Below are 56,257 nucleotides of genomic sequence, written 5' to 3'. Positions count from 1 at the left end.
GCCCGCCAGCGCGGCGACCCGGCGCTGCTCGTCGTAGTACGTGTCGACCTCGGCGTCCGTCAGCGGCACCCCGGCCTGGCGGGCGGTCGTGATGAACGACTCGACCTCGGCGACGTGCACCCAGCGCAGCAGCTCCGGCTCGTCGATCCGGAACACCTCGCCGGTGAACGGGTCCCGCGCGGTCATCCGGGCGTGCAGCGCGCGCAGCCGGCGGCCGGCCTCCTGCGCCTCGGCGGTGGTTCCGTACACGGCGGTCGCGACGTAGATCGAGGTGCGCACCAGCCGGCCCCACGGGTCGGCCTTGTAGTGCGAGTTCTGCGCCACCCCGGCCATCGCCCGGGGATGCAGTGCCTGCAGGTAGAGCGACCGCAGTCCGCCGACGAACAGGATGGGCTCGGCGTGCACCCGCCAGGTCACCGTGCCAGGCCCGAACAACCCCAGATCCGCCATGTGGCCAAGCCTGCCACGGGAGCTTTCAGTCGTCGGCCTTGCGGGCGAGGCATGCCGGGCAAAGGCCCCAGAACGTCACTTCGGCCTCGTCGACCACGAAGCCGTGTGTGCCGGTCGGGTCGAGGCAGGGTGCCGAACCGTGCACGCAGTCGACGTCGTCGATCGCGCCGCAGGCCCGGCAGACCACGTGGTGGTGGTTGTCGCCGGTGCGCGCCTCGAACCGCGCCGGGCTGCCGGCCGGCTCGATCCGCCGGGCCAGGCCGGCCCGGGAGAGCGCGCCGAGGACGTCGTACACCGCCTGCGTGGACACCGAGTCGAGCCGCGCGCGCACCGCCGTGGCGATCTCGTCGACCTCGAGGTGACCGCCGCCGGCCAACACGTCGAGCACGGCGAGCCGCGGCCGCGTCACCCGCATGCCACGGGATCGCAGCAGGCCCGCGCCACGCTCCTCCGCCGACTCCGACATGCCGCAATGGAAGCACGCAACCTGGAAACGTTCAAGATACGACGAGTTCAGCCGCATTTCGATCAAGCGATGAACCGAAGCGCGTCCGCCTCACGTGTCCCGTTCGTAAGGACTGTTCAGCGCCGTACGCTGACATCGCAATCCTCAGGAGGCCGCATGCTGAACAACATTCTGGGCATACCGGCCCATCCCCTGATCATCCACGCGGCCGTGGTGTTCATCCCCCTGCTGTGCCTCGGCGCGGTCGTGTACGCGGTGGTCCCGCGCTTCCGCGGCAAGATCGGGTGGGCGGTCCTGGCCCTCGCGGTGATCTCCCCCATCGCCGCCTGGTTCGCCAAGGCGTCCGGCGAGAACCTGCGCGACCGCCTGGTCGCCGCCGGCTTCTCCCAGGAGATCCTCGACAAGGTCAACCAGCACCAGAGCTACGGCGACAAGACCTGGTGGTTCACGCTCGCCCTGGGCGTCGTGACGTTGCTCATGCTGTTCATCACGAGCGGCAGCCGGCGGGCGCCGCACTTCCCGATCGGGGTCACCCTGGCGCTCAGCGTCGTGGTCATCGCGCTGGCCGTCGTGACCGCGATCTACGTCTTCCTCACCGGCGACAGCGGCGCACACGCCGTCTGGGAAGGCGCCGTCCCCTAGCTGGAACTAGAAGAGCACCCGCGAGCAGAGCAGGCAGGACAGCACGACCATCACGGCGGCGGCGACCAGGCCGACGCCGTAGGTGAGCGTCCGGGCGTCCTTCTCCTGCGCCTCGATCTTGTCGATGTCCTGCGGCGCGAGCTGGCGGGGTGGTGGCGGCTGCAGATAGGTGGGCGGCCGCCACCCTGCCGGCGGCTGCTGCGTGGGCGGCGGACCCGCGTAGCCCGTCGGGGGCACGGCCTCCCCGGTGCGCTCCGGTGCGGGCGGTTCGCTGCCCGGTCCGGGACGCTGCCAGGAGGCGTCGTCGTACGTCACGCCGAACGACGCTACCGAACGCGCGGGTACGCTGCGTGCGTGAACCGCGTGGAACCGCCCGTCGCAGCAGATGACGACCGTCCCGTCGACCTCAGCGGCGACGAGTCCGTCCTCCCCGAGCAGACGTCGGACGACACCGACCGGGGCTGGGGTGAGCGATCCGACACCAACGACGATCGCCTCTGGGAAGACCGGCCCCCGCACTGGGGTTGATGTTGTCGCTGGACGAAGCCGCGTCCGATGCCGCACTATTAGCACTCGGATAGGCTGAGTGCCAAGACTCGCAAGATCCGGAGGAAGCCGTGCCGACCTACCAGTACGCCTGCACCGAGTGCGGACACAACCTCGAGGCGGTCCAGTCGTTCGCCGACGAGCCGCTGACCGTGTGCCCGGAGTGCGAGGGTCGCCTGCGTAAGGTCTTCAACTCCGTCGGCGTCGTCTTCAAGGGCTCCGGCTTCTACCGCACCGACTCGCGCAACGGCGCCACGGGCGGCGACACCAAGGTCAAGTCCGAGGCGAAGACCGAGACCAAGACCGAGTCGAAGACCGAGTCCAAGCCGAAGGCCGAGCCGGCCAAGGCCGCGAGCACGACGCCTTCCGCTTCCTCCTAGAGCCTCGTCAGACCGGTCGCCGGGGTGATCACCCCGGTCACGCGCTGGTCGTGTGCCGCCTCCGGCACCCGGTCGACCAGCTCCCCGTCGTGCAGCAGCGCGACCACCGGCACACCGGCGGGCACCCGGGCCAGCGCCCGGTCGTACGAGCCGCCGCCCCGCCCGAGCCGCATCCCCCTCCGGTCGACGGCCAGCGCCGGCGCCACGATCAGCTCGGCGCCGGCCACGGCGCCGACTCCCAGCCGCTCGCCGGGCGGCTCCCGCAGCCCACGCCCCGCCGGCACCAGCGTGCCCGCGTAGCGGGCCCAGTCCAGGTCGTTGTCGGGCCGGAGCACGGGCAACAGCAGCTCGGCCGGCCCCGGCAGCGCCTCCCACAGCGCCGCCGCCAGCTCGGCACCGCCCGGCTCGCTGCCGACCGGCACGTATGCGCAGACCACCCGCGGCGTCCCCGCCCGAACCAGCTCGGTGAGCACCGCGGTCAATGCCGCGGCGTTCGCCGCCAACGTCTGCGGGGTCAGCGACCGGCGTTCCGCGAGCACCGCTGCCCGCATGTCAGCCTTCGTCGACCCACTATGCGATAAATCCGGCACGCAACACTCCCGACCCTCAGCCGGTTAGACCCTCGACGGACACACCGCTGCCGAGCATTGCAGGCTGAAGGGGGAGTTGTGACGCTGCGCGGGCGGCTGACCGCCGCGTTCCTCGCCGTCGTGTTGGGACCGGTGCTGCTCGGCGCCATGTTCGTCGGTGGGACGGTCGCCGCGGTCGGCCGGGACCGGGCCGCCGACCGGCTGGGCGTCGCGGCCACCGCGGTGCGCAGCTCGGTCAGCTCCCTCTGCCAGCAGCTCCAGGCCGCGGCCGACGCGGTCGCCGTCACCACGGACCCGGTCCGGCAGACCGACGTGGCCAGCCAGGTGGTGGCCCGCGGGCTCGCCTCCGGCGTCGTGGTCGAGCGCGCGGACGGCGTACCCACCCTGCGCACTCCCGGGTCCCCGGAACGCCCGTGGGCGGACTGCGCGCAACCCACCGCGGAGCCGGGCCCGTTCGTCGGCCTGGCCGTCCGGATCGAGGCCCGCGACGCGGCCGGCGCGCCGCTCGGCTCGGTCTGGGCCACCCACGACCTCGACGCCACCACCGTCGGCCGGCTCGCCGGCGCGACCGGCACCGCGGTCACCCTGCTCGGCGGCTCCCCGCCGGTCGCCGTGCACAGCACCGAGTCGCCGGGCACACTGCCGGCGGTGCTCGCGGCCGCCGCCGGGATGAGCGGTGACGCGCTCGGCGAGACGACCGACGGCCGGGTGGTCCGACGGGTCGCACCGGCGCCGGGCCAGCCGCTCCCCCTCGTGCTGTCGGTGCCGACCGGCCAGCTCCAGGGCCTCTACGCGCTGCTCGTCTGCGCCGTCGTGCTCGCCGCCCTGTTCGCGGTCTGTGCCGCCTGGTGGCTGGCCCGGTCGACCACCCGGCCGCTGGCCGAACTCGCGGGCGCGGCCGACCGGGCCGCCGGTGGAGACCTGGCGGCCCGGGTGCCGGTGCGCGGGCAGGACGAGGTCGGGCGGCTGTCGGTCGCGTTCAACCGGATGACCCGGGAGACACAGGCGTACGTGCGGGCGCTGACCACCAGCCGGGACCAGCTCCGCGGGCACCTGGCCGTGCTGGGCGACACCCTGTCCAGCACCCACGACCTGCCGCGGATCCTCGAGGTGATCCTGGAGACGGCCCGGGCGGCGACCGGCGCCAGCGGCGGGGTGGTGCTGCTGCTCGACGCGGCCACCGGCACGCTGGTCGGCCAGTGCGGGCTCGGCGTCGAGGCGGCCGGCCGGGTGCCGCTCGGCGCCGGGCTCCTCGGCGGGGTCGCCGCGACCGGGGTGCCGCGCCGCGGCCGGGTGGAGCGCGACGGGCCGCCGCTGTCGCCGTTCGAGCCGGCCTGCCGGACGTACGTCGCCGTGCCGTTCAACGTCGCCGGGCCGCCGACCGAGCCGGTGCCGGGTGTGCAGCCGCTCGAGCCGCCGACGGCGTCGGGCGTGCTCGCGCTCTACGACCGGCTGGGCAACGACGAGTTCGACGACGCCGACGTCATCACCTTGCGGACCTTCGCCGGCCAGGCCGCGGTCGCCGTCGACAACGTACGCGTGCACCAGGAGGCACAGCGGCTCTCCCTGACGGACCCGCTCACCGGGCTGTGGAACTACCGATACCTGCGGGAGTCGATCCGGCGTGAGGTCGAGCGGGCCAGCCGGTTCGGCCGCATGCTCGCGGTGCTCGCCCTCGACCTCGACCGGTTCAAGGAGGTCAACGACACGCACGGGCACGCCGCCGGCGACGCGGTGCTGGTCGAGTTCGCCCGCCGGATCCGCGGCGTGGTGCGCGAGGTCGACCTGGCGTTCCGGCAGGGCGGCGAGGAGTTCGTCGTGCTGCTGCCGGAGACCGACGCCGAAGGCGCCGCCATCGTCGCGCGCCGGCTGGGCTCCGCGGTCCGCGACGAGACGTTCGACCTCGACGACGCGGACGGCATCGCGGTGACGGTCTCCATTGGAATCGCGGTGTTCCCGAGCCACGCGGCCACGGCGCAAGCCGTGCTCGACGCGGCCGACGACGCGCTCTACGCCGCGAAGGCGGCCGGCCGCGACGGCTTCCGGGTGGCGCCCGGCGGTGAGCCGGTGATGGCCGAGATCCCGGTCGCCGCGGCCGCCGTGACACCGGCCGACAACCAGCCTCGGGCGGGGGGTTCAGGTCTTGATCTGCGCCGTCCGGCGGAACAGTCGCAGGCCGGCGGTTCGAAGCCGATCCGACCTGCTGGCGGCGCGTCAAGCGGGACGCAGCCACCGCGACAGACGAGGGGCGGATAGTCTCGCGGAATGTCGGACGAGCCAGCGACCTCACGACCGCCATCCCCTTCGACCGCTCCGCGCCGGCGCGCGGTCAAGGCGGTCATTCCCGCCGCCGGTCTCGCCACCCGGTTCCTGCCCGCGACGAAGGCCGTACCCAAAGAGCTGTTGCCCGTCGTGGACCGGCCGGTCCTGCAGTACATCGTCGAGGAGGCGGCCGCCGCGGGCATCACCGACATCCTGTTGGTGACCGGCCGCGGCAAGACCTCCATGGTCGACCACTTCGACCGCCAGCCCTATCTGGAGAGCCGGCTCGAGGAGAAGGGCGACGCGGAGCGGCTCGCGGCCGTGCGCCGGCCCGCCGAGCTGGCCGAGATCTACACCTGCCGGCAGGGCGAGCCGCTCGGCCTCGGGCACGCGGTCGGCATGGGTGACTCACACGTCGGCGCAGAGCCGTTCGCGGTGCTGCTCGGTGACGAGTTCGTCGACGAGTCCGAGCCGCTGCTGCCGGCGATGCTCGACCTGCAGGCCCAGACCGGCGGCATCGTGCTGGCGTTCCTGGAGGTGCCGCGCGAGGAGGTCAAGCGCTACGGCATCGCGTCGGTCGCACCGGCCGAGGAGGGTCTGGTGCCCGGCGCCGAGGTGGTGCGGGTGACGGGCCTCGTCGAGAAGCCGACGCCGGAGGAGGCGCCGAGCAACCTCGCCGTGCTCGGCCGCTACGTGCTGCCCGGCAAGATCTTCGAGACGCTCCGGCACACCAAGCCCGGCAGCGGCGGCGAGATCCAGCTCACCGACGCGATGCAGACGTTGCTCGACGAGGGCACCCCGGTCCACGGCATCGTCTACCGCGGCACCCGCTACGACACGGGCATGCCGCTGGGCTATTTGCAGGCCGTCGTGCAGATCGCATGCCAGCGTGAGGACCTGGGCCCGGCATTCCGGTCCTGGCTCGAAGAGTTCGTACAAGCGGGAGGAGTCGGCTCATGACACAAACAGCCGACGCGGAGGTGGCCGCCAGAGAGCTGACCTCGCTGGCCGACTATCTCGGCAGCGCGCTGCGACGGCTGCGGGCGCTGCCGCCGCTCGACCTCGAGCTCACCCAGGCGTACGGCAACACGCTGGCGCAGGACGTCCTCGCGCCCCACCCGTTCCCGGCGTTCGACCTGGCCTCGATCGACGGCTACGCGGCTCGCTGGGAGGACGTGTGCACCGCGGGCCGTGGCGCCCCGGTGCGGCTCAACGTGATCGGCGACCTGTCGGCGTCGAGCTGGCGGCCGGTCCGCCTGACCCCGTCGACCTGCTTCTCGGTCGCGGCGGGCGCCCCGCTGCCCGGCGGCGCCGACGTCGTCGTCCCGATCAGCTGGACCGACCAGGGCATGGCGGCGGTCGAGATCTTCCAGCCGCCGAAGCGCGGCTCCGGCCTGCGCCGCGCCGGCGACGAGCTCGCCGCGGGCTCGGTGCTGGCCCGCGCGGGCTCCACGATCACGCCCGCGCTCGTCGCGGCGTTCGCGGCCACCGGCATCGGGCACGTGGTCGTCCGGTCCAGCCCGCGCGTGGTCATCATCGCCACCGGCGACGAGCTGGTCGAGGTCGGCCGGGGCAGCCAGCCGGGCCAGGTGGTCGACGCCAACTCGCACGCGCTGGCGGCCGCGGCGGCGGAGGTCGGCGCCCTGGCGTACCGCGTCGGCATCTGCGACGACGACCCCGAGGGGCTGCGCGCGCTGCTGGAGGACCAGACGCTGCGGGCCGACCTGATCCTGACCACCGGCGGCACGGGCACCGGCCCGGGCGACATGGTGCGGCGCATCCTGTCCCGCCGCGACGGTGGCCGCGCCGGACCCGTGGCATTCACGGAGGTCGCCCTCTACCCTGGCACCACGCTCGGATTCGGCACGGTCGGTGCGGAGGAGGTGCCCGTGGTCTGCCTGCCCGGTGACCCCGGCGCCGCATTGATCGGCTTCGAGGTCCTGGCGCGCCCGGCGATCCAGTTGCTGTCCGGTGCCGAGCCGGTGTTCCGGCCCAGCGTGCGGGCGCATCTGCTCGACACCGTGACCTCGCCGGCCGGCCTGCGCGAGTTCCGCCCGGCCCACGTCGCCGAACGCCGCGGCGGTGGCTACACGGTGCAGCCGCTGCACGGTGGCCCGTACACCCTGTCAGGTCTGATGGAGGCCAACGGCCTGGTCGTGCTCGGCGAGCGGGTGACGGCCGCGGCAGCGGGCTCCACAGTGGATGTGCTGTTGCTGGACAGACGCAAGTGACGCCGTTCGGCGCCGCTCCGGGCTGGCCCGCCGTCCTGCGCGACGGGCCGGTCGTGCTGCGCCCCTACCGCCGCTCGGACGCGGCGGCGTGGTCGGAGGTGCGCCGGGCGAACCGGGCGTGGCTGGCGCCGTGGGAGCCGTCGGCGCCGGGTGACTGGAACGAGCTCAACTCGATCGCGGCCTACCGGTTCGTGCACCGCGACCAGCGCAAGTCCGCGCGGCGGGGCGAGAGCATGCCGTTCGCGATCTGCCTCGAGGACCGGTTCGTCGGCCACATCAACCTGGGCAATGTGGTCCGTCGCGCGTTCTGTTCGGCCTATGTGGGCTACTGGGTCGACGGCCGGGTCGCGGGTCGCGGCGTGACCCCGACAGCGCTGGCGCTGGTGGTCGACCACGCGTTCCGGCACGGCGGCCTGCACCGCATCGAGGTCAACATCCGCCCGGAGAACAAGCCCTCCCGGCGCGTCGTGGAGAAACTGGGTTTCCGCGAAGAGGCGTACCACCCGCGCTACATGCACATCGACGGTGCCTGGCGTGACCACATCGGATACGCGATGACCAGCGAGGAGGTCGCGGCCGAAGGCGGGCTGCTCGCCCGCTGGCACCGCGTCCGCGCCGCAGCATCCTGATCTTGAGTAGGTCGGCGCGTTGCGCCACATTGTTCGGTAGCCGCCCGTAACCTCGAATTACGAACGCACGGCAACCTCATCAATCCGCATGATCGGGTTGTCACTCGTAAGACGGGAGGGGTGAGGGTGCCGACATCGGTGCTCCTCGCCGTCCTCGCCGCGGCCGGGCTGCTCGCTCTGGCGCCGGCCCTGGTCCGCCGGTACGACGCCACCGAGCGATTGGTAGCGGAGAGGGCGTCGTCGACGGCGCGCGTGCTCTCACGCCGACGCCGTCGCCGCACCGTGCCCGGCCGCCGCCCGGTCCGCGGCGCCCGCGCGGTGCTCCCTCCACTGCGCCCGGAAGTCCCGGTCTCGGCGCCACCCGTGTCCGCGCCGCCGGTATCGGCGCCGCCGTCGTCCCGTCGCTCCCCACGCCTGCGGTCGGTGCCACCGGGCGTCATGGCCCGCCAGGTCCGCCGCCGCCCGGTCCGCCGCCACCCGACGGCGGTCTACCGGCGACGCCGCGTCCTCGCGGCCCTGGTCCTGCTCAACCTGGTTGAGCTGGTCGGGGTCTTCCTGGTCGGCCCGGGCTTCTGGGTGAGCGTCGCGGTGACGGGCACGCTGCTGCTCGTCTACCTGGGGCACCTGCGCAGCCGGGCGCTGGCGGAGCGAGCCCGGCGCCGGCGGATGGCCCGCCGCGCGGCGTGGCTGGCGGCCCGGCAGGCGGAGGTCCGGGCGGAGCAGGCCCGGCGGGCCGAGGCCCGGCGGGAGCAGCAGCGCCGCCTGGCCGCACAACGCGAGGCGGTCCGGCGGGCGGCGATGGGCCTGGACCGGCCGGCGGACCTGCCGCCGGCGGCTACGGGGTCGGTCTCCTACCGCCGGGCGGGCGGGTTGCGGGGCCGCCCATACGAGACGCGGCGAAGCAACACGGCCTAGCGCGGACGGCGACGGATGTCGCCGGGTGGCGGACGCCGCCGCGCGGCACATGTTCGCGGGACGAGACCCGGCGGAGCAACGCGACCTGGCGCCAGTCGAGACGTCGTCCGGGTGTCGCCCTGTGGTGGACGCCGCCAGGCAGCCTGCCGCGCCCCGAACGAGACAAGCGGAGCAACACGACCAAGCGCGAGCCGAGACGAAGTCCGAGCGTCCCCCCGATGGTGGACGCCGCCAGGCAGCCTGCCGCGCCCCAGACGAGGCCGGCGGAGCAACAACGCGAGCCGAGACGGAGGCCAGTCGTCGTCGGTGGCGGACCCGCCAAGCCACGTGTGGGGTCGCCAGCCGAGACCCGGCCGAAGCAACACCGCCCAGCGCGACGCGAGACGCACGCCACGCCTCGCCCGGCAGCGACAGCGGGCCTAAGGGTTGCTTGGGCGAGATTGCGGGCGCAACACGGCCAAGCGCGACCAGAACGCATGCCACGCCTCTCCCGACGGCGAGGCCGCCAACCGACCGAAGGATTTGCCCGGCCGACACTCGACGAGAGCAGCACGGCCCACGGCGACGCGGAACGCACGCCGCACCCCGGGCGGCGATCCCGCAGCCGACCTACGGATCCGACCGACTGACCCGGCCGAGTCAACACAGCCCAGAGCGAACCAGGACACGCCGCACCTCTCCCGGGCGGCGATCCCGCCGGCCGGCCTACAGAAGCGCCGGCCAAGACCCGGCCGATCCAACAAAGCCGAAGGCGACCCACGACAAAGCCACACATCGCCCGACGGCGACCCCACCAGCCGGCCTACGAAGCCAACGGCCTAGACCCGGCCGAACCAACACGGCCCAGGACGACCACGACACACGCCACATCGCCCGCGGCGACGACGCGGCCAACCGGCCCATGGAGCCGCCCGGACCAGACCCACCGCGCAAACGCGACCTAGTGCGCGCCGCGATGGACCCCAGGCGTCGCTCAATGGCGAACGACGCGAGGCTGCGCGTGGGAACGCCCGGACGAGACCCTGGCGGAGCAACACAGCCGAGTGCGGGCCCGGACGGAAGCCCGGTGATGGACGCCGCCCGGCGGCGAGTGCGACCGTCGCCGGCGGGCTGATCATCGGACCGCGCTCGGGGGTGCCGGTTCGCTGTCCGGTGGTGGTACCTGTTAGCCTTATCGCCGGTTCGCTGGACCTGTTCGGTCCGGCGGCGGGGCTGTGGCGCAGACCGGTAGCGCACCTCGTTCGCATCGAGGGGGTCAGGGGTTCAAATCCCCTCAGCTCCACCATTGAGCAATTTGCGATATGCAATTCGCTAGTTTATTCAGAGCAGCGTCAGTTGTTCTGGCTCGGGCGGTTGCTCGGGCAACTGCCGCGATTCGAAATTGTCCTGGCGGTCAAGGCCGTGGTGCCTCGCTGCTTGGCGGACTCGGGCCGTGATCTCGCGCTGGTATTCCTTCGGTAGGTACGAGCTACCGCGGTACAGCGCCCGATAGCGTGGCACCAGGTTTGGGAACTCGCGGCCCAGCCATTTCGCGTACCACTCCCGGGTGCCGGGGCGTAGGTGCAGGGCGATGCCCGTCACGCCCGCCGCGCCCGCTTCCGCGGCCGCCGCGACGGTCGCCTCGATCGACTCCTCGGTGTCCGTCAGGCCCGGCAGGATCGGGGCCACCAGGACGCCCACCGAGAAGCCCGCGTCCGTCAGCCGGCGCACCGCGTCGAGGCGGCGGCGTGGCGACGGTGTGCCGGGCTCGACCCGACGCCACATCTCCTCGTCGACGAAGCCGACCGAGAACGACAGACCCACCGACGTCACCGACGCGGCCTCCAGGAGCAACGGCAGGTCGCGGAGGATCAGCGTGCCCTTGGTCAGGATCGAGAACGGGTTGGCGAAGTCGCGCAGCGCCGACAGGATCTGCGGCATCAGGCGGTAGCGGCCCTCGGCCCGCTGGTAGACGTCGACGTTGGTGCCCATCGCGATGTGCTCACCGCGCCAGCGGCGGGCCGAGAGCTCCTTGCGGACCAGGTCGCCCGCGTTGACCTTCACGATGATCTTGCTGTCGAAGTCGTGGCCCGGGTCCAGGTCGAGGTACGTGTGCGTGTTGCGGGCGAAGCAGTTGTGGCTCACCACCCCGTTGGCGATGAAGTCGCCCGTGCCCGTGGTGATGTCGTAGAGCGGCAGCTCGACACCCAACGGCTCGACCTTCACGACGTCCAGCGGCACGTTGGACTTGAGCGCCAGGCCCTCGATGGAGCGCTTGGACGTCGCCGCCGGGTCGGTGAGGTGGAGGAAGCGCAGCCGGGCCGCCAGGCCGCCGACGATGCGGACATACCAGCCCCGCGCGCCGCCGCCCGTCCGCCGCACCACGAAGTCGAAGCCCAGCGACCGCAGTGCCGAGGCCGCCTCGTCGATCGTCTCCCGGTCGATGCTGCCGATCCGCAGCGTCGTGCCGTCGTGCGAGCCCGAAGCGTCGAAGACCCCAGCCAGGAAGCCCTTGCGCCAGTCGTCGGAGGCGGAGGCGGACGGCGGGGCCGCGATCCGGCCGGCCGCGGCCAGCCGAGCCACCGACGGCGGCGCCTCGGCGAGGTAGCGCCCGGTGCGGTGCAGCGGCTCCCGGTCGGTGACGCTCACGTCACCCCGGCTCATCCCGCACAGGTAGCCTGCCCGGTAGTCGGCCGTGTCGGCCGGTGCCGGCGCGAACCGGCCCACGCCCATCAGCTTGTTGCCGCTGGTCAGGTGCGGTCGCTGGTCGGCACCGCCCATCGCACCCGTGACGTGCTTCCACCCGCGCTCGGTGAGGAACCGGTGATCGCCGCTGGCCACCAGCTCGGTGCCGTCGGCGAGGGTCACGCGGTATGCCGGCTTCGTCGTCTGCCAGTGCGCCAGCACCTCGGTGACGACGTAGCGCCGATAGGTGCCGGACCGGACAGTCCCGTAGATCCGGTCTCCCACCCGCAGGTCACGCAGCGGACGGGTGCGCCCGTCGGCCAGCAGGATCGGGGTGTCACCGGCCAGGCAGTAGGTGCAGGCATGACTGCAGCCCCGATAGGGGTTGATCGTCCAGTCGAAGCCCATCCGCGAGTTGCCGGGCACCTTGTTGATGATCGACTTTGCGCGTACCTCGTAGAAGGTCATGCCGGCGAAGCCCGGCGTGTCGAAGGTGCGGGCTACTGCGCCGGGCAGCGCCAGCGGCAGGGGTGGTGTCGCCGGCGCCGCCCGGTCAGGGACGACCGAGGCGGGGAGAGCCGACAGGTTGTCCCAACGCATTACCCGATTCGAACACGTGTACGAGCAAGATTGCAAGCTCCCAGCTCACACATGCGAACAGGGCGCCCCGCGCGTAGGCGGGACGCCCTGTTCGAAGGGGTTGAACTCAGTGCTCGTGGGCTGCGTGCTCGGCGAGCTGCTTGCGTACGTCGTCCATGTCCAGCGCACGGACCTGGGAGATCAGCGACTCCACCGCGGACTCGGGCAGCGCGCCCGGCTGCGCGAAGACGATCACGCCGTCGCGGAGCGCCATCAGGGTCGGGATGGAGCGGATGTCGTAGCGGGCGGCCAGCTCGACCTGGTCCTCCGTGTCGACCTTGCCGAACACGATGTCCTCGTGCTTCTCGCTGGCCCGGTCGTACACGGGCGCGAAGCGCAGACACGGACCGCACCAGCTTGCCCAGAAGTCGACGAGAACGATGCCGTCACCGCCGGTGACCTTGTCAAAGTTCTCGGTGGTCAGCTCAACGGTCGCCATGGATCACTCCGTTCGGAACTCGTTCGTGCCTCGCCCGAGGCATCCGTCGGGTTAAACGACCGAGGTACCCCCGCCATTCCCGGACAAGACCACACGAGCACCAAGATCTTGATCGCGTACGGTGACGGGAGCGTTTCCATACCGCGGGGCCCATCATGCCGCCGGTATCCCTGCACGACCCCCAGGTCAAGGGAAAACGGCACGGGTGACGAACGGTTCGAAAGTCGATCACTCTTACGATACGTAATGTTGCAGAACCATAACGGGTGACCCCCGTCACTTCCCGAAGGGTTTTCCGGTACCGGTTGGTCCGGCAAAATCAGAGGGACAAGCGTGGGCGGCGGGTGCCGGGGAGGGCCCCGCCGCTCATTGCGTCCGCACCCGGATGCGCACCCCGCGGCGTTAAGGTGCGGGAATGCGGTTCGGGCGCTACTACGAAGAGTTCGAGGTCGGCGACGTCTACCGGCACTGGCCGGGCAAGACGGTCACCGAGGCCGACGACCACCTCTTCTGCCTGCTGACGATGAACCATCATCCGCTGCACCTCGACGCCCATTACGCGAAGACGGCGACCGAGTTCGGGCGCAACGTGGTGGTCGGCAACTACATCTACTCGCTGCTGCTCGGCATGTCGGTCGCCGACGTGAGCGGCAAGGCGATCGCCAACCTCGAGGTCGAGTCGCTGCGCCACGTCGCGCCCACCTTCCACGGCGACACCGTCTACGGCGAGACGACCGTCCTCGACAAGCGGGAGTCCAGCTCGAAGCCCGACCGTGGCGTGGTCGCGGTGGAGACCCGCGGCTACAACCAGGACGGCACGCTCGTCTGCGTCTTCCGTCGCAAGGTCATGGTGCCGAAACAGGAGTACGCGGCCGGCGCCGACGGCCGGGACCCGGAACGACCCAGCTTCCCGGAGCCGGCAGCGCCGTAACCCCGTAGAACCGGCTGGTCGCAGCGGGCCAAATGCGGCATATGCTGACCTTGGGAGGTCGTTATGCCAAGCCAGCCCGCGCCCGGCGATCCGCTCTCATATCCCGCACACGCTTTCCCCAACGTCGCGATCGACGTCTTCACCGCCCATCAGTGGGAGCTGCTGGTGCGGCTGCCCGGGCGGGTCATCGTGGGAGCCACCCAAGCCGCCACCCGAGCCGCCGCCCGGGCCGGCGGCCCCGGGCGCAACGTCCGGGACGGGTTGGCCGGCCTGGAGGCGATGGCGGCCGGGCGGGCCTTCGACAGCGACCTGGTCCGCGCGGTGGTCGCCGCGGTCTACGCCGAACGGCTGCCGAACGCCTCCACCCGCCCACGCCGCGACCTGCTCGACGAGTGCCGCGACGCGCTGCGCATCCTCGACGACCGCGCCGATCCGGCCGACTCCGCCGCCTACCGGCAATGGCTGCAGTCGATCGCCGCCCGCGTCTGCACCGGCGGCCGCGGCCCGGCGGTGGGCCAGCTCGGCCCCGGCGACCGCCGCTTCCTGGCCGACCTCGGACACGCCCTCGGGATGGTCTGACCCGGCGGGGTGCCGCGCTGGCGCACGAGCCGCACCCTTAGTCTGCCGGCGTGGACGCGCAGGTCGGGGTCGGGCCGTGGGAAGGTCCGTGGCCGACCGATCCGAGATATGACCCGGAGCTGCTCGCGGAAGGCGACCGGCGCAACGTCGTCGACCGCTACCGCTACTGGCGGCACGAGGCGGTCGTGGCCGATCTCGATCGGCGGCGGCACGGCTTCCACGTCGCGATCGAGAACTGGCAGCACGACTTCAACATCGGCACCGTGGTACGCAACGCCAACGCGTTCCTCGCCGCCGAGGTGCACGTCGTCGGCAACCGGCGGTGGAACCGGCGCGGCGCGATGGTGACCGATCGGTATCAGCACGTCCGCCACCACCCGTCGATCGGGGACTTCGTCGCGTGGGCGCACGGCGCGGACCTCCCCGTGATCGGGATCGACAACCTGCCCGGCTCGCGTCCGCTGGAGACGGTGGTTCTGCCGAAGCGGTGCGTGTTGCTCTTCGGCCAGGAGGGCCCCGGCCTCTCCGACACCGCGCGGGACGCCTGTGACCAGCTCTTCTCGATCGCCCAGTACGGCTCGACCCGGTCCATCAACGCGGGCGTGGCCAGCGGCATCGCGATGCACGCCTGGATTCGGACGTACGGCGAACCACCACCGGAAGATGGACGCGACGCTTGACTCGCGGCCCACACCCCGGGGACCGTATCGGGGTGGGCATGTCGGTGAGTTGCCCCCGGTGCGGTGGTCCGGTGCGGCCACCGGACCTGATGCGCGCCGACTGGCGCTGCGACACCTGCGGTGACGTTCCCCCGTTGCACGTCGCCGACCACAACAACGCCGAGATCGCGAAGAGCGTGATCAACACGATCGCCGCCGGCACGCCCACCGGCCGCGGGGCCGTGCCGCTCTGGTGCACCTGGCCGCTGCTGCGCGACTGGATGGTGACCGGGGTCGCCTGGGCGGGTGACGACCATTCGGGTGTACGCGCGACCGCGCTGGCCTGCAGCGGACCCGCCCCGTTGGGCGGCGGCCCGGCCGACCTGGTGATCGTCGCCGAGGAGATCGGGGTCGGCCTCGGCAACCGGTTCGCCGGCCTGCCCGGCACTGATCCGGGCCCTGAGCTGGTCGCCGAGCTGACCCGCGCCGACCCACCCCCCGGCGAGTCGGCGAACCCGCACGCCAAGATCAAAGTGGACGGGCACCCGACTCCACTGTGGTCTCTCCCGGCCGCCGACGACCGCAGCGCGTACGTCGGCGAGGCGCGCGGAATGTGGCTTTATGCCATAGCTTGGCCAGCACACGCCGGTTACGTCCTCGCAGAGGACGTCGTGTTGCGCGACCTATGTGAATGGTTGCCGCCGGAACTCGTGTACGGTGCTCCTTCTCCGTACCTGCATGGGCTGGCCTGAGCGGGCCGTTCCCGCTTGTGCGGATTGTGCGCAGTTGATTCAACCTGAGAGCAACGACTGATACGCTGAGTCCTGCCGCGGCAAGTTGCCGGCGCCGCGCAGAGGGGGATGGGCCGCAATGCTCAAGAAGATCCTCACCTGGGGCGGAATCGCCTTCCTCATTTTCTTCATTGCCTTCCGTCCTAATGAGTCGGCCGATGTCTTCAAGAACATCGGTGGCGGCATCATGGACGTCGCCGAGGGCTTCGGCGACTTCTTCACGAGCCTGGTCGCCTAGGCGCCTCCGTCACCTATGGACCGGCCGTCCCCGCCCCCTCCCGACCCCGACGAGTCCGACCGCGAGCGTTGGGCGCGTGAAGGCGACGCGGGCCTTGGAGGCTCTGCGGCAGCCGCTGGAGTCCGGGCGGGTGCTGCTGAGCCGGACGGGCGGCACGACCGAGTACCCGGCCCGGGTTCAGTTGGTGGTCGCGGCCAACCCTTGTCCATGCGCGAAACCGCAGGGTGATGCCGGCTGCGAGTGCACGCCGCTGGCCCGGCGTCGCTACCTGGGGCGGCTGTCCGGGCCGCTGCTCGACCGGATCGACGTCCAGATCGAGTTGATGCCGGTGACCGCCGCCGACCTGTTCGTCACGACCCGCGGCGGTGAGCCGTCGGGCGCGGTGGCGGAGCGGGTGGCCAAGGCCCGGGCGGCGGCCGCGGCACGGTGGTCCGCGCAGCGGTGGCGGGTCAACGCCGAGGTGCCCGGTCCGCAGCTACGCCAGCCGCCGTGGCGGCTTCCGCTGCGTGACACGGCGCAACTGCGGCGCCGGCTCGACAGCGGGTCGCTCTCGGCGCGCGGCTTCGACCGGGTGTTGCGCCTGTCCTGGTCAGTTGCCGATCTTGACGGCCGCGACCGGCCGGACGGCGATGACGTCGAGGAGGCGCTGGCCCTGCGGACCGGCGGTGGGCGGCGGCTCGATGGCTGACACCGAGATCCAGCTGGCCCGGGTGGCGTTGACGCTGCTCGCGGAGCCTGGCACGCGAGCCGTGCACCGGCTGGTCGCCCGGCATGGGCCACGGGAGGCGCTCGCCATGGCCCTGGCCGGCGAGATTCCGGACGACACGGCGCGCGCGGCGGTCGCGGCGCGGCTGGCGGCGGGCGATCCCCGCCCGGCGGCCGAGGCGGCGCTGGCCACGGGCGTGCGACTGGGCGCGCGGCTCGTGGTGCCGGAGGACTCCGACTGGCCGCCGGGACTGGCCGCGCTCGAGCAGGTCCGGCTGTCGGCGAGCGACCGCCGGGTCGACCGGGAGATGGCGCCGCCGTTGTGCATCTGGGCACGGGGCGAGTGGGCGCTGGCTGACGCGTTCGACCGGTCGGTGGCGATCGTGGGTTCGCGGGCGGCTACGCAGTACGGGGAGCACGTCGCCACCGACCTGGCCTATGGCTTGGCCGAGCGGGAATGGACCGTGGTGTCGGGTGGCGCGTTCGGCATCGACGCCGCGGCCCATCGGGGATCGCTGGCCGCCGGCGGGCTGACCGTCGCGGTGCTGGCGTGCGGGATCGAGCGGGCTTATCCGGTGGCCAATACGGCCCTGTTCGACCGGATCGCCGAGACCGGGCTGCTGATCACCGAATGGCCGCCGGGGGCCGACCCGCTGCGTCCGCGCTTCCTCATCCGCAACCGGGTGATCGCCGCGGCGACCCGCGGCACGATCCTGGTCGAGGCGGCCGCCCGCAGCGGCGCCACGCAGACGATGCGCCGGGCGATCGCCATGCAGCGCCCGGCGATGGTCGTCCCCGGGCCGGTCACGTCGGCGATGTCGGTGGGGTGCCACGAGATTTTGCGCCAGTACGACGCGGCGCGGTTGGTGGCCAACGTCTCCCACGTGCTGGAGGAGGTGGGCCGGATCGGCGCCGACCTGGCGCCGCCGCTGTCGGGCCCGGAACACCCACGAGACCAGCTCGACGACGAGGCGACGTTCGTGCTGGAGTCGCTGCCGCGCCGGGGCGCGATCTCGCCGGATGCGGCGGCGATCCGGGCCGGAGTTGATATCCGGACTGCGCTGCGCAAGCTCACGATGCTGGAGACGCTGGGTTTCGTCACGCGCCGCGACGGCGGCTACGCGCTGACGCCAGCGCCGCGGCGCCGCGCTGGCGAGGACGATCCGCCATGACGGCGGCCGTTACCCCTCGCGGCGGCAACGACGCGCTGACGCGACCGCGGTGGTGCCGCGCTGCCGGGGACGACGTGACGTCGGTCGTTGCCCGTGGTGGCGGCGGCTACGCGGTGGCGCGATCGTCGCGGTGCCGCGCTGCCGAGGACGACGTGACGTCGGTCGTTGCCCGTGGTGGCGGCGGCTACGCGGTTACGCGACCGCCGCGGCGCCGCCGCGCCGAGGACGATCCGCCATGACGTCGGCCGTTTCCCGCCGCCGCCGCGGGGCGGTGGGGGCGGCGGTGCCGGCTGGGCGGCGTCGCGAGGTGTCGCAGGCGATCGTCGCTCGGCTGCTGACCGCGCGGGCGGTGATCGTCGACGTGATCGAGCTGGTGTGCGTGGCCCGGCCGAGCGAAGACACGTATCAGGACGGAGGGAAGGGTCGGGATGACGTACTTGACCGAGGACGAGATGAATGAGCGTCTGCGGCTGGCTCGCGATGCGGCGGCTCGGCGCAGGTCCGAACGGGTCCGGCTCCGCGCGGACTTCGCGGCTTCCCGCAGCGTCGGCCTGCAGCTGAGGCTGGCGACGAAGTTGGCCCGCCTGGATCGGGAGCTCGCGGATCCCCCGGATCCGGTCACACCGCCGTGACCGACGGCCCTGAGGCGTGGGAACCTAGAGTGACCGCTTCGCATATCGGTCGATGGACGACCGCACCCGACATACGCACACATACCGGTCATTACGGCGTGGGTCGCTCTCGCTGAAGCACCCACCGAGGCCGGGAAGGTGCGTGGTGGCAGACGGCGTACACTTGGGTTTTGGCGACCGCCGCAGGGCGGTCGACCTCGCGCGCCCTTCTCGCGTTCGCGTCCTTGTGGCTCGAGGTGAGCGACGGTCCCCTGGTCCCGATCTTGATTGGGCCCACCATGGCCGGCGACTGGGCGCCAGGACGTTCGGCCACCCGGCCGGCGTGACAACCAGGGACAACACGAGGAGCGCCCCACCATGGCCGTTGTGACCATGCGCCAGCTGCTGGAAAGCGGTGTCCACTTCGGGCACCAGACCCGGCGCTGGAACCCGAAGATGAAGCGCTTCATCTTCACCGAGCGTAACGGTATTTACATCATCGACCTGCGCCAGACGCTCGACTACATCGAGAAGGCGTACGACTTCGTTCGCAACACCGTTGCCGAAGGCGGCAGCGTGCTGTTCGTCGGCACGAAGAAGCAGGCGCAGGAAGCGATCGCCGAGCAGGCGTCGCGGGTCGGCATGCCCTACGTCAACCACCGCTGGCTGGGTGGCATGCTCACCAACTTCCAGACGGTCTACAAGCGGCTGCAGCGGATGAAGGAGCTCGAGGCGCTCGGCGACCTCAGCGGCACCGCCGCCGGCTACACCAAGAAGGAGACCCTGCAGCTCTCGCGCGAGAAGATCAAGCTGACCCGCACCCTGGGCGGCCTGCGCGACATGCAGAAGGTCCCGGCCGCGGTCTGGATCGTCGACACCAAGAAGGAGCACATCGCGGTTGACGAGGCCCGCAAGCTGGGCATTCCGGTCATCGCGGTGCTGGACACCAACTGCGACCCCGACGAGGTCGACTTCCCGATCCCGGGCAACGACGACGCGATCCGGTCCGCCGAGCTGCTGACCAAGGTCGTCGCCGCCGCCGTCGCTGATGGGCTGATCGCGCGGTCCGGCCGCGGGCAGCGTGGCACCGACGAGAAGCCGGAGCCGGGTGTGGTCGCCGCTGACGAGCCGCTGGCCGAGTGGGAGCGCGAGCTCCTCGAGGGTGCCGAGAAGAAGGCCGACGAGCCGGCCCCGGCCGCCGCGGAATGAGCTGGTCCCGGGTCCGCCCTACCGGGCGGGCCCGGCCACGACCCCCACTAACCATCAAAAGAGAGAGTCATGGCTGACTTCACCGCCGCGGACGTCAAGAAGCTCCGCGATCTCACCGGCGCCGGCATGATGGACAGCAAGAAGGCGCTCACCGAGGCCGATGGCGACTTTGACAAGGCCGTCGAGGTGCTCCGGATCAAGGGCGCCAAGGACGTCGGCAAGCGCGCCGGGCGTACCGCCGCCAATGGTCTGATCGCCCATTCCGGCCGGGCGTTGCTCGAGCTGAACTGCGAGACCGACTTCGTCGCGAAGAACGCCGACTTCATCGCGCTCGCGCAGCAGCTCGTCGAGCACGCCGAGAAGTCCGGTGTCAGCGACGTCGAGGCGCTGCTGGCCAGCACGCTGGCCGACGGCCGCACCGTCGCCGACACCGTCCAGGAGGCCTCGGCCAAGATCGGCGAGAAGCTCGTGCTCAACCGCTTCGCGGTGCTCGACGACGCCGGCGAGGTCGCGGTCTACCTGCACCGCAAGAGCCAGGACCTGCCGCCGGCGGTGGGCGTGCTGGTGCAGTACGGCGGCAAGGCCGACGAGGCCGCTGACGCCGACGCGCGCGGTGTCGCGATGCAGATCGCCGCGATGCGGCCCAAGTACCTCACCCGCGACGAGGTGCCGGCCGACGTCGTCGAGTCGGAGCGCCGGATCGCCGAGCAGACCGCTCGCGAGGAGGGCAAGCCCGAGGCCGCGCTGTCGAAGATCGTCGACGGGCGCACCAACGCGTTCTTCAAGGACTTCGTGCTGCTGGAGCAGGCTTCGGTCGCCGACAACAAGAAGACCGTCAAGCAGGTCGTCAACGAGGCCGGGATCGACGTCACGCGGTTCGTCCGCTTCGAGGTCGGCCAGGCCTGAGCCGGCTGCGCGCCTCCGTCCGTCCGGGCGGGGGCGCACCACCGGCTGTCGTGCCGGTGGGCCGCGCGGGCAATACGCTCCAGTCGGCACCGGACCGGTGCCGAAGCGACCCGCACCGGAGGCGGTGCGGGCGGCAGCGCACCGGACCGAGCCGGTGCGGCACGCGACGAGAGGCGGTCGGATGACGGACGTGGCAGGCGAGTCGGCGTGGGGAGTCGAAGACCCCACCGCACCGCCTCCCGGCAGGCCTCGCCGGGTCGTACTCAAGCTGTCCGGTGAGGTCTTCGGCGGCGGCATGGTCGGCGTCGACCCCGATGTGGTGCAGGCCGTCGCCCGCCAGATCGCGTCCGTCGTCCGCCGTGGCGTTCAGGTCGCCGTCGTCGTCGGCGGTGGCAACTTCTTCCGCGGCGCCGAGTTGCAGAAGCGCGGCATGGACCGCGCCCGCGCCGACTACATGGGCATGCTCGGCACGGTCATGAACTGCCTGGCCCTCCAGGACTTCCTGGAGAAGGAGGGCATCGAGACCCGGGTGCAGAGCGCGATCACGATGGCCCAGGTCGCCGAGCCCTACATCCCGCTGCGAGCCATCCGCCACCTGGAGAAGGGCCGCGTCGTGATCTTCGGTGCGGGCGCCGGGATGCCTTACTTCTCCACCGACACCGTCGCCGCCCAGCGTGCGCTGGAGATCCGTGCCGACGTGGTGTTGATGAGCAAGAACGGGGTCGACGGCGTCTACACCGCTGACCCGCGAACCGACCCGACGGCCAGCAAGTTCGACTCGGTCACGTTCGCCGAGGTGCTCCGGCGCGGGCTGCGGGTCGCGGACGCGGCCGCGTTCAGCCTCTGCGAGGAGAACGGCTTGCCGATGCTGGTGTTCGGCGCCGAGGGCGACGACACGATCATGAGGGCCGTCGCCGGCGAGCGCATCGGCACCCTGATCACAGCCAACTGAGAGCCACATCCCCAGAAGGAGGCGACGGACCCGGTGATCGACGACACACTCCTCGAAGCCGAGGAGAAGATGGATGGCGCGGTCAGCCACGCCAAGGAAGAGTTCGCCGCGATCCGCACCGGACGGGCCAACGCGGCGATGTTCTCCAAGATCATCATCGACTACTACGGCACCCCGACTCCGCTGACCCAGATGGCGTCGGTCGGCACGCCGGAGCCGCGGATGGCGATCATCAAGCCGTACGACAACTCGCAGCTCGGTGCGATGGAGAAGGCGATCCGCGACTCGGACCTCGGGGTCAACCCCAACAACGAGGGCACCCAGCTGCGCATCGTGCTCCCGCAGATGACCGAGGAGCGGCGCCGCGACATGATCAAGGTCGCGCGGCACAAGGCCGAAGAGGCCAAGGTTGCGGTACGCAACGTCCGGCGCAAGGCGAAGGAAGAGCTGGACCGCCTGGTGAAAGACGGCGAGACCGGGGAAGACGAAGGTCGTCGGGCCGAGAAGGAACTGGACGACCTGACCCACCGGTACGTCACACAGATCGATGAGCTCCTCAAGCACAAGGAGACCGAGCTGCTCGAGGTCTGAGCGGAAGGTTGCCGGAGGTGCAGTAGGCTCGGCACGATTCCTCCTGGTCAGGAGATCGATAGACGAAGGGGGGCTCGGCGACATGCGGCGTTCAACGGCGGGCCCGGTTGTGGGCTGATGTCCTACTCCGACCCTTATTCGAGCGTTGATCCGCATTGGGCGCGGCACTCCGGTGCCGCGCCCGATGACTACGACCGCGGCTTCCAGGCGAACCTCGAGGTCCCGGGCTGGGCGGGGCCGACCCAGCCGGTGCCGGAGACCGAGCCGGGCCGGGACACCAACGGGTTCGCCGCCGATACCGCCCAGCTGCCGCAGGTCACGCCGCGCCCCGACCGCCGCCCCCGTGACAGCGCCGACGCCGCGGACCCCGGCGACGCGGACGCCACACCGCCCCGCCGCCCCGGCCCCGGCAAGCGCCGCGCCGGCCCGGGCCGGCCCCCGACCGTGCAGAAGACCAGCCGCGCCGGCCGCAACCTTCCGGCCGCGATCGGCGTCGGGCTCACCCTCGGCGCGGTCCTGCTCGTCTCGCTGTACGCCTACAAGCCGGCCTTCCTCGGCGTCCTCGCGCTCGCGGTCGCGGTCGGCATCTGGGAGGTCAGTCGCGCCCTGCGCGAGGTCAACTCGCACGCGCCGACGATCCCGCTGATCGCGGGCGGGGTGCTGATGGTCGGCTTGGCCTGGTACGCGGGCGCGGACGCCCTGCTCCTCGGTCTGGTGGCGACCCTGCTGGCCGCGACGGTGTGGCGGCTGGCCGACGGCCCGAAAGGCTTCAGACGCGACCTGACCGCGTCCACCCTGATAGCCGTCTACGTGCCGTTCCTGGCGGGGTTCGCGGCGCTGCTCGCGGTGCCGCCGGACGGCGCCGACCGGGTCCTGGTCGTGCTGATCGGGGTGGTGCTCTCCGACACCGGCGGCTACGCGGCCGGGGTCTTCCTCGGGCGCCATCCGATGGCGCCCACGATCAGCCCGAAGAAGTCCTGGGAGGGCTTCGGCGGCTCGTTGGTCGCGGCGGCGATCGGCTCGGCGATCAGCTGCTACTTCCTGCTCAACGTCGACTTCTGGTGGGGCGCGCTGATCGGCGCGGCCATCAGCGTGGCAGCGGTGCTCGGCGACCTCGGCGAGTCGATGCTCAAGCGCGACCTGGGCGTCAAGGACATGAGCCGCCTGCTCCCGGGCCACGGCGGCCTGATGGACCGCCTCGACTCGATCCTGTTCGCGGTGCCGACGGCTTACCTGTTGCTGTCGATCTTCGCTCCGGTCCGCTGACGGGTCGCACTGCTCGCCGAGCGCTCCGAATGCGGTCCTCTCAGCCCACTGACCGCCGCCCATGGCGGACTGCGCGGGCTCGGATCCGACTGGGGCCGATGACCGTGATCAGCGACCTCTTCGCGGCGGCTGGCCCATTGAGCGAGCGGCGTGGGCGTGAGTTAGGTCATTGCCTATCGCTGGCGACGATGGGTGGGTAAAGCGACGTTTCGGATACGTCGCTGAAGGGTCGTGCCGGGGCTCACATGTCGAATTCGGTGGATGGGCTATTCGCTCTCCGTATATCCGCGCCGTACCCCTCGCGTCACTTCCGACGTCGCATATCCGGACCCTAGGGCGAATTCGCATAAAGAACCGCTTGGTACGCGGACCCGGCAGCGAAGCGGAGCGAGCGGTGCGCGCGGGAGCGAGCGGTCGTGCCCACGACGGACGTGCGTCGATGAATCGGCTTTTGATCTTCTCGTTTTTGTTCTGGCACCCGGGCAGGTGAAGGTGATCGAACAGTCGTGGGAGACTGGAGCCGCCATGACGAGCTTGCCCATTGTTCAGTCGGAGGCCGCTTCCGCCGGGCGGCGGCCGGCCATGCCGCCGCGACACCTTGCCGATCTTGATGTGTCCGCCCGCGAAGAGGCGTTGGTCGCGCTCGGTGAGCCCAAGTTTCGTGCGCGGCAACTGTCGACGCATTACTTCGGGCGGCTGGTGCGTGACCCCGACGCGATGACCGACCTGCCGGCGGCCAGCCGCGCGAAGATCGCGGGCGACCTGTTGCCGCGGTTGTTGACGCCGGTACGCGAGATGGCCTGCGACGACGGCGCCACGCGCAAGGCGTTGTGGCGGCTGCACGACGGTTCGCTGGTCGAGAGCGTGCTGATGGGCTATCCCGACCGGGTCACCGTCTGCATCTCCAGCCAGGCGGGCTGCGGCATGGCGTGTCCGTTCTGCGCGACCGGTCAGGCCGGGCTGACCCGCAACCTGTCCACCGCGGAGATCGTCGACCAGGCGGTCTATCTCGCCGGTGTCGCCGCGTCGGGCGCGGTCGCCGGGTCGCCGCCGCGGCTGTCGCACGTGGTGTTCATGGGCATGGGCGAGCCGCTGGCCAACTACAACCGGGTGCTCGCGGCCGTGCGGCGGTTGACCTCGCCGGCTCCCGAGGGCCTCGGCCTGTCGCAGCGGCACATCACGATCTCCACGGTCGGGCTGGTGCCGGCGATGCGCAAGCTCGCCGACGAAGACCTGCAGGTGACTCTTGCGCTGTCGCTGCACGCGCCCGATGATGATCTGCGCGATGAACTGGTGCCGGTCAACCAACGGTGGAAGGTGGCCGAGGTGCTCGATGCCGCGTGGCACTACGCGGATCGCACGGGGCGCCGTGTTTCCGTCGAATACGCCATGATCAAGGACGTGAACGACCAGCCCTGGCGAGCCGATCTGCTCGGCCGTCTGCTGGCCGGGCGGCTGGCGCACGTCAACCTCATCCCGCTGAACCCGACTCCGGGCAGCCGGTGGGACGCCAGCGCCAAGCCCGTCGAACGCGAGTTCGTCCGGAGGCTGCGCGCGGCGGGCGTGTCGACTACGGTGCGTGACACCAGGGGTCGCGAGATTGACGGCGCGTGCGGGCAGCTCGCGGCGGCCGAGGTGACGACGACATGACCGCGTTCGGGGCCGCGGCCGAGCGAACTAACCAGGAGACATAGTGGCGAGCCAGGGTCAACGATTCCGCCGTCGTGCGCTGCGTCGCGGCTACAAGGTCGACGAGGTCGACGCCTTCCTCGACCGTGTCGAGGCGACCCTCGCCGGTGAGCCCGTCGGCGCGCCGGTCGGTGCGCAGGAGGTCCACGACGTCGTCTTCCGGGTCCGGTTCGGCGGGTACGACGAGTGGCAGGTCGACCTGCACCTCGACCGCGTGGAGCGCCAGGTCGGCGAGCTCGAGGAGCGCAACGGGCGCTTCAGCGGCCCCGACCGGATGGGCCTGCCGGACCGGATGGGTCCGTCCGGACCCCTCGGCCCGCCCGGTGCCCCCGGCATGGGCGGCCCGCCGGACTGGATGGGCCCCCCGGACCGCATGGGTCCGCCGATCGCGGCGCCGCCGCCGGGCGCTTTCGGCCCGCCGGAGCGGCGTCCCGCGGCGATGGGAGGCGGCGGACCGCTGCCGACCCGGCCCGTTCCCAACAACGACCCCTACGCGCGTCCCGGACCGCCGCCGCCGTACGGCGGGTTCGAGGCGCCGCCGCGCGGTTACGACGGTCCGGATGGGCCGCCGCGCGGGTACGACGGTCCGGATGGGCCGCCGCGTGGTTATGACGGTCCGGATGGGCCGCCGCGTGGTTATGACGGTCCCGGTGGCCCGCCGATGGGTGGCGGTGCGCCGGCGATGCGGAGTGGCGGGTTCCCGCCGGACGACGACTACGACGCGCCGGAGCAGCCCGGGCGGCGTGGTCGGATGGACATGACGGCGGAGATCCGGATGCCCGAGCGGGGCGACCTGGGCCGTGGCGGGCCGGGCGGCCCGGGCGGTGGCGGTGGTCCGGCGATGGGGCCCGGCCCCGGCATGGGTGGCGGGCCCGGGCTTGCGATGGGTGGCGCGCCCGGCCCGGGTGGTCCGCCGTTGATGGGCCCGCCCGGCAGCGATCTGGCGCGCGTCGACCAGATGCGGCGGTCGTTCCAGGTGCGGCGGTTCGGCAGCGGGTACGACCCGATGCAGGTGGACCGGTTCTTCGAGGATGTGCTGACCGGGATGACCGGTCGCGGCCCGATCCCGACGACGGACGCCGACTTCGACGCGGCGCAGTTCGGGCTGGTTCCGGGTGGCTACTTCGAGGCCGAGGTGGAGCAGGCGTTGATGGAGGTCCGCGACATCGTTCGGCGGCGTTGAGGTTCTGAGCTTTGTTGACGTCCCGTCCGCCGCGTTCGGCGGGCGGGACGCTTTTCTTTGGGCGCCCGCACCGAGCGGTCTGACCGTCTCGACGGAGTCGTCTCCGATGTGGTGCCAGTTGACCCGATCAAGGGAATGGTTGCGTGACGCGGGCCTGGCAGCGACGCGGAGCGAGCGGTGTCCGGCGGGAGCGACGGTCGCGCCCCCGGCGGACCCGGGAAATCGTGGTTCCTGGTCTGTGACCGCTGCCGAGGCGCGGTCGTGCTCACGCGGAACCGTTCGAACTTTGGCCGCTCGCGGTCAGGACCTTGCCTCGCCGCCTTCGGCGGTGGTGGTCGTGCGGCCGGACCGCCTGTTGGTCAGGAGCGGAGGCCGTTGCGGCGGAGGACCGCGTCGCCGATGACGGCGAGGACGAGGGCGGCGGCGATGCCGTTGAGCCAGATGCGCTCCACGCCGGTGACCTCGTTGTTGCAGAACTGCATCAGCACCAGCGCGATGGCGACGCCGATCGCACCGATCCGGCCGGACCGGCGGTGGCCAGGCTTCCTCTGGTCAGGGGCGATGACCGGCTCGTGCTCTGCCACCTCGTGGCTCCTCCCTCGGGCGTATGCGGAGATCAGTGTGGCAGACCCGTGGCGTCGAGGATCGGGCACCCCGGCTCGTCGGGTAGCGTTTTCGCCGTACCTGACGAGCTTTTGATCTTGGGGGTTTGCTGCCGTGCGAGTGATCGGGACGGGACACGCCAGCATGCGGATCGAGACCCCGGCGGGGAGCATCCTGTGTGACCCCTGGGTCAATCCCGCGTACTTCGCCTCGTGGTTCCCCTTTCCCGACAACTCGCAGCTCGACTGGGAGACGCTCGGGCAGGTCGACTACCTGTACCTGAGCCACCTGCACCGCGACCACTTCGACGCCGCGCACCTGAAGCGCTTCGTCTCGAAGAAGGCGCGGGTGCTGCTGCCGGAGTACCCGACCAGCGAGCTTGAGGACGAGCTGCGCGAGCTGGGCTTCACCGACTTCATCAAGACCGTGTCGGAGGAGGTCGTCGAGCTCGACGGCGGTCTGAAGATCATGATCCAGGCGCTGACGTCGCCGACGGACGGGCCGATCGGTGACTCGTCGCTGTGGGTCGAGTACGACGGCGTCCGGCTGCTCAACCAGAACGACGCGCGGCCGACCGACCTGTCGACGTTCGAGGCGCTCGGCCACGTGCACGCGCACATGCTGCAGTTCTCGGGCGCGATCTGGTACCCGATGGTCTACGAGCTCCCGCAGGCCGCCAAGGCCGCGTTCGGCAAGCAGAAGCGCGACCGGCAGTTCGACCGGACGTGGCGCTACATCGACGACCTGAAGGCGTCGCACGTCTTCCCGATCGCCGGGCCGCCGTGCTTCCTCGACGACGAGCTGTGGAAGTTCAACGACATCTTCGGCGACGAAGGCAACATCTTCCCGGACCAGTCGGTCTTCATGAAGGAGTACGCCAAGGTCGGCGGCACCAACGGCATCGTCCTCCTGCCTGGTTCGGTCGCGGAGATCACCACGTCTTCGATCGAGACGACGCACCCGACCGACGTCGACGAGTTCTTCGCCAACAAGGCCGCCCACCTCGAGGAGATGCGCGAGCGCAAGCGGCCGATCATCGAGGCCGAGAAGGCCTCGTGGCGGCACCCCGAGATCGACGTCCTCAAGGAGATGAAGCGGCGGATCGAGCCGCTCCTCGAGGAGTCGATCTACCTGGCCAAGGGCGTCGGGGGTCCGGTCCGCTTCGACCTGGTCGGCTACGACGGTGACTCGGTCGAGTCGATCGTCGTCGACTTCCCGGGCAAGGAGGTCCGGCGGTACGCGGACGAGAAGGTCCGCTACCGCTTCCGCACCGAGCGTGCGCTGGTCGAACACCTCCTTTTCATCGACGAGGTCGACTGGGTCAACTCGCTGTTCCTCTCCTGCCGCTTCTCGGCGGCCCGGATCGGCCAGTACAACGAGTTCGTCTACGCGTTCTTCAAGTGCCTGTCCGAGGAGCGACTGCAGTACGCGGAGGGCTGGTACGACGAGCACGAGCGCACCACCGACGCCGAGGACATCACGCTCGGCGACTGGGTGGTGCAGCGCCGCTGCCCGCACCTGAAGGCCGACCTGAGCCGCTTCGGCATCGTCGACGGGGACACGCTGCAGTGCCAGCTGCACGGGTGGCGCTTCGACCTGCCGAGCGGGCGCTGCCTGACGGGCGTCGGGCACCAGATCCGCGCGCGCCGGGTCGGCGAGGCCGCACCCGACGCGGAGAGCGACAAGCCGGAAGCCGCCGCGCCCACCGCCTGATCGCTGCTGGGCCCGGCGCCCGCGAACTGCCGGCGCCGTCCAACCACGGCCGTGCCCCGCGGTGCGCGGTACGGCACGAGGGCTGGCAGCGGCGTGCCGGCGTCGTCCCACTGCGGGCCGTGCCCGGGTGCGCGGCACGGCCCGACGCCTACCAGCGGCGCGCTGGCGCCAGCCAAGCGCCGCCCGGGTCAGCGGAGTAGGAAGGCTAGCTCCGTCTCCCACTTGTCGATGGCCACCTCGAGCGGGTTCGAGTGGTAGATCTCCAGCCGGCAGCGCCAGACGTCGCCCGCGGGGGAGTCGTGGCGGTCGAACTCCAGGTCGCGCCCGTGGGCCCAGCTCAGGAAGTTGCCGGTGACCTCGACGAGCTCGTCCGGGTGGCCGACGTGGGTGACCGTGGCGTAGCGGCCCGCGGGTAGGACGTCGGAGAAGATCTCGCCGCTGCCGGCCACCGGCATGCTGACCGGGACGCCGGCCTCGATGACCAGGTCGGCTTCCATGTCGATGACGTCGTATTTGAGGAACGGCGCGCCCGCTGGGGCGATGCCGCGCTCGCGTAGGAAGGCGAACACGTCCGGGATGCGGTCCGCGATGTCGGCGATCGAACTCATCGTCACCGTGCGCTTGATGGCGACGTAGTCCTGCGCCGGACGGTCGGTCACGGTTGGCTCGCTGGTCACGGCCGGTCCCTCCCTCGTGCCTGCATCGACCGGACCATTATGGGCGCGGGCGCCGACAGAAACCGGCCGAGCGACGTACGCGGGACGCCTCAGCTTTTGTCGCCGTGGCCCGTGAACTGATCGACGTAGGCGTGCAGCTCCATCTCGAAGAGCGCGCCCGGGTCGGACACCGCCCAGCGCAGGTGGTGGAAGACCTCCATGGAGACCAGGCCGTAGAGCCGCGACCAGCCACTGAGGAACGCCCAGGCGACCTCGAGCGGCACCTCGTCGCCGTGGCTGGCGCGCAGCGGCTCCAGGTGGGCGGCGAGTTGCTCCTCCATGAGGGACCGCGGCGGCGTCGGATAATGCTCGCGGATCCAGAGCGCGTTGATCGTCTCCATGAACGGGCGGCCGAACTCGACGCCCGGATGGTTCTCCTCGTCGCAGCTCTCCTGGAAGGCGACGATGCCCGGCAGCGGGCTGCCGAGGATGAGCGCGAACTCGGCGGGATGCTCCACCGACCAGTCGCGGAACGCCCTGGCCATGGCCTTGATCTGGACGACCGGGTCGTCGCCGGCGTCGTGCTTGGCGGCGGCTACGACCTCGGACATCTCAAGGTAGAGATCGCCGGCGAGGGCCTCGACCAGCGCGTCGAGGCTGTCGAAATAGCGATAGATGGCGGGCGCGGTCATGCCCATCTCCCGGGCGATCGCGCGCAGGGAGATGGCGTCCGGGCCGCCGGTGACCAGCAGTCGACGGGCCTCGGCCTTGATCTCGTTGAGGGTCGAGGTGCGCAGGCGTTCACGCCGCGTCGGCGCGCTCAATCGCGAACCCCCTTGACTGCTGAGAACGCCGTTGCCATAGTTAACGGCGTTCATCTTCCTAACGCTGTTCGTCAGTTTTGCACAGATCTCTGGGGGGATCCATGTTCGCGTGGTGGGGGCGGGCGGTGGTCCGGTTCCGCTGGCTCGTGCTGGCGGCCGCGGCGGTCCTGGTCGTGCTCGGCGCGGCCTGGGGCAGCGGGGTGTTCGGCGCGCTGACCGGCGGTGGGTTCGACGATCCCGGGTCAGAGTCGACGCAGTTCCGCGAGCGCACGATCGCCGAGCTGGGCAACCAGGACGTCGACGTGCTGGTGCTCTACTCGTCCGGCACGGCGGCCGTCGACGACCCGGCGTTCCGCGACCCGGTGACCGCGACGCTGGCCAAGGTCCGCGCGTTGCCCGAGGTCGCGAGCGTGACCAGCTTCTACGACACCCGGTCGCCGGCGCTGGTCTCGACCGATCGCCACGCCACCTACGCGATGGTCCAGCTCAAGGCCACGGACCCGGATGCCAAGACGACGGCGTACGAGGAGATCGAGCCGTCGTTCGCCGCGCCGGGCCTCACGACCCAGCAGGGCGGGACGGTCCCGTTCCTCCACGACGCCAACAAGCAGACCAGCGCTGACCTGGCGCGGGCCGAGACCTTCTCGCTGCCGGTCCTGCTCGTCCTGCTGATCCTGATCTTCGGCGGCCTGGCCGCGGCCGCCACGCCGTTGATGATCGGCGGCATCGCGATCCTCGGCTCGCTGGTCGTGGTGCGCTTGATCAACGTGGTCACCGACGTGTCCGTCTTCGCGGTCAACATCATCACGTTGATCGGGCTCGGCATGGCGGTCGACTACGCGCTGTTCATCGTCAGCCGGTTCCGCGAGGAGTTGGCCGGTGGACACGAGCCGCCCGCCGCGATCGCCCGCACGATGGCGACCGCGGGTCGCACGGTGCTGGTCTCCGGGTTGACCATCGCGCTGGCCCTGGCCAGCCTGCTGATCTTCCCGCAGGCGTTTCTCCGCTCGATGGGCTTCGGTGGTCTCGCGGCCGTGCTGGTCGCGATGCTGGCCGCGCTCACGGCGCTACCTGCCCTGCTCGCGGTGCTCGGCCTTCGGATCAACGCGCTACGCGTGCCGATGCCCTGGCGGCGGCGCCGGGAGCGCGCCGGCGGCGACGGCGCCTGGGCGCGGATCGCGCGGAGCGTGATGCGCCGACCCATCGTGTACGCCGCCGGCGTCATCGTCATCCTCGCCGTGCTCGCGTCGCCGGTGCTGCGGATCAGCTTCGGCGGGTTCGACGAGCGGGTGCTGCCGCCGGGCGCCGAGCCGCGCGCGGTGTCCGACGCGATCAGCGCCGACTTCGCGGGCGGCACCGTGGGGCCCATCGAGGTGCTGGTCTCGGGCGGCGGTCAGGCCGAGGCGCAGCGGGTGGCGTCCAGCATCACCGCGCTGCCCGACGTGGCCGGGGTCCAGGTGACCGCGTCGGAGGGCGCGTCGTCGCTGCTCAACGTGACCTACGTGGGCGAGTCGACAGGTGACGCGGCGCAGGGTGTCGTCCGCGCGATCCGCGACCTGCCGGCGCCCGCGGGCACCGACGTCCTGGTCGGCGGTCGCACCGCGGCCGACATCGACCTGATCGACAGCCTGATCGCGCACCTGCCGTGGATGGCGCTCATCATGGCCTCCGCGACGTTGATCCTGCTGTTCCTGGCGTTCGGTTCGATCGTGCTGCCGATCAAGGCGGTGCTGATGAACCTCGTGTCGATCGGCGCCTCGTTCGGCGTGGTCGTCTGGGTCTTCCAGGACGGGCACTTGTCCGACTTCCTGGGCTTCACGCCGACCGGGTTCATCGAGCCGAGCAACCCGATCCTGATGTTGGCCGTCCTGTTCGGACTGGCGACGGACTACGAGGTGTTCCTGCTGTCCCGGGTACGCGAGGAATGGGACCGCACCGGCGACAACACCGCGTCGGTGGCCTCGGGCCTCCAACACACCGGCCGGATCATCACGGCGGCCGCGCTTCTGCTGATCGTGGTGGTGGCCGGCTTCGCGAGCGGCGGGATCGCCTTCATCAAGTTGATCGGCGTCGGCATGATCGTGGCCATCATCGTCGACGCGACCCTGGTCCGGCTGCTGCTGGTGCCGGCGACGATGCGACTACTAGGCCGCCTGAACTGGTGGGTGCCGGGTCCGCTCGGCGCGATCTACCGCCGGTTCGGCATCCGCGAGCTGGAGCCCAACCCGGCCACGGCGGCCAAGGAAGAAGCGTTGGCTGGCAGCGGCCGCTGACGGGGTTTCGCGCTCGCGATGGGCCTAGGGAGGCGTCAGCCCGGACCCGTGTGCCAGCCACCTGCCCAGCGGCGGTGGTGAGGTCGCGGCGCGTCGATCCCGCCCGAGGTGCGTTGCCCGCTGTGTTTTGTGGGAGCGGGGGCACGGCCCGGTCAACCCGTCTGTCGGCGACCGTTGCGACGGGCGGCACCCGATCGCGTCGGACCTGCTTCGCCCGCTGGCGTCCGTCAACGCTCCGGTCACTCCGCCCTTGGCGGCGCCGCCGCGGCGCGGCGAGCGGCGAGCGCGTCGCTGAGCGCCAGCGTCGCCGAATACCCAGCCAGGACGATCACGTGGAACAGGTAGAGCCACAGCAGCACCGCGACCACAGCCCCCACAGCGTCGAAGCCGCCGAAGGGGACGCCCAGGTCCAGCGGGAAGGAGGTGAACAGGACGAAGCCGTGCAGGAAGCCGGAGAGGTTCGCTGCCGTGAACGAGGCGACCAGGCAGGTGGGGCGCCAGTCCGGGCGTCCCGGGCCCACGATCCGGTAGACCCAGATCAGTACCGGCGTCAGCACCAGCCAGACGGCCAGGAACGAGAGGATCACGCCCAGCGCCAGCGCCCAGCCGCCACGGCGGACCAGGCCCGTCGTGTAGGGGAGCGACGCCAGCGTGGCCAGGACCAGGGCCGGCGCCGGGGCCAGCAGCGGCAGCAGCAACAGGCGGCCCCGCCAGCCGATCAGGCGCTCGGCGTCGGGCCGCGCCACCGAGACGAACGCCCGGCGGAGGCCTTCGCCGTACAGGGACGCCGGCAGCACGGCCGCCAGCGCCAGCCACGGTGTCAGCGTCACGCCGGCCTCGACCAGCGCCGCGGCCGCCCGGTCGGCGCCGATGGAGGCGGGCAAGGTGTCGGTGGCGTAGCCGGTCAGGCGGCGCACCCGGTCGGCTCCGGCCACCAGGCCGGTCAGCCACAACGCCAGCAGCGACACTGGCACGATCGCGATCGCGCCGTAGAACGTGATCGCTGCCGCGTGCAGCGACAGGTCCCGGCCGCGCAGGGGCGCGAACGCGGCGCGCAGCACCCTTCGCAGCCCCTTGACCATGCCCTCACCTTCCCTGGAAGGGCGCCCGCCATTCCCTAACATCCCTGGACATGACGGTCTTCGAGACGGATCGCCTGGTCGTTCGGCAGTGGACGGAGAGCGACGCCGATGTCGCGCGCGTCTTCGACATGCTCTCCCGCTGGGAGGTCGCCCGCTGGTTGGGCGCCCAACCCCGGGCCATCGAGAGCGCGGACGAGGCGCTCGGCGCGATCCGGCGGTGGCGGAGCCGCGCGTCCGCCGACGGCCTGTACGGCATCTGGGCCGTCGACGTCCGGGGCACGGGCCAGACCGCCGGCTCGGTGCTGGTCGTGCCGTTGCCGGGTGTCGACCAGCAGCCGACCGGCGACATCGAGGTCGGGTGGCACCTGCACCCGGACTCCTGGGGCCACGGCTACGCGACCGAGGCCGCGCGCGCCGCCATCCACCGGGTGTTCGCCGCCGGGCTGCCCGAGGTCTATGCGGTGATCCGGGAGGGCAACACCCCGTCGGTAAAGGTCGCCACCCGCCTCGGCATGGAGCCGATCGGCAAGCGGCGCGACTGGTACGGAGGCGTTGAGCTGGACACCTACCGGCTGACCGCGCCACCCGACTGACCGGGCGACCGGGACACCGGCGAACGGCGTACCCCATCTACCCTGCTTCGGTGCGTATCGTCATCGTCTCCCCGCCGGACCGCCGGCGGCCGATCGCGGCCCTGCGGCACGTCTCGCGGTGGTCGTTCCGCGCCTGCTACGCGGTGGGTGCGGTGGTGCTGACGCTGGGCCTGGTCAGCGTGATCGCACTGCCCGGCGACCCGGTGCTCGACGTGGTGATCATCCTGCTCGGCCTCGCCTGCCTGGCCTATCCCACCTGGGTCGAAGCCTCGGTGCGCCGGCAGCAGCGGGACTACGCCGCGATGGAGATCGAGTACGAGATCGACGAGGACGGCATCACCACGCGGACCGCACACGGGGCGTCGGCCATGCGCTGGTCGGCCATCGAGCGCGCGGCGCTGCTTCCCGACCTCCTGCTGCTCTGGGTGAGCCGGAACCAGTACTTCCCGATCCCGGTCGACGCGCTCGCGCCGGAGGACCGCGCCGACCTGGCCGACCTGCTGGAGCGGCAGGGCCTGCCGCACGGAGATCGGACCCGCCTGTGGACAACTTCGGACCCCGATCCCCGATAGGGGAGAATGGCCCAGTGACCCAACCACACCGGAGACCCGCATGACCGCGCCGCGCGAGATCGTCCTGCTCGGCAGCACCGGGTCGATCGGCACCCAGGCGGTCGACATCGTGCGCCGCAACCCCGACCGGTTCCGGGTCGTCGCGCTCGGCGCCGGCGGCGGCAACGTCGCGCTGCTCGCCGCTCAGGCGCTCGAGCTGGGTGTCGAGGCGGTCGGTGTGGCCAAGGCCTCGGCGGCGCAGGACCTCCAGCTGGCCTTCTACGCGGAGGCGGCCAAGAAGGGCTACGCGACCGGCGACTTTCGCATCCCCAAGATCCTGGCCGGCCCGCACGCCATGGCCGAGCTCGCGGAGTGGCCGGCCGACCTGGTGCTCAACGGCGTGGTGGGCTCGCTCGGGCTCGCGCCCACGCTGGCCGCGCTGCGCGCCGGGCGCACCCTGGCGCTGGCCAACAAGGAGTCCCTGATCGCCGGCGGCAACCTCGTGAAGGCCGCGGTGAGCCGCCCGGGGCAGCTCGTCCCGGTCGACTCCGAGCACTCCGCGCTCGCCCAGTGCCTGCGGGCCGGGGCCGAGCGCGAGGTGCACAAGCTCGTCGTCACCGCCAGCGGCGGGCCGTTCCGCGGCCGCCGGCGCGACGAGCTGACGGAGGTCACGCCCGACGAGGCGCTGGCCCATCCCACCTGGAACATGGGGCCGGTCGTCACGATCAACTCGGCCACCATGGTCAACAAGGCGCTCGAGGTGATCGAGGCGCACGAGCTCTTCGACATCGCGTACGACCGGATCGAAGTCGTCGTGCACCCACAGTCAGTGATCCACTCCATGGTGGAGTTCGTCGACGGGTCGACGATCGCGCAGGCGAGCCCGCCCGACATGCGACTACCGATCTCGCTCGGTCTCGGCTGGCCCGACCGGGTCGCCGACGCGGCCCGTCCGGTCGACTGGAGCACGGCCAACACCTGGACGTTCGAGCCGCTCGACGACGCCGCGTTCCCGGCGGTCGCGCTGGCCAAGGCGGCCGGCGAGGCCGGATGCTGCCGACCGGCGATCTACAACGCCGCCAACGAGGAGTGTGTGGCGGCGTTCACCCAGGGCCGCTTGCCGTTCCTCGGCATAGTGGACACCGTGGAGCAGGTTCTCACCGCGGCGCCCGATTTCGCGGAACCAGGTAACGTCGATGACGTGCTCGCCGCGGAGACCTGGGCCCGAGGTCAGGCGCGGGAACTGATCGGGTCAGCGGTGAGGGGAGCCTGATGCTGTATCTGGCCGGGGTGGTGGCTTTCGCCCTTGCGATCCTGATATCGGTCAGCCTGCACGAAGCCGGGCACATGCTCACGGCCAAGCGCTTCGGCATGAAGGTCACCAAATACTTCGTCGGCTTCGGGCCGACGTTGTGGTCGTTCCGGCGCGGCGAGACCGAATACGGCGTCAAGGGCATCCCGCTCGGCGGCTTCTGCAAGATCGTCGGCATGACGCCGCAGGACGACGACGTCGAGCCCGCCGACCAGCCGCGCGCCATGTGGCGGTTCCCGCTCTGGCAGCGCACCGTCGTGATGAGCGCCGGCTCGATCACCCACTTCCTGCTGGCGATCGTCACGCTCTGGTTCGCGGCCATCTTCATGGGCCTGCCCAACCCGGCGCTCGAGGGCCCGCAGCCCGCCTACGTCAACGTCACCAACTGCGTGATCGTCGGCGCGACGGCCACCAACCGCGACTGCATCCCCGGCGACCCGGCCAGCCCGGCCCAGCAGGCCGGCCTGCAGAACGACGACAAGATCACCGCGGTCAACGGCGTCCCCGTGGCGACCTACACCGACCTGGTCAACGAGATCCGCAAGCTCCCGGCGGGCTCGCGGGTGCCGATCAACTACGAGCGCGACGGCGCCGCGCAACAGGTCAACGTCAACCTCGCCACCGTGCAGCGCCCGCCGGTCAGCGACCCCGACGGCCCGGTGTCCGCCGTGAGCGCCCTCGGCGTGTCCGGCCCCATCCCGCCGCCCGGCGTGCCGGTGATGCTCAAGCACAACCCGATCGAGGCGTTCCCCGCGACGGCCAAGTTCACCGGCGACCTCGCCGTCAACACGGTGCATTCGCTTCAGCGGATCCCGCAGAAGGTGCCGGCCCTCTGGGACGCGATCACCGGCGAGCCGCGCGACGCCGACACCCCGATCAGCGTCGTCGGCGCCAGCCGCCTGGGTGGCGAGGCCGTCGAGCACAGCGCGTGGGAAGTTTTTGTCCTGCTGTTCGTCTCGTTGAACTTCTTTATTGGCGTGTTCAACCTGCTGCCGCTGCTACCCCTTGACGGTGGCCACATCGCGATCGCCTGGTTCGAGCGGCTCCGGTCGTGGTTCGCCGCGCGGCTCGGGCGACCCGATCCAGGGCACGTCGACTACTTCAAACTGATGCCCGTTACGTACGCGGTTATCCTGATCGGTGGGGCTTTTACCCTGCTGACGATCACTGCTGACATCATCAACCCCATCACGCTCTTCTAGCAGCCGCACAACCGTTCCGAGGTGAGTGTTCCCGTGACCGCGATCAGTCTCGGTATGCCGGCCGTTCCGCCCCCGCCGTTGGCCCCGCGGAGGCAGAGCCGCCAGATCCACGTCGGCTCCGTGCCGGTCGGTGGCGGCGCGCCGGTGTCGGTCCAGTCGATGACGACCACCCTGACCGCCGACGTCAACGCGACGCTGCAGCAGATCGCCGAGCTCACGGCGTCGGGTTGCCAGATCGTCCGGGTGGCCGTGCCGTCGCAGGACGACGTCGAGGCCCTCCCCGCGATCGCCAAGAAGTCGCAGATCCCGGTCATCGCCGACATCCACTTCCAGCCGCGGTACGTGTTCGCGGCGATCGACGCCGGGTGCGCAGCCGTCCGGGTGAACCCGGGCAACATCCGGCAGTTCGACGACAAGGTCAAGGAGATCGCGGCCGCGGCGTCAGGCGCCGGTGTGCCGATCCGGATCGGTGTCAACGCCGGTTCGCTCGACAAGCGCCTGCTCGAGAAGCACGGCAAGGCGACGGCGGAGGCGCTGGTCGAGTCGGCGCTGTGGGAGTGCTCGCTGTTCGAGGAGCACGGCTTCCGCGACATCAAGATCTCCGTGAAGCACAACGACCCGGTCGTGATGATTCGCGCCTACCGGCAGCTGGCCGAGCAGTGCGACTACCCGCTGCACCTCGGCGTCACCGAGGCCGGCCCGGCGTTCCAGGGCACGATCAAGTCGGCGGTCGCGTTCGGCGCGCTGCTCGCGGAGGGCATCGGCGACACGATCCGCGTCTCGCTCTCCGCGCCGCCGGTCGAAGAGGTCAAGGTCGGCCAGCAGATCCTCGAGTCGCTCGGCCTGCGCGAGAGGGGCCTGGAGATCGTCTCCTGCCCGTCCTGCGGCCGCGCCCAGGTCGACGTCTACAAGCTGGCCGAGGAGGTCACCGCCGGGCTCGAGGGCCTGCCGGTGCCGCTGCGGGTCGCCGTCATGGGCTGCGTCGTCAACGGCCCCGGCGAGGCGCGCGAGGCGGACCTCGGCGTGGCGTCCGGCAACGGCAAGGGCCAGATCTTCGTCAAGGGCCAGGTCATCAAGACCGTGCCCGAGGCGCAGATCGTCGAGACCCTGATCGGCGAGGCCGTCCGCCTGGCCGAGGAGATGGGCGCCGACCTGCCCGAGGAGCTACGCGAGCTGGCGGTCGGCCCGACGGTCACGGTCCACTAGCCAACGAGATGGGCGCCGACCTGCCCGAGGAGCTACGCGAGCTGGCGGTCGGCCCGACGGTCACGGTTCACTAGCCGAGGCGGACAGCAGAAAGGCTCCACGAACCTGGCGGTTCGTGGAGCCTTCAGCTTCGCGGGTCACCGGGTCCCGGGGTCTTCGGCCAGGATCGCGTAGAGCTTGCGGCGTGCCTCGTCGAGCACCTCGGCCGCGCGCTGGCGCTGGTCGTCCGTGCCGTTGCGGAGCACCTGGCGCAGGGCGTTCATGGTGCCCATCGCCGCCTCGCGGATGTCGTGCCAGCTGTTGACCGTGCCGGCGGCCTCGAAGGCGCTCCACGGCGCCTGCGCCGCGGCCTCGGTCGCCTCGGCCTGGCCGGCCTCGGTCAGGGCGAAGCTCTTCCGCCCGCCCTCACTGGTGCTGACGATCAGACCCTCGTCCTCCAGCAGCTGCAGGGTCGGGTAGACCGAACCCGGGCTCGGGCGCCACATGCCGCCCGTCCGCTGCTCGAGCTCCTGGATCATCTCGTAGCCGTGCATGGGCCGCTCGGTGAGCAGCGCCAGCAGGGCGGCGCGGACGTTCGCCCGGCGTCCACCCCGGCCGCGCCCGCGGCCGCCGGGTCCACCCGGACCGCCTGGGCCGCCGAAGCCCCCGCCGAAGCCGCCGAACCCCCAGCCCCCACCGAAGTCGCCCCCGGGGAAGCCGTGCCCGCGGGCCCGTGCCTCATGGCCATGGTGATGGCCGCTGCGATGAAAGTTCTCTCGCTGGAACCTCATGATCTTCTCCGATCTGTTGTCGATACGTTGACGATATATCGGCAATGCATCGCCGACAACACGTGGTGACCTGGGTCACAGCATCGACGAACCGGGGGAGGCTGTTCCCACGGTGATCTGGCACGCTTGAGAGCGTGTTGATGGTGCCCGTCCGGCAGCTCGGTGAGACCGAGCGTGGTGCGGTCGAGCGCCTCCTCGATATCGACCCCTACGGCGCCGCCCAGGTGGCCGAGCGGGTCGCCGCTCGCGGGCTCGCGTGGTGGCGCGCCGACGGTCGGGTCTTCGGCTACGGGTCGCGCCGGCACGTCGAGGCGCTCTGCTGGCTCGGCGGCCATCTGACACCCGTCCACGCCGGACCACCGGCCGTCGCCGCCTTCGCCGAGCGGCTGGCCGCCGAGGACCGCACCTGTTCGTCGATCGTCGGCCGGGCCGACGCCGTCCTCGGTCTCTGGGAGCGGCTCTCCGCCGACTGGGGGCCGGCCCGCGAGGTCCGCCCGCACCAGCCGCTGCTGATGGCCGACGCGGTGCCCGACGTGGCCGTCGACCGGGGCGTCCGGGTCGTCCGCACCGAGGAGACCGACGCGCTGTTCCCGGCGGCCGTCGCCATGTACACCGAGGAGGTCGGCGTCTCGCCCCTGCTCGACGACGGCGGCGTCGGCTACCGGCGGCGCGTGGCCGACCTCGTCCGGGCCCGCCGCGCGTACGCCCGGATGGTCGACGGGGAAGTGGTCTTCAAGGCCGAGCTGGCGGTCGTCACCAAACACACGGCGCAGATCCAGGGTGTGTGGGTCGCGCCCGACTGGCGCGGCAAGGGGCTGGCCGCCCCGGCGCTGGCCGCGGTGATGCGCGACGCCCTGCGCCGGGTGGCGCCGACGGTCAGCCTCTACGTCAACGACTACAACCAGCCGGCCCGACGCGCGTACGAGCGCTGTGGCTTCCGCCCGGTCGGCGAGTTTGCGACCGTCCTGTTCTGATCGCTCCCAGATTGTGGGATCGCCGAATGCCGGATTTGGCCCATCCATACGCTAAGTGACGGAACAGCCACTATGCGTCAGGGGGCCTCGGTGGGCAGGATCGAGAAGAAGGTCGCCGACGGCATCACGAAGTACTACTGGTACCCCGGCGACAAGCGGGAGTGGAAGCGGGCCGGCATCGCCGTCGCGATCGGCCTCACCACCTTCCTCGTGCTCTACCTGATGGCCAAGGACCTGTTGCCCGCGGTCGTCGGCGGCACGTCGGTCACCGCCGGCGTCATGGGCGTCAACCTCGGCCGCCGTGACGCCCGCGCGCTCACCACGTTTCCCAGCCTCACCGGGCGCGCCGCGCGCCTCGCCGCGGTCGCGCAGACGGGACGGGCCGCGTGGCGCGGTCTCGTGCACGGGTTCGGCGGTGCGGCCGCCGCGGTACTCATCCTGAACCTCCCGCACCGCGGCATCGTCGCCGACTGGGTCCTGCCCGTCGTGCCGGCGGTGGTCGGCGCGCTCGCGCACCAGGCCGGCATGCTGGTCGAGCAACTCCCGTCCTCCGCCGCCACATCCGGCCCGGGGAAGGAGCCCGCGATGGCGACGGGCGAAGGAGCAAAATAGGGGGTACGACGCGGGTCGTCACGCACCGCCACGTGGACAAAGTATGCTCGGGCGCGACCATGAGCCCCAGCGACATCGAGCGAAGGCGGACGATGGAACAGTCGAGGGCGCTACCGACGGAGGTCGATCTCAGCCGGCCGAGCGCAGCCCGGGTCTACGACTACTTCCTGGGCGGTGCGCACAACTTCGAGATCGACCGGCAGCTCGCCGAGCAGATCGCGGCGATGACCCCCAACCTGGCCGACACCATGCGCGCGGGCCGGTCGTTCCTGCGGCGCGCGGTCGCCGAGCTGACCCGCCTCGGCGTCGACCAGTATCTCGACATCGGGTCCGGCATCCCCACCGTCGGCAACGTGCACGAGGTGGCGCAGGGCATCAACCCCGAGGCGCGGATCGTGTACGTGGACATCGACCCGGTCGCGGTGGCGCACAGTCGCTCCATCTTGGAGGGAAACCCGCGCACCGCCGTCATCCAGGCCGACGTGCGCGACCCGGAGCACATCCTCGCCGAGGCGGCCAGGACCGGCCTGCTCGACTTCACCCGGCCGGTCGGCGTGCTGCTCGCCGGCGTCGTCCACTTCGTACCCGATGACGACGACCCTGACCGGCTGATGGCCGTGCTGCGGGCCGCCGTGCCGCCCGGCAGCTACCTCGTCATCTCGCACTCGACCTACGAGGACCAGCCACAGGAGATGCTCGACGCGCAGAAGCTCTCGGCGCGCACCGCGACCGAGATCACGCTGCGGTCCAAGGCCCAGGTGACCGGTTTCTTCGGCGATTTCGAGCTGCTCGAGCCGGGCGTCGTCCACATGCCACTGTGGCGACCCGACTCGCCCGACGACGTCGACGACCACCCCGAACGGTTCGGCGCCTTCGGCGGGGTCGGCCGAAAGCCGGTCGCGGGCTAACAATGGCACTCTCCGCCCCGGAGATCAGCACCTCGGGCGCACAGCGCTACGCCGGGCGATGGACGCGCGCCATCGCCCGGCAGGCATTCGTACCCATGTCGACCGACGAGGTCGAAAAGCTGCTGACCCGACACGTGGTGCGACTCGCGGAGGCGTTGCGTGCCGACGAGTTCAGCCCCGAGCCGGCCCGCGAGGCCGGGCGGGCGCTGGTCGAGGCCAACCTCACCGAGCCCGGCACGCTGAGCTGGTCGCTGCGGGCGTTGGCCGAGCGCCTCGTCGACGACGTCGTGCCCGGGCTCGACCTACCCGACCTGCCGGCCCGGATCATCGAGTCGCAGGCGGCCCTGGCGGAGAGCTTCGCGGCGGCCATGCGCGACCGCACGTTCGCCCAACAGGAGCGGATCAGCCGGTCGGCGTGGGAGGCGCGCAACGAGGCGGAGCAGGCGTTGCGGGACAGCGAGGCCCGGTTCCGCGCGGTGTTCAGCGACGCCGCGATCGGCATCGGCATCGCCGACCTGTCCGGCCAGATCATCGACATCAACCAGGCGTTCAGCGCGATGCTCGGCTACTCGCGCGACGAGATGCTCGCCATCAACGTCGCCGACCTGTTCCACGCCGAGGACGATCCCGGCATGTGGCCGATCTACGAGGAGATGATCGACGGCAAGCGCGACCGCGTACGCATGGAGAAGCGCTACTTCCGCAAGGACGGCAGCGAGCTCTGGACCGATCTCGCGGTCAGCCTGATCCGCCACGACGACGGGCGACCCCGCTTCACCGTGGCGATGGTCCAGGACATCACCGAGCGGTACGCGCTGCAGCAGCGGCTGCGGTTCCAGGCACTGCACGACCCGCTGACCGGCCTGCCCAACCGCACGCTGTTCTTCGAGCGGCTGGAGGCGGTGCTGCGGGACCCGGCGCACGACCGGCGGGTCGGTGTCTGCTTCCTCGACCTCGACGGCTTCAAGGCCATCAACGACACCCTCGGCCACGACGTCGGCGACAAGCTGCTCATCGTCGTCGCGCGCCGGCTCGCCGAGGCGGTGGCCGGCGCCGGCCACCTGGTCGCCCGGATGGGCGGCGACGAGTTCGTCATCCTGGTCGCGGACGTCGACCAGGACGGCACCGCGGTCGAGGTGGCGCAGGCCGCGCTGCGGGCCGTCGCCGAGCCTGTCTACATCGGAGCGCATCAGCTCGCCGTGTCCGCCAGCGTCGGCATCGTCGACCGGTTCGTCTCCGACGGCGCCGCCACCGACCTGATGAAGGCGGCCGACACGACGCTCTACTGGGCGAAGGCCGAGGGTGGGCGCGGCCGGTGGGCCCGCTACGACCCGGAGCGCGCGGCCCGCGAGGCGACCAGCACGGCGCTGGCGACGGCGCTGCCGACCGCGCTCGGCCGGGACGAGTTCGTGGTCGAGTACCAGCCGATCGTTGCGTTCGGCACCGGCGAGATCCGGGCGGTCGAGGCCCTCGTCCGCTGGCAGCATCCGACGCTCGGGCTGCTGTCGCCCGACTCGTTCATCGGGCTGGCCGAGGAGACCGGGCTGATCGTGCGGCTCGGCCAGTGGGTGCTGGAGCGCGCCTGCGTCGAGGCCGGCAAGTGGCACCAGGAGTTCCCGCAGGCGCGGCTGACGGTCAGCGTCAACCTGTCGGCGCGGCAGGTCAGCGACCCGGAGATCGTCGACCAGGTGGCCGGTGCGCTGCAGGCGAGCGGGTTGCCGCCGGACCTGCTGCAGCTGGAGCTGACCGAGAGCGCCGTGATGGCCACCGGGGGCGAGCCGGTGCGGGCGCTGCGGAAGCTGGCCAACACGGGCGTACGCCTGGCGATCGACGATTTCGGCACCGGTTACTCGAATCTCGCGTACCTGCGGCAGCTGCCCATCCACACGCTGAAGCTCGCCGGGCCGTTCGTCGACGGGATGCGCGCGCAGGATCCGGCCGCCGTCGTCGCCGAGCGCATCGTGGACGCGCTGGTGCGGCTGGCGCACGCGCTCGGGCTGTCGGTGACGGCCGAGTCGGTGGAGACGCCGGAGCAGGTGGAACGGTTGACCGCGCTGGGTTGCGACAGCGGGCAGGGCCGGCATTTCGGCACGCCGGTGGCGCCGTCGGCGATCAGCGCGTTGCTGCGCGCGGGAGGATGACGTTGGGCGGGCGCGCGTTTCGTCGCGCGCCCGCCCGCCGCCTCGCGCCGGAGCGATGAGAGAGGTAAATCGCGCCGGTGCGATCGCGCTTGCCGAGTGCGCGGAGTCTTCGGGGCCCCTCTTGACCTGAGAACAATGATGGGGTACGGCGATCGAAGCGGCAACGTATTTGTCGGTGGCCGCGGGCATGATGTGCCGGTGACTCTCCTCGCTGACACCGACTTCCGCCGCTACTGGCTGGCCCGCATGGTGTCGGTCACGGGGTCACTGGTCACCTATGTGGCGCTGCCCGTGCTGATCTACTCGGTGACGGGGTCGAGCCTGTGGACCGCCCTCGTGGTGGTCGCCGAGGGGCTGCCCTATCTGTGCTTCGGCCTGTTCGCGGGTGCGCTGGCCGACCGGCTCGACCGGCGGCGGGTGATGGTCACGGCCGACGTGGTCAACGCTTTCGTGCTCGGGTCGGTCCCGGTCGCCTACTTCCTTGGCGTCCTGACCGCCCCGCACGTGCTGGTTGTCGCCTTCCTGACCCAGATCTTCTTCGTCTTCTTCGACGCGGCCAACTTCGGCGCATTGCCGGCGCTGGTGGGGCGCGGCCGGATCGCCGCGGCCAACTCGGCGGTGCACGGCGGCAGCACGGTGCTGGAGCTGATCGTCCCGGGGTTGGCCGGCGTGCTGCTGACGCTGAGCGCGCCGGCGCCGTTGTTGCTGGTCGACGCGCTGTCGTTCGTGGTTTCGGCGCTGCTGGTCCGGGCGATCGCGACACCGCTGCAGCTCGCCGCGGCGCCAGGCCCGCGGGCCGGGCTGGTGCGCGACATCCGTGAGGGTCTGGTGTTCCTGAGCCGCCAGCCCATCGTCCGCACCCAGACGATCGTCGGTTCGCTGCAGACGATGACCGGTGGGGCCTTCATGGGGCAGTTCGTGCCGTGGCTCGACCAGACGCTGGGCGTGCGCCCGACCAACGACGCCCGACTAGGTGTCCTCTATGGAGTGTGGGGCGCCGGCGGCATCGTGGCCGCGCTCGTCTTTCCGCGGCTGGCGCGGCGGATCGGCGAGCCGCGGGTGACGCTGTGGTTCCTGCCGCTGTCGGCGTTGTTCGGCCTGGCCTGCGGGCTGTCGACGAACTGGGTGGCGGCGGCGGTGCTGCTCGCCCTGTGGGCGGTCGTCTATTCGGTGGTCGTGCTCAACGCGATCACGCTGCGGCAGCGGGTCACGCCGGACCGGTTGCAGAGCCGGGTCAACACCGCGGGCCGGATGCTGTCCTTCGGGGTTGGCTGGCCGGTCGGGGCGTTGGTGGGTGGCTTCGTGGCCCACGCGACCAACCCACGGACGGCGATCATCGCAACCGCGGCGATGACCGGGATCGGGGTGTTGGTGGCCTGGCTGTCACCCCTACGACGGCTGGCCGGGGTGCCGATCCCGGACGCGGACGACGGCGGGCCGTTGGCTGGCCACGCGGACCCGGCGGTGGCCGCGGAGGCTGGCACGATGCCTGTTCCGGGCGGTGCGGGCGCGGTGGCGCCGGATGGCAGGGCCGCGGTGGATGCGGACGGTGCCCGGAGCGTCGCCGATGCGGACGGCGCCGTGGCGGTGGCGGATGCCGGCGGTGCGCGGGGCACGGCGGACGCCGGCGGCGCGGCGGATGGCGGCAGTGCCGGGGCGGTGGCGGATGCCGGCGGTCCGGGCGGCTCAGCGGATGCTAGCGGTGCGGCGGCCACGGCGGATCCGGACGGTGCGGCGGTTGTGCCGGCTGGGGCCGCAAGCAGCTTGCCGGAAGCGGCGCCGCACCGTGCGGCGGGCCGAAGGGAGGCGGATGAAAGCACCTAACTGATCCATCGAGTGCCTTCAGGCCGCCGGAGCTCCGCTGGCACGCTCCTAGGCGACGCCGCGGATGCGGTTGTTTTCCGGGTCGTACAAGGGCTCCCGGGTGACGGTGGCCGGCTGCCACTTGCCGAACATGCTCACCTCCACCCGCTCCCCCTCCTCCACTGTGGAGGGTAGGTAGGCGTAGGCGATGGAGGCCTCGACGCGGTGGCCGTAGCCGGCCGAGGTCACCCGGCCCACCGGGTCGCCGGCGACGCGGACCGGTTCCGTGCCCAGGCAGACCGCGGTGGGGTCGTCCAGGACCAGGCAGCGCAGGCGGCGGGTCACGGTCGCCGAGCGCAATGCCTCGCTGCCCAGAAACTCCTTGTCCGTGCGGACCGCGAACGACAACCCCGCCTCGGCCGGCGTCGTTTCCGGGGTGATGTCCGAGCCCCAGACCCGGTATCCCTTCTCCAGGCGCATCGACTCGATCGCGCGGTAGCCGGCCGGGCGCAAGCCGTGCGGTGCACCGGCCTCCACCAGCAGGTCCCACAGGGTCAGCACGTACTCCGTGCTCGCGTAGAACTCCCACCCGAACTCGCCGACGAAGGTCACCCGTTGCGCGAGGACCGGTACCGGGCCGAGGGTGATCCGGCTCGCGCGCATGAAGCGGGCGTCCAGGTCCCCGCCGACCAGCGGTGACACGATGTCCCGCGCCGCCGGGCCCCACAGGCACAGGCAGCCGTGGGCGCCCGTCACGTCGTCGATCCGGACGTCGTCCGGGGCGTGGCGGCGCAGCCAGGCGGCATCCCGGACACCCGACGCCGTGCTCGTCACGATGCGGAAGTGGTCCTCGGCCAGGCGCGTCACCGTCAGGTCGGCCTCGATGCCCGCGCGAGCGTTGAGGAGTTGCGTGTAGGCGACGCCCAACACCGGGCGGTCGACGTCGTTCGCGCACATCCACTGCAGGAACTTCGCCGCGCCGGGGCCGCGGACGTCGAGTTTCGCGAACGAGGACTGGTCGAACAGGCCCGCCGCCGTAGCGGTGGCCCGGCACTCCGCGGCGATCGCGGGCGACCAGGTCCGGCCGGCCCAGCCGGCGGGACGGACCGCCGCCGGGTCCGTGGGGCGCGGCGCGAACCAGTTGACCCGCTCCCAGCCGGCCTTCTCGCCGAGGGCCGCCGCGTCCAGCGTGCGTGGCCAGATCGCCGAGCGGCGCAGCGGGCGGCCCGCCGTCCACTCGGTGTGCGGGTAGACCACGTCGTAGTAGCGCGAATAGGCGTCCAGGGCCTTGGCCGTCGCCCAGGACCGGCTCGCCGCGTGCGGGCCGAAGCGCCGGATGTCCATATGGGACACGTCGTACTCCGGCTGGCCGTCGACGATCCACTCCGCCATCACCTTGCCGACGCCGCCGGCCGCGGCCAGGCCGTGGACGCAGAAGCCCGCCGCCACCCAGAAGCCGCCCACCGCGGTCTCGCCGAGCAGGAACTCGCCGTCCGGGGTGAACGCCTCCGCGCCGTTGACCACCCGGGCGATCGACGCTTCCCGGAGCGCCGGCACCCGGTGCTGGCCGGCGGCCCACGACTCGGCGAAAAGGTCCAGCTCCGGCTCGAAAAGCGAACGTGGTGAGGCCAACGGCGGGCCCGACGACGGCCAGCACACCGACGGCGTCCGGATGTAGCCGCCGATGAGCAGACCACCGCCGGGGTCGTCGTCCGCGCAGCGGAAGTAGACGATGTGGTCCGGGTCCCGCACCGTCGGCAGCGACGTGACGTCCTCGTGGGGCAGCGGCGAGCTGACCACGTACTGGTGCTTGATCGGCACCACCGGCACCGCCACCCCGGCGAGCGCCGCGACGTGGCCCGCCGCCGCGCCGGCCGCGTCGACCACGATCTCGGTCGCCACCCGCCCGTGTGACGTCGACACCGCCCGCACCCGCCCGCCGACGACCTCGATCCCCGTCGCGGACACGCCGGTCTCGATCGACACGCCGAGCGCCCGGGCGCCGGCCGCGAGCGCGCCGGCCAGCGCGTCGGGCCGCAGATAGCCGTCACCGGGCAGCCAGCCCGCGAGCCGGACGTCGGACACCTCCAGCAGCGGCATCCGGGCGGCCAGGGCGGCGGGGGAGAGCAGCTCCATCTCCAGCCCGTACGTCGTCGCGGACGACGCCTGCCGCAGCAGCTCCTCCTCGCGCTCCGGCGTGGTGGCCAGCCGCAGACCGCCGACGCCCCGCCAACCGGGGTCGAGGCCGGTCTGGTCGGCCAGCTCCGCGTACAGGCCGGACGAATACATGATCATGCGCGTCTGGCTGATCGTCGAGCGCAGCTGGCCGACGAAACCCGCCGAATGCCACGTGGTGCCCTCGGTCAGCTCGTGCTGCTCCACGAGCAGCACATCGGTCCAGCCCAGGCGGGCGAGGTGGTAGGCGATGCTGCAGCCCGCGACCCCACCGCCGATGATCACCACGCGCGCATTGGTCCGCACAGCCGACTTCTACCACTTCAAAGGTCTGACCAAATCAGCTGACCGGTCAGTGAACTTTTATCCTCGTGAGTATTGACCCCGGTGATCACGCAGGTCAACACTCCCGCCTAGGACACGCACAGCATGCGGAGGCTGGCATGCGGATGGCGGAACGGCCGGACGCTGGTGAGGTGCTGCGGCGCGTCTCGCTGTTCGCCGGGCGGCCCGTGCGCACCAGCCCGATCGCCGGTGGGCTGTCGCACCACATCTGGCGGGTCGACGCCGGCGGGCGCAGCTACCTGCTGCGCGTGCTCGACCCGGCGGTCTCGGCGGCGGGCCTCGGCATCCCGCCGGCGCAGGAGATCGAGAACACCATCCGGGCGGCCGAGAGCGGCGCCGGTGCCCGGGTGATCGAGGTGCTGACCGACGTGCCGGCGCTCGTCCTCGAGTTCCTGCCGGGACGGACCCTGCACGCCGACGACGTGCGTACCCCCGCCGCCGTCGACCGGATCGCCGCCGCCTGCCGCCGGCTGCACGCCGGGCCGGCGTTCGCCAACGATTTCGACATCCTGGCCAAGCGCCGCGAGCTGCTCGACATCTGTGCCCGGCACGGCCTGCGGGTGCCGGACGGATACCACGACCACGAGTCCACGGTGGACGCCATCGGCACGGCGCTCCAGCACGGTCCACAACAGACCCGGCCCTGCCACAACGACCTGTTGGCCGAGAACTTCATCGACCTGGCCGGCGACGTACGCATCGTCGACTACCAGCTGTCCGGCAACAACGACCCGGCCTTCGAGCTGGGTGACATAGCGGCCGAGGCCGACTTCGACCCCGACCGCACGGCGGCCCTCGCGACCGCCTACTACGGCACGGAGACCAATCCCGCGCTCGTCGCGCGGGTGCGGCTCAACCTGATCCTGTCCAACGTCACGTGGACACTCTGGTTCTCCGTGCACCATGGCCTGCTCCGCGCGCCCGGGTCGACCTTCGACTACTGGCGCGAAGCGGCCGACAAATGGGCCCGCGCCACCCGCGATCTCGACGCACCCGAGCTGGGTCGCCTGATCGACGCCGCCGCGGGCCGCACCGCAACCCCGTTATGACCACCTCAGGGAGGTGTTGCAGTGACGACCACGTCGCCCGCCACGGGTGAGCAGCCACTGGACGACGACGCCCAGCGGCTCGCGGAGCTCGGCTACAAGCAGGAACTCCGGCGCAAGTGGAGCGGGTTCTCCAACTTCGCCATCTCGTTCTCCATCATCTCGATCCTGGCCGGCTGCTTCACCACGTTCGGCCAGGCCTGGAACAACGGCGGCCCGATCGCCATCTCGTGGGGCTGGCCGCTCATCTCGATCTTCATCCTGATCATCGGGTTCTGCATGTCGGAGCTCGTCTCCGCGTACCCGACCGCCGGCGGCATCTACTGGTGGGCCGCGCGGATGGGCAAGCCGGTGCACGGCTGGTTCACCGGCTGGCTCAACCTGGTCGGCCTGGTCGCGGTGACCGCGTCGGTCGACTACGGCTGCGCGACGTTCCTCAACCTGACGCTGTCGGCGCTCTTCGACGGCTGGGCCGGCACGCTCAACCAGGCGTTCCTGCTCTTCGTGATCATCCTGGCGCTGCACGGCATCATCAACATCTGGGGCCACGCCATCATCGACGTGCTCCAGAACGTCTCGGTCTGGTGGCACGTCGCCGGTGCGGCCGCGGTCGTGCTGATCCTGATCATCGTGCCGGACAACCACCAGAGCTTCCAGTTCGTCTTCACCGAACGCTTCAACAACTCGGGCTTCGGCGGCGGTGACCACAACGGACTGATGTTCTGGTTCTTCATCCTGCCGCTCGGGTTCCTGCTCACCCAGTACACGATCACCGGCTTCGACGCCTGTGCGCACGTGTCGGAGGAGACCCGCGGCGCCTCGCACGCGGCGGCCCGCGGCCTCTGGCAGTCGATCTTCTACTCGGCGATCGGCGGCTGGATCCTGCTGCTGGCCTTCCTGTTCGCGGCCACGGACGTCGACGCGATCAACGCGGCCGGCGGCTTCTCGGGCGCCATCTTCGAGTCGGCGCTCACTCCGGTGTTCTTCAAGATCGTCATCATCATCAGTACGATCGGCCAGTTCTTCTGCGGCATGAGCTGCGTGACGTCGATGTCCCGGATGACGTACGCGTTCAGCCGTGACCGGGCGATCCCCGGCTGGCGCCTCTGGTCGAAGGTCGACCGCAACGGCACGCCGGTGTACGCGATCATCGCCGGCACCATCGCCGGCGGCGTGCTCACGCTGCCCGCGCTCTACCAGTACAACGGCATCCCGGTCGCGTTCTACGCGGTCGTCTCGGTCGCCGTCATCGGCCTGTACCTGGCGTTCCTCATCCCGATCGCGCTGCGCCTGCGGATGGGCGACAAGTTCCGGCCGGGCCCGTGGACGCTCGGGCGCAAGTACAAGGTGCTCGGCTGGATCGCGGTCATCGAGATCGCGGTGATCTCGATCTACTTCATCATGCCGTTCACCCCGGCCGCGGTCCCCTTCAGCGACGACTTCACCTGGAGCGCGGTCAACTACGCACCGATCGCGGTCGGCGGCGTGCTCCTGGCGGTCTGGCTCTGGTGGGTGCTCTCCGCACGCCACTGGTTCACCGGCCCGCGCCGTACCATCGAGGAACCGGACACCGCGGCCGCCGATGCGTGGAAGGCGTCCTGATTCCTCCGGCCCTCGACACCCCCGCGACCGGCCGCGCGTCGGTCGCGGGGGAACGGCCACATCCCTTCCTGGGGGTACGCACGATGCCCACGGACGCCGCCCGCAAGCGGATCCCACGCCCCCGCGCCGAGCCGCTCGAGCTGGACGGCGCGGTGGTCGCTGGTGTGCCGCTCTGGCGTCCGGTGCGCGGCGGGAACGCCTTCGAGATCACCGTGTCCCGGCTCGCGCAGGCGATCCGGCTCGGTCTGGTCGGGCAGGGTGACCGGCTGCCGGCCGAACGCGAGCTGGCCGAGCGTCTGCAGGTCAGCCGGGTCACCCTCCGCGAGGCGATCCGGGCCCTGCGCGAGGCCGGCATCCTCGAGTCGCGCCGGGGCCGGACGGGCGGCACCTTCGTCGTCGGGGCCATCGCCACCGATGTCGACACGGGACGCAAGGGCGCGCCGAAGGGCGGCGCCGCCGCCGAGCTGGCCCGGCAGATGGGCGACACGCTGCACGACGCGCTCGACTTCCGGCGCGTGCTCGAGCCCGGGGCCGCCGAGCTGGCCGCGACGCGTACTCTCGCCGCCGTCGATCGGCAGCGGCTCGTCGCCTCCCTGACCGCGTCCCGCGAGCGGGACCCGGCCACCCGGCGCGTGGCGGACTCGCGACTGCACCTCGCCATCGCCGCCGCCGGTGGCAGCCCGTCGCTGGCCGCCGCGGTCGCCGACGTGCAGCTCACCCTCGACCGGCTGCTCGCCAGCATTCCGGTGATCAAGAAGAACCTGGACCATTCCGACCTGCAACACACCCGCGTCGTGGACGCGATTCTTGCCGGTGACTCCGCCGCCGCGCGGGCGACGATGGAGGAGCACTGCGACGCGACCGCCGAGCTGCTGCGTGGCTTGCTCGGATGATTGACGTTGTAATGGTTTACGAGTAGACCTTTTACGATGGAGGCGCGAGGATGACCCGAGAACCGGCGCTCACGCTCGAGGAGCTCGCCCTGGCCGTCGACGGCGGTGAGATCGACACCGTCGCGCTCGCGCTGACCGACATGGAAGGCCGCCTCCAGGGCAAGCGGCTGCACGGCCGGTTCTTCCTCGACGAGGTGACCGAGGCCGGTGCGGAGGGCTGCAACTACCTGCTCGCCGTCGACGTCGACATGAACACGGTCGACGGTTACGCGATGTCGAGCTGGGAGCGCGGCTACGGCGACTTCGCGATGGTGCCCGACCTGAGCACGCTGCGCCGGGTCCCGTGGCAACCGGGCACCGCGCTGCTGCTTTCCGACCTGGCCTGGCTCGACGGCACCGGCGACGTCACCGCGAGCCCGCGGCAGATCCTGCGCCGCCAGCTCGACCGGCTGGCCGAACACGGGCTCTCGGCGTACGCGGGGACCGAGCTCGAGTTCGTCCTCTACCGCGACTCCTACGAGGACGCCTGGCAGCGCGGCTACCGCGACCTGAACCCGGCGAACCTCTACAACGTCGACTACTCGCTGCTCGGCACGGCGCGGGTCGAGCCGCTGCTGCGCCGCATCCGCAACGAGATGGCCGGCGCCGGGCTCGTGCCGGAGAGCGCCAAGGGCGAGTGCAACCTCGGCCAGCACGAGATCGCCTTCCGGTACGCGGACGCGCTGACCTGCGCCGACCATCACGTGATCTACAAGAACGGCGCCAAGGAGATCGCCGCACAGGAGGGCATGTCGATCACCTTCATGGCCAAGCCGAACCAGCGGGAGGGCAACTCCTGCCACGTGCACTTCTCGCTGCGCGACCGCGACGACCGCTCCGCGATGCTCGGCGACGGGCCGGCCCACCTGTCGACCATCGGGCAGCACGCCATGGCCGGCCTGCTGGCGACCATGCGCGAGTTCAGCGTGCTGTTCGCGCCGAACATCAACTCCTACAAGCGCTACCAGCCGGGCTCGTTCGCACCGACCGCGCTGCGCTGGGGCACCGACAACCGCACCTGCGCGCTGAGGTTGGTCGGGCACGGGCAGGGCATGCGGGTGGAGAACCGGGTGCCCGGCGCCGACGTCAACCCGTACCTCGCGATAGCCGCCCTCGTCGCCGGCACCATCCACGGCATCGAGCAGAGGCTGCCGCTGGAGGACGAGTTCACCGGCAACGCGTACGGCGACGACTCCTCGCCCCGGGTGCCGGGCACGCTGCGGGAGGCGGCCCAGCTGTGGCAGGAGTCCAAGGTCGCCCGGGCGGCGTTCGGTGACGACGTGGTCGACCACTACGCCAACCGGGCCCGGGTCGAGCTGGCCGCCTTCGACGCGGCGGTCACCGACTGGGAACTGCTCCGCGGCTTCGAGCGCTTGTAAGGGGATTCGAACGTGACCGACCTGGTCAACCCGGCCACCGGCCTGCCGATCGAGACCGTGCCGGCGAGCAGCCTGTACGACACCGACGCGGCCATCGACCGTGCGGCCGCGGCGTTTCCGCGCTGGCGGGCGATGGCACCCGGCGACCGGGCGCGGCTGCTGCGGCGGTTCGCGGCCACCGTCGACGCGCACATCGAGGAGCTGGCCGAGCTCGAGGTACGCAACTCCGGGCACACCATCGGCAACGCCCGCTGGGAGGCCGGCAACGTCCGGGACGTGCTCGACTACTACGCGGGCGCGCCGGAGCGGCTGATGGGCCGGCAGATCCCGGTCGCCGGCGGGCTCGACGTGACGTTCCACGAGCCGCTCGGCGTGGTCGGCGTGATCGTGCCCTGGAACTTCCCGATGCCGATCGCGGGCTGGGGGTTCGCGCCGGCGCTGGCCGCCGGCAACACGGTGGTGCTCAAGCCGGCCGAGGTGACGCCGTTGACGGCGCTGCGGCTGGCGGAGCTGGCGTTGGAGGCCGGGCTGCCGGAGGGCGTGCTGAGCGTCGTACCCGGGCGCGGCTCCCTGGTCGGCGAGCGGTTCGTCACCCACCCGGCGGTGCGCAAGGTGTGCTTCACCGGGTCGACCGAGGTCGGGCAGCGGATCATGCGGGGCTGCGCGGACCAGGTCAAGCGCGTGACGCTGGAGCTGGGCGGCAAGAGCGCCAACATCGTGTTCGCCGACGCCGACCTGCCCAAGGCCGCCGCGAGCGCGCCGGCGGCGGTGTTCGACAACGCCGGCCAGGACTGCTGCGCGCGGTCGCGGATCCTGGTGCAGCGCAGCGCGTACGACCGCTTCCTGGAGCTCCTGGAACCGGCGGTGAAAGGTTTCCGGGTGGAGGACCCGGCGCTGGAGACCGCCCAGATGGGCCCGCTGATCACGGCGGCGCAGCGGGACTCGGTGGGGTCCTATGTGGCCGACGCTTCCGTGGCGTTCACCGGCACGGCGCCGGAAGGCCCCGGATTCTGGTACGCGCCGACCGTTCTGCTCGCCGGATCCACTCAGGACCGTCACTGGCGCGAGGAGATCTTCGGCCCGGTCGTCTCCGTGCTGCCGTTCGACGACGAGGCGGACGCGATCCGGCTGGCCAACGACACGGAGTACGGCCTGTCCGGCTCGATCTGGACCCGCGACGCCGGCCGAGCTTTCCGGGTCGCCCGTGGCGTGGAGACCGGCAACCTGTCGGTCAACTCCAACTCGTCGGTGCGCTACGGGACCCCGTTCGGCGGCATGAAGCAGTCCGGGCTGGGCCGCGAGCTGGGACCCGACGCGCTGCTCTCGTTCACTGACGTCAAGAACGTCTTCCTCGCGACAGATTGAGAGGCCCGATGAACAGGCTCCAAGACCGGGTGGCCGTGATCACCGGTGCCGGCAGCGGCATCGGCCTGGCCACGGCCCGCCGGTTCGCCGCCGAGGGCGCGAAGGTGGTCTGTGTGGACGTCGCCGCTGAGGCCGGCAAGAAGGCCGCCGAGGAGGTGGGCGGCGAGTTCGTGCAATGCGACGTGACCGACGAGTCCGGTGTACGGGAGCTGTTCGACGGCGTCGCCGAAAGGTATGGAAGCGTCGACATTTCCTTCAACAACGCCGGCATCTCGCCGCCGGACGACGACTCCATCCTGGAAACCGGCCTGGACGCGTGGGAGCGGGTCATCCGGGTAAACACCACAAGCGTCTATCTGTGCTGCAAGTACGCGATCCCGCACATGCGCCGGCAGGGCAAGGGCGCGATCGTCAACACGGCGTCGTTCGTGGCGCTGATGGGCGCGGCAACCTCGCAAATCGCCTATACGGCCAGCAAGGGCGGCGTTCTGGCGATGACCCGCGAGCTGGGCGTCCAGTTCGCGCGCGAGGGCATCCGGGTCAACGCACTGTGCCCGGGCCCCATCGCCACGCCGCTGCTGCTGGACCTGTTCGCCAAGGACCCGGAACGCGCCGCGCGCCGCCTGGTGCACGTCCCGATGGGCCGGTTCGGCCAGCCGGAGGAGATCGCGGCCGCGGTTGCCTTCCTGGCCAGCGACGATGCCTCGTTCATGACAGCGGCCCAATTCGTCGTCGACGGCGGAATTACGGGGGCATACGTCACACCTCTGTAGCAATCGTTTGGCGATCCGGTTGCCGGGTAGCAAAGTATTGGGGAGGAGGTTGTCAACCAACGTGCGACCGATCGTCGGAATTACGTCCTATGTAGAACCCGCTTCCTGGGGTGTATGGATCGACCAGGACGCGGCCCTGATCAGAAAGTCCTACGTCGACGCGGTGACCGCCGCCGGCGCCCGGGCGGTGATATTGCCCCCCGACGACACCGATGCCGATGTCCTACGCGCCCTCGATGCGTTGATCATTGCCGGGGGCGCGGACCTTGGCCCCAACCTGTACGGCGAGGAGCCAGGCCCGCTGACGGAAAGCCGCCCGGACCGCGACAGAGGCGAATCAGTCCTGCTCAAGGCGGCCTTGGCCACAGACCTGCCGGTCCTAGGCATCTGCCGCGGCATGCAGCTACTAGCGGTCACCTGCGGCGGCCGCCTACACCAGCACCTACCGGACGTGGTGGGCTCGGACAAACACCGCCCAGGCCCAGGCGTCTACGGCTGGCACGGCATCACCCTGGAGCCAGGCTCCCTGGCAGCAGAGGTCTCAGGCGACGGCCCGGAAGGCGACGGCCGAGTAGAGGTCAACACCTACCACCACCAGGGCGTAGCCGACCCAGGCACCCTATTGCCAACGGCCTGGGCCGACGACGGCGTAATCGAAGCGCTAGAGGACCCAACCAAGCGATTCGTCCTAGGCGTCCAATGGCACCCGGAAGAGGCAGGCGAACGCCGCATCTTCGAGTCCCTGGTAGACGCGGCCCGCACCACACCCACCACCTGACCCACCAACAACAACGGCTCGTCTCACCGCGAACCCGAGCCCAAACGCCGCAACCTCCACCGCCGGCCCGCACCGGCCGCGCGACTCGTGCCCGCCGTCGTCTGCGACGAGAAGACCCGCCCGGCCGACGCGCCTCACACGGCCATACCGCCTTGGGTCGAGCGAGCGGCGGCCCCAAGCCGACTGGCGCTCGCCGACGGTGCCGGCCGCCACCGCCCGTGGGCGCCTAGCACCGGCGCGGAGCTGGCCGACGAGGTCGGCTTCGACGGCGTCACCGTCTCCGCACACGCGCGGAGGGTCGACG

General features: G+C 71.3%; 53 protein-coding genes, 1 tRNA gene and 2 pseudogenes (1 of these 56 cut by a window edge). 44 read left to right on the top strand and 12 right to left on the bottom strand.

Annotated elements, in window-relative coordinates; genetic code table 11:
• Window positions 1-450 carry the 5' portion of an oxygenase MpaB family protein gene (locus tag AB0H87_RS00280; RefSeq protein ID WP_360137052.1) on the bottom strand. Its footprint begins 393 nt before the window's first position, so only the first 450 of its 843 coding nucleotides appear in the window; its start codon is at window positions 448-450; its stop codon lies off the left edge, out of view.
• A 25-nt stretch (window positions 451-475) separates the two neighbouring features.
• Window positions 476-916, bottom strand: a complete 441-nt coding sequence (locus tag AB0H87_RS00275) for a Fur family transcriptional regulator (RefSeq protein ID WP_360137049.1) — start codon at window positions 914-916, stop codon at window positions 476-478.
• Between the two features lie 156 nt (window positions 917-1,072).
• Between AB0H87_RS00275 and AB0H87_RS00270 the strand changes: the two genes are divergently transcribed.
• A complete protein-coding gene (locus AB0H87_RS00270; protein ID WP_360137045.1) occupies window positions 1,073-1,558 on the top strand; it encodes a DUF2231 domain-containing protein in 486 nt (161 codons plus the stop codon).
• A gap of 6 nt (window positions 1,559-1,564) precedes the next feature.
• On the opposite strand, the gene AB0H87_RS00265 is transcribed toward AB0H87_RS00270, so the two are convergent.
• On the bottom strand, window positions 1,565-1,873 hold the full coding sequence (locus tag AB0H87_RS00265; protein ID WP_360137042.1) for a translation initiation factor 2: 309 nt from the start codon (window positions 1,871-1,873) through the stop codon (window positions 1,565-1,567).
• Between the two features lie 39 nt (window positions 1,874-1,912).
• Between AB0H87_RS00265 and AB0H87_RS00260 the strand changes: the two genes are divergently transcribed.
• Window positions 1,913-2,086, top strand: coding sequence for a hypothetical protein (locus AB0H87_RS00260; RefSeq protein WP_360137039.1), 174 nt, complete (start codon window positions 1,913-1,915; stop codon window positions 2,084-2,086).
• An 89-nt stretch (window positions 2,087-2,175) separates the two neighbouring features.
• A complete protein-coding gene (locus AB0H87_RS00255) occupies window positions 2,176-2,484 on the top strand; it encodes an FmdB family zinc ribbon protein (RefSeq protein WP_360137036.1) in 309 nt (102 codons plus the stop codon).
• Here AB0H87_RS00255 and AB0H87_RS00250 read toward each other — a convergent pair.
• Entirely contained in the window at window positions 2,481-3,035 is a 555-nt protein-coding gene (locus AB0H87_RS00250) for a 5-formyltetrahydrofolate cyclo-ligase (protein WP_360137033.1), read from the bottom strand. The two genes, AB0H87_RS00255 and AB0H87_RS00250, sit on opposite strands and share 4 nt — an antisense overlap.
• 117 nt (window positions 3,036-3,152) lie before the next feature.
• Between AB0H87_RS00250 and AB0H87_RS00245 the strand changes: the two genes are divergently transcribed.
• From AB0H87_RS00245 to AB0H87_RS00220, 6 genes are all read left to right on the top strand, one after another.
• Entirely contained in the window at window positions 3,153-5,330 is a 2,178-nt protein-coding gene (locus tag AB0H87_RS00245; RefSeq protein ID WP_360137030.1) for a diguanylate cyclase, read from the top strand.
• Window positions 5,331-5,339: 9 nt separating this feature from the next.
• A complete protein-coding gene (locus tag AB0H87_RS00240; protein ID WP_360137027.1) occupies window positions 5,340-6,296 on the top strand; it encodes a UTP--glucose-1-phosphate uridylyltransferase in 957 nt (318 codons plus the stop codon).
• Complete coding sequence (gene glp, locus AB0H87_RS00235; protein ID WP_360137024.1) at window positions 6,293-7,567, top strand: gephyrin-like molybdotransferase Glp; 1,275 nt, start codon at window positions 6,293-6,295, stop codon at window positions 7,565-7,567. Before AB0H87_RS00240 ends, glp begins: the two co-directional genes overlap by 4 nt.
• Window positions 7,564-8,196 carry a GNAT family protein gene (locus tag AB0H87_RS00230; protein ID WP_360137021.1) on the top strand — a complete coding sequence of 211 codons (633 nt, stop codon included), beginning with the start codon at window positions 7,564-7,566 and terminating at the stop codon, window positions 8,194-8,196. Before glp ends, AB0H87_RS00230 begins: the two co-directional genes overlap by 4 nt.
• Window positions 8,197-8,316: 120 nt before the next feature.
• Window positions 8,317-9,111, top strand: coding sequence for a hypothetical protein (locus tag AB0H87_RS00225; protein WP_360137018.1), 795 nt, complete (start codon window positions 8,317-8,319; stop codon window positions 9,109-9,111).
• A 1,208-nt stretch (window positions 9,112-10,319) separates the two neighbouring features.
• Window positions 10,320-10,396 (top strand) — tRNA-Ala (locus tag AB0H87_RS00220).
• A gap of 35 nt (window positions 10,397-10,431) precedes the next feature.
• Here AB0H87_RS00220 and AB0H87_RS00215 read toward each other — a convergent pair.
• Entirely contained in the window at window positions 10,432-12,375 is a 1,944-nt protein-coding gene (locus tag AB0H87_RS00215; protein WP_360137015.1) for an intein-containing Rv2578c family radical SAM protein, read from the bottom strand.
• A gap of 106 nt (window positions 12,376-12,481) precedes the next feature.
• Window positions 12,482-12,853, bottom strand: a complete 372-nt coding sequence (gene trxA / locus AB0H87_RS00210) for a thioredoxin (protein ID WP_360137012.1) — start codon at window positions 12,851-12,853, stop codon at window positions 12,482-12,484.
• A 415-nt stretch (window positions 12,854-13,268) separates the two neighbouring features.
• Between trxA and AB0H87_RS00205 the strand changes: the two genes are divergently transcribed.
• The 15 genes and pseudogenes from AB0H87_RS00205 to AB0H87_RS00135 all read left to right on the top strand — a co-directional run bounded on the left by AB0H87_RS00205 (window position 13,269) and on the right by AB0H87_RS00135 (window position 26,335).
• On the top strand, window positions 13,269-13,784 hold the full coding sequence (locus tag AB0H87_RS00205) for a MaoC family dehydratase (RefSeq protein ID WP_360137009.1): 516 nt from the start codon (window positions 13,269-13,271) through the stop codon (window positions 13,782-13,784).
• 63 nt (window positions 13,785-13,847) lie between these two features.
• Window positions 13,848-14,363, top strand: a complete 516-nt coding sequence (locus AB0H87_RS00200) for a hypothetical protein (RefSeq protein WP_360137006.1) — start codon at window positions 13,848-13,850, stop codon at window positions 14,361-14,363.
• Between the two features lie 50 nt (window positions 14,364-14,413).
• A complete protein-coding gene (locus AB0H87_RS00195) occupies window positions 14,414-15,043 on the top strand; it encodes an RNA methyltransferase (RefSeq protein WP_360137003.1) in 630 nt (209 codons plus the stop codon).
• A gap of 38 nt (window positions 15,044-15,081) precedes the next feature.
• A complete protein-coding gene (locus AB0H87_RS00190; protein ID WP_360137000.1) occupies window positions 15,082-15,774 on the top strand; it encodes a DUF6758 family protein in 693 nt (230 codons plus the stop codon).
• Window positions 15,775-15,892: 118 nt separating this feature from the next.
• Complete coding sequence (locus AB0H87_RS00185) at window positions 15,893-16,051, top strand: hypothetical protein (RefSeq protein WP_170215836.1); 159 nt, start codon at window positions 15,893-15,895, stop codon at window positions 16,049-16,051.
• A gap of 94 nt (window positions 16,052-16,145) precedes the next feature.
• Window positions 16,146-16,739: pseudogene (locus AB0H87_RS00180) on the top strand (ATP-binding protein); the annotation flags it as partial.
• Window positions 16,732-17,928, top strand: coding sequence for a DNA-processing protein DprA (gene dprA, locus AB0H87_RS00175; protein ID WP_360136996.1), 1,197 nt, complete (start codon window positions 16,732-16,734; stop codon window positions 17,926-17,928). The pseudogene AB0H87_RS00180 and the gene dprA, both read left to right, overlap by 8 nt.
• Before the next feature lie 235 nt (window positions 17,929-18,163).
• Window positions 18,164-18,388: a hypothetical protein gene (locus tag AB0H87_RS00170; RefSeq protein WP_360136993.1), complete on the top strand. Its 225-nt coding sequence runs from the start codon at window positions 18,164-18,166 to the stop codon at window positions 18,386-18,388.
• A 529-nt stretch (window positions 18,389-18,917) separates the two neighbouring features.
• Complete coding sequence (gene rpsB / locus AB0H87_RS00165; RefSeq protein WP_360136990.1) at window positions 18,918-19,748, top strand: 30S ribosomal protein S2; 831 nt, start codon at window positions 18,918-18,920, stop codon at window positions 19,746-19,748.
• A 69-nt stretch (window positions 19,749-19,817) separates the two neighbouring features.
• A complete protein-coding gene (gene tsf, locus AB0H87_RS00160) occupies window positions 19,818-20,654 on the top strand; it encodes a translation elongation factor Ts (RefSeq protein ID WP_360136987.1) in 837 nt (278 codons plus the stop codon).
• Window positions 20,655-20,835: 181 nt separating this feature from the next.
• Complete coding sequence (gene pyrH, locus AB0H87_RS00155) at window positions 20,836-21,606, top strand: UMP kinase (protein ID WP_360136984.1); 771 nt, start codon at window positions 20,836-20,838, stop codon at window positions 21,604-21,606.
• A 33-nt stretch (window positions 21,607-21,639) separates the two neighbouring features.
• A complete protein-coding gene (gene frr, locus AB0H87_RS00150; protein WP_360136981.1) occupies window positions 21,640-22,197 on the top strand; it encodes a ribosome recycling factor in 558 nt (185 codons plus the stop codon).
• A 117-nt stretch (window positions 22,198-22,314) separates the two neighbouring features.
• A complete protein-coding gene (locus AB0H87_RS00145; protein WP_360136978.1) occupies window positions 22,315-23,463 on the top strand; it encodes a phosphatidate cytidylyltransferase in 1,149 nt (382 codons plus the stop codon).
• Window positions 23,464-23,988: 525 nt separating this feature from the next.
• Window positions 23,989-25,113 (top strand): 23S rRNA (adenine(2503)-C(2))-methyltransferase RlmN, encoded by a 1,125-nt coding sequence (gene rlmN / locus AB0H87_RS00140; RefSeq protein WP_360137155.1) that lies wholly within the window; start codon window positions 23,989-23,991, stop codon window positions 25,111-25,113.
• A 43-nt stretch (window positions 25,114-25,156) separates the two neighbouring features.
• Window positions 25,157-26,335 (top strand): DivIVA domain-containing protein, encoded by a 1,179-nt coding sequence (locus AB0H87_RS00135; protein WP_360136975.1) that lies wholly within the window; start codon window positions 25,157-25,159, stop codon window positions 26,333-26,335.
• 359 nt (window positions 26,336-26,694) lie between these two features.
• On the opposite strand, the gene AB0H87_RS00130 is transcribed toward AB0H87_RS00135, so the two are convergent.
• Window positions 26,695-26,919, bottom strand: coding sequence for a hypothetical protein (locus AB0H87_RS00130; protein WP_360136972.1), 225 nt, complete (start codon window positions 26,917-26,919; stop codon window positions 26,695-26,697).
• A gap of 133 nt (window positions 26,920-27,052) precedes the next feature.
• Between AB0H87_RS00130 and AB0H87_RS00125 the strand changes: the two genes are divergently transcribed.
• A complete protein-coding gene (locus AB0H87_RS00125) occupies window positions 27,053-28,651 on the top strand; it encodes a Rieske 2Fe-2S domain-containing protein (RefSeq protein ID WP_360136969.1) in 1,599 nt (532 codons plus the stop codon).
• A gap of 188 nt (window positions 28,652-28,839) precedes the next feature.
• Here the strand turns inward: AB0H87_RS00125 and AB0H87_RS00120 are convergent, their stop codons facing one another.
• Together AB0H87_RS00120 and AB0H87_RS00115 are read right to left on the bottom strand one after the other, a co-directional pair.
• Entirely contained in the window at window positions 28,840-29,328 is a 489-nt protein-coding gene (locus tag AB0H87_RS00120; protein WP_360136966.1) for a GyrI-like domain-containing protein, read from the bottom strand.
• A gap of 89 nt (window positions 29,329-29,417) precedes the next feature.
• Window positions 29,418-30,131, bottom strand: a complete 714-nt coding sequence (locus AB0H87_RS00115) for a TetR/AcrR family transcriptional regulator (protein WP_360136963.1) — start codon at window positions 30,129-30,131, stop codon at window positions 29,418-29,420.
• Between the two features lie 101 nt (window positions 30,132-30,232).
• Between AB0H87_RS00115 and AB0H87_RS00110 the strand changes: the two genes are divergently transcribed.
• Window positions 30,233-32,404 carry an MMPL family transporter gene (locus AB0H87_RS00110; protein WP_360136960.1) on the top strand — a complete coding sequence of 724 codons (2,172 nt, stop codon included), beginning with the start codon at window positions 30,233-30,235 and terminating at the stop codon, window positions 32,402-32,404.
• Between the two features lie 239 nt (window positions 32,405-32,643).
• Here AB0H87_RS00110 and AB0H87_RS00105 read toward each other — a convergent pair whose 3' ends face one another.
• Complete coding sequence (locus AB0H87_RS00105; RefSeq protein WP_360136957.1) at window positions 32,644-33,486, bottom strand: YhjD/YihY/BrkB family envelope integrity protein; 843 nt, start codon at window positions 33,484-33,486, stop codon at window positions 32,644-32,646.
• Between the two features lie 50 nt (window positions 33,487-33,536).
• On the opposite strand from AB0H87_RS00105, the gene AB0H87_RS00100 reads away from it, so the two are divergent.
• The 5 genes from AB0H87_RS00100 to ispG are packed head-to-tail and all read left to right on the top strand — an operon-like array spanning window position 33,537 to window position 38,350.
• Window positions 33,537-34,079, top strand: coding sequence for a GNAT family N-acetyltransferase (locus AB0H87_RS00100; protein ID WP_360136954.1), 543 nt, complete (start codon window positions 33,537-33,539; stop codon window positions 34,077-34,079).
• A gap of 50 nt (window positions 34,080-34,129) precedes the next feature.
• Entirely contained in the window at window positions 34,130-34,651 is a 522-nt protein-coding gene (locus tag AB0H87_RS00095) for a YcxB family protein (RefSeq protein WP_360136951.1), read from the top strand.
• A 40-nt stretch (window positions 34,652-34,691) separates the two neighbouring features.
• Window positions 34,692-35,903 (top strand): 1-deoxy-D-xylulose-5-phosphate reductoisomerase, encoded by a 1,212-nt coding sequence (gene dxr / locus AB0H87_RS00090; protein WP_360136948.1) that lies wholly within the window; start codon window positions 34,692-34,694, stop codon window positions 35,901-35,903.
• Entirely contained in the window at window positions 35,903-37,144 is a 1,242-nt protein-coding gene (locus tag AB0H87_RS00085) for a site-2 protease family protein (protein ID WP_360136945.1), read from the top strand. Before dxr ends, AB0H87_RS00085 begins: the two co-directional genes overlap by 1 nt.
• A gap of 33 nt (window positions 37,145-37,177) precedes the next feature.
• Window positions 37,178-38,350, top strand: coding sequence for a flavodoxin-dependent (E)-4-hydroxy-3-methylbut-2-enyl-diphosphate synthase (ispG, locus tag AB0H87_RS00080; protein WP_360136942.1), 1,173 nt, complete (start codon window positions 37,178-37,180; stop codon window positions 38,348-38,350).
• 137 nt (window positions 38,351-38,487) lie between these two features.
• Here ispG and AB0H87_RS00075 read toward each other — a convergent pair whose 3' ends face one another.
• Complete coding sequence (locus AB0H87_RS00075) at window positions 38,488-39,120, bottom strand: PadR family transcriptional regulator (RefSeq protein ID WP_360136939.1); 633 nt, start codon at window positions 39,118-39,120, stop codon at window positions 38,488-38,490.
• Between the two features lie 134 nt (window positions 39,121-39,254).
• Here AB0H87_RS00075 and AB0H87_RS00070 point away from each other — a divergent pair, with 134 nt between their 5' ends.
• The 5 genes from AB0H87_RS00070 to AB0H87_RS00050 all read left to right on the top strand — a co-directional run bounded on the left by AB0H87_RS00070 (window position 39,255) and on the right by AB0H87_RS00050 (window position 45,579).
• On the top strand, window positions 39,255-40,094 hold the full coding sequence (locus tag AB0H87_RS00070; protein ID WP_360136936.1) for a GNAT family N-acetyltransferase: 840 nt from the start codon (window positions 39,255-39,257) through the stop codon (window positions 40,092-40,094).
• 90 nt (window positions 40,095-40,184) lie between these two features.
• Entirely contained in the window at window positions 40,185-40,706 is a 522-nt protein-coding gene (locus tag AB0H87_RS00065) for a hypothetical protein (RefSeq protein ID WP_360136933.1), read from the top strand.
• A 92-nt stretch (window positions 40,707-40,798) separates the two neighbouring features.
• Entirely contained in the window at window positions 40,799-41,614 is an 816-nt protein-coding gene (locus AB0H87_RS00060; protein ID WP_360136930.1) for an SAM-dependent methyltransferase, read from the top strand.
• A gap of 2 nt (window positions 41,615-41,616) precedes the next feature.
• Window positions 41,617-43,755 (top strand): EAL domain-containing protein, encoded by a 2,139-nt coding sequence (locus tag AB0H87_RS00055; RefSeq protein WP_360136927.1) that lies wholly within the window; start codon window positions 41,617-41,619, stop codon window positions 43,753-43,755.
• Window positions 43,756-43,953: 198 nt separating this feature from the next.
• Window positions 43,954-45,579: an MFS transporter gene (locus AB0H87_RS00050; RefSeq protein WP_360136924.1), complete on the top strand. Its 1,626-nt coding sequence runs from the start codon at window positions 43,954-43,956 to the stop codon at window positions 45,577-45,579.
• Window positions 45,580-45,627: 48 nt separating this feature from the next.
• Here the strand turns inward: AB0H87_RS00050 and AB0H87_RS00045 are convergent, their stop codons facing one another.
• Window positions 45,628-48,039, bottom strand: coding sequence for an FAD-dependent oxidoreductase (locus AB0H87_RS00045; RefSeq protein ID WP_360136921.1), 2,412 nt, complete (start codon window positions 48,037-48,039; stop codon window positions 45,628-45,630).
• Between the two features lie 137 nt (window positions 48,040-48,176).
• On the opposite strand from AB0H87_RS00045, the gene AB0H87_RS00040 reads away from it, so the two are divergent.
• From AB0H87_RS00040 to AB0H87_RS00005, 8 genes and pseudogenes are all read left to right on the top strand, one after another.
• Complete coding sequence (locus tag AB0H87_RS00040; protein ID WP_360136918.1) at window positions 48,177-49,127, top strand: choline/ethanolamine kinase family protein; 951 nt, start codon at window positions 48,177-48,179, stop codon at window positions 49,125-49,127.
• A gap of 21 nt (window positions 49,128-49,148) precedes the next feature.
• A complete protein-coding gene (locus AB0H87_RS00035) occupies window positions 49,149-50,726 on the top strand; it encodes an amino acid permease (RefSeq protein ID WP_360136915.1) in 1,578 nt (525 codons plus the stop codon).
• A gap of 83 nt (window positions 50,727-50,809) precedes the next feature.
• Entirely contained in the window at window positions 50,810-51,619 is an 810-nt protein-coding gene (locus AB0H87_RS00030; protein ID WP_360136912.1) for an FCD domain-containing protein, read from the top strand.
• A 50-nt stretch (window positions 51,620-51,669) separates the two neighbouring features.
• Entirely contained in the window at window positions 51,670-53,037 is a 1,368-nt protein-coding gene (locus tag AB0H87_RS00025) for a glutamine synthetase family protein (RefSeq protein ID WP_360136909.1), read from the top strand.
• Between the two features lie 12 nt (window positions 53,038-53,049).
• On the top strand, window positions 53,050-54,402 hold the full coding sequence (locus AB0H87_RS00020; protein ID WP_360136906.1) for an aldehyde dehydrogenase family protein: 1,353 nt from the start codon (window positions 53,050-53,052) through the stop codon (window positions 54,400-54,402).
• An 8-nt stretch (window positions 54,403-54,410) separates the two neighbouring features.
• Window positions 54,411-55,175, top strand: a complete 765-nt coding sequence (locus AB0H87_RS00015; RefSeq protein ID WP_360136904.1) for a 3-oxoacyl-ACP reductase — start codon at window positions 54,411-54,413, stop codon at window positions 55,173-55,175.
• Between the two features lie 61 nt (window positions 55,176-55,236).
• Window positions 55,237-55,953 (top strand): gamma-glutamyl-gamma-aminobutyrate hydrolase family protein, encoded by a 717-nt coding sequence (locus AB0H87_RS00010; RefSeq protein WP_360136902.1) that lies wholly within the window; start codon window positions 55,237-55,239, stop codon window positions 55,951-55,953.
• Between the two features lie 87 nt (window positions 55,954-56,040).
• Window positions 56,041-56,257, top strand: a pseudogene (locus AB0H87_RS00005) (hypothetical protein); the annotation flags it as partial.

The organism is Asanoa sp. NPDC050611 (assembly GCF_040654855.1).
GTDB lineage: Bacteria > Actinomycetota > Actinomycetes > Mycobacteriales > Micromonosporaceae > Asanoa.
This window is presented reverse-complemented; position numbering and strand designations above follow the sequence as displayed.

What these genes read in the sequence shown, in the direction of transcription:
- AB0H87_RS00015 (WP_360136904.1), top strand. Translation starts at nt 54,411, where the DNA reads ATGAACAGGCTCCAAGACCGGGTGGCCGTGATCACCGGTGCCGGCAGC.
- AB0H87_RS00275 (WP_360137049.1), bottom strand. Translation starts at nt 916, where the DNA reads ATGTCGGAGTCGGCGGAGGAGCGTGGCGCGGGCCTGCTGCGATCCCGT.
- AB0H87_RS00250 (WP_360137033.1), bottom strand. Translation starts at nt 3,035, where the DNA reads ATGCGGGCAGCGGTGCTCGCGGAACGCCGGTCGCTGACCCCGCAGACG.
- trxA (WP_360137012.1), bottom strand. Translation starts at nt 12,853, where the DNA reads ATGGCGACCGTTGAGCTGACCACCGAGAACTTTGACAAGGTCACCGGC.
- AB0H87_RS00055 (WP_360136927.1), top strand. Translation starts at nt 41,617, where the DNA reads ATGGCACTCTCCGCCCCGGAGATCAGCACCTCGGGCGCACAGCGCTAC.
- AB0H87_RS00185 (WP_170215836.1), top strand. Translation starts at nt 15,893, where the DNA reads ATGCTCAAGAAGATCCTCACCTGGGGCGGAATCGCCTTCCTCATTTTC.
- AB0H87_RS00100 (WP_360136954.1), top strand. Translation starts at nt 33,537, where the DNA reads ATGACGGTCTTCGAGACGGATCGCCTGGTCGTTCGGCAGTGGACGGAG.
- AB0H87_RS00110 (WP_360136960.1), top strand. Translation starts at nt 30,233, where the DNA reads ATGTTCGCGTGGTGGGGGCGGGCGGTGGTCCGGTTCCGCTGGCTCGTG.
- AB0H87_RS00205 (WP_360137009.1), top strand. Translation starts at nt 13,269, where the DNA reads ATGCGGTTCGGGCGCTACTACGAAGAGTTCGAGGTCGGCGACGTCTAC.
- AB0H87_RS00190 (WP_360137000.1), top strand. Translation starts at nt 15,082, where the DNA reads ATGTCGGTGAGTTGCCCCCGGTGCGGTGGTCCGGTGCGGCCACCGGAC.
- AB0H87_RS00030 (WP_360136912.1), top strand. Translation starts at nt 50,810, where the DNA reads ATGCCCACGGACGCCGCCCGCAAGCGGATCCCACGCCCCCGCGCCGAG.
- glp (WP_360137024.1), top strand. Translation starts at nt 6,293, where the DNA reads ATGACACAAACAGCCGACGCGGAGGTGGCCGCCAGAGAGCTGACCTCG.
- dprA (WP_360136996.1), top strand. Translation starts at nt 16,732, where the DNA reads ATGGCTGACACCGAGATCCAGCTGGCCCGGGTGGCGTTGACGCTGCTC.
- AB0H87_RS00040 (WP_360136918.1), top strand. Translation starts at nt 48,177, where the DNA reads ATGCGGATGGCGGAACGGCCGGACGCTGGTGAGGTGCTGCGGCGCGTC.
- AB0H87_RS00215 (WP_360137015.1), bottom strand. Translation starts at nt 12,375, where the DNA reads ATGCGTTGGGACAACCTGTCGGCTCTCCCCGCCTCGGTCGTCCCTGAC.
- pyrH (WP_360136984.1), top strand. Translation starts at nt 20,836, where the DNA reads ATGACGGACGTGGCAGGCGAGTCGGCGTGGGGAGTCGAAGACCCCACC.
- AB0H87_RS00075 (WP_360136939.1), bottom strand. Translation starts at nt 39,120, where the DNA reads ATGAGGTTCCAGCGAGAGAACTTTCATCGCAGCGGCCATCACCATGGC.
- AB0H87_RS00105 (WP_360136957.1), bottom strand. Translation starts at nt 33,486, where the DNA reads ATGGTCAAGGGGCTGCGAAGGGTGCTGCGCGCCGCGTTCGCGCCCCTG.
- AB0H87_RS00200 (WP_360137006.1), top strand. Translation starts at nt 13,848, where the DNA reads ATGCCAAGCCAGCCCGCGCCCGGCGATCCGCTCTCATATCCCGCACAC.
- AB0H87_RS00270 (WP_360137045.1), top strand. Translation starts at nt 1,073, where the DNA reads ATGCTGAACAACATTCTGGGCATACCGGCCCATCCCCTGATCATCCAC.
- AB0H87_RS00170 (WP_360136993.1), top strand. Translation starts at nt 18,164, where the DNA reads ATGACGTCGGCCGTTTCCCGCCGCCGCCGCGGGGCGGTGGGGGCGGCG.
- AB0H87_RS00240 (WP_360137027.1), top strand. Translation starts at nt 5,340, where the DNA reads ATGTCGGACGAGCCAGCGACCTCACGACCGCCATCCCCTTCGACCGCT.
- rpsB (WP_360136990.1), top strand. Translation starts at nt 18,918, where the DNA reads ATGGCCGTTGTGACCATGCGCCAGCTGCTGGAAAGCGGTGTCCACTTC.
- AB0H87_RS00060 (WP_360136930.1), top strand. Translation starts at nt 40,799, where the DNA reads ATGGAACAGTCGAGGGCGCTACCGACGGAGGTCGATCTCAGCCGGCCG.
- rlmN (WP_360137155.1), top strand. Translation starts at nt 23,989, where the DNA reads ATGACGAGCTTGCCCATTGTTCAGTCGGAGGCCGCTTCCGCCGGGCGG.
- AB0H87_RS00025 (WP_360136909.1), top strand. Translation starts at nt 51,670, where the DNA reads ATGACCCGAGAACCGGCGCTCACGCTCGAGGAGCTCGCCCTGGCCGTC.
- AB0H87_RS00145 (WP_360136978.1), top strand. Translation starts at nt 22,315, where the DNA reads ATGTCCTACTCCGACCCTTATTCGAGCGTTGATCCGCATTGGGCGCGG.
- tsf (WP_360136987.1), top strand. Translation starts at nt 19,818, where the DNA reads ATGGCTGACTTCACCGCCGCGGACGTCAAGAAGCTCCGCGATCTCACC.
- dxr (WP_360136948.1), top strand. Translation starts at nt 34,692, where the DNA reads ATGACCGCGCCGCGCGAGATCGTCCTGCTCGGCAGCACCGGGTCGATC.
- AB0H87_RS00085 (WP_360136945.1), top strand. Translation starts at nt 35,903, where the DNA reads ATGCTGTATCTGGCCGGGGTGGTGGCTTTCGCCCTTGCGATCCTGATA.